Source organism: Leyella stercorea, from assembly GCF_021531655.1.
This window is the reverse complement of the sequence record NZ_JADYUF010000011.1, coordinates 1-57,671: the sequence shown is the minus strand read 5'-3', so window position 1 is coordinate 57,671 and position 57,671 is coordinate 1. Positions and strand designations below refer to the sequence as shown.

At 50.6% G+C, this 57,671-nt stretch carries 45 protein-coding genes (1 of these 45 running past the window's edge); 34 read left to right on the top strand and 11 right to left on the bottom strand.

Annotated elements, in window-relative coordinates; translation table 11 throughout:
- The 3 genes in view from I6E49_RS04830 to I6E49_RS04820 are tightly spaced (at most 12 nt apart) and all read left to right on the top strand, a layout consistent with a single transcriptional unit that may run on beyond the window.
- A protein-coding gene (locus I6E49_RS04830) for a SusC/RagA family TonB-linked outer membrane protein (protein WP_235400745.1) crosses the window boundary here: on the top strand, positions 1-2,392 show its 3' portion. Its footprint begins 1,010 nt before the window's first position; 2,392 of the gene's 3,402 nt are visible here — the last part of the coding sequence; its start codon lies off the left edge, out of view; its stop codon occupies positions 2,390-2,392.
- Positions 2,393-2,401: 9 nt separating this feature from the next.
- Positions 2,402-3,847, top strand: coding sequence for a RagB/SusD family nutrient uptake outer membrane protein (locus I6E49_RS04825; protein WP_235393991.1), 1,446 nt, complete (start codon positions 2,402-2,404; stop codon positions 3,845-3,847).
- 12 nt (positions 3,848-3,859) lie between these two features.
- Positions 3,860-4,987, top strand: a complete 1,128-nt coding sequence (locus I6E49_RS04820) for a TlpA disulfide reductase family protein (RefSeq protein WP_235393992.1) — start codon at positions 3,860-3,862, stop codon at positions 4,985-4,987.
- Between the two features lie 187 nt (positions 4,988-5,174).
- On the opposite strand, the gene I6E49_RS04815 is transcribed toward I6E49_RS04820, so the two are convergent.
- The 8 genes from I6E49_RS04815 to I6E49_RS04780 form a co-directional block, all read right to left on the bottom strand.
- Complete coding sequence (locus I6E49_RS04815; RefSeq protein WP_235400744.1) at positions 5,175-6,515, bottom strand: ATP-binding protein; 1,341 nt, start codon at positions 6,513-6,515, stop codon at positions 5,175-5,177.
- 943 nt (positions 6,516-7,458) lie between these two features.
- Entirely contained in the window at positions 7,459-8,748 is a 1,290-nt protein-coding gene (locus I6E49_RS04810; RefSeq protein WP_235400742.1) for an ATP-binding protein, read from the bottom strand.
- Positions 8,749-9,011: 263 nt separating this feature from the next.
- Complete coding sequence (locus I6E49_RS04805; protein WP_235400740.1) at positions 9,012-10,187, bottom strand: TolC family protein; 1,176 nt, start codon at positions 10,185-10,187, stop codon at positions 9,012-9,014.
- Positions 10,141-13,227, bottom strand: a complete 3,087-nt coding sequence (locus tag I6E49_RS04800) for an efflux RND transporter permease subunit (protein WP_235400738.1) — start codon at positions 13,225-13,227, stop codon at positions 10,141-10,143. The genes I6E49_RS04805 and I6E49_RS04800 overlap by 47 nt, the downstream gene beginning before the upstream one ends.
- Before the next feature lie 5 nt (positions 13,228-13,232).
- Positions 13,233-14,432, bottom strand: a complete 1,200-nt coding sequence (locus I6E49_RS04795; RefSeq protein ID WP_235400736.1) for an efflux RND transporter periplasmic adaptor subunit — start codon at positions 14,430-14,432, stop codon at positions 13,233-13,235.
- Between the two features lie 176 nt (positions 14,433-14,608).
- Positions 14,609-15,364, bottom strand: a complete 756-nt coding sequence (locus tag I6E49_RS04790; RefSeq protein ID WP_106811253.1) for a succinate dehydrogenase/fumarate reductase iron-sulfur subunit — start codon at positions 15,362-15,364, stop codon at positions 14,609-14,611.
- A 5-nt stretch (positions 15,365-15,369) separates the two neighbouring features.
- Entirely contained in the window at positions 15,370-17,352 is a 1,983-nt protein-coding gene (locus tag I6E49_RS04785; protein ID WP_235400735.1) for a fumarate reductase/succinate dehydrogenase flavoprotein subunit, read from the bottom strand.
- A 36-nt stretch (positions 17,353-17,388) separates the two neighbouring features.
- Positions 17,389-18,069 carry a succinate dehydrogenase/fumarate reductase cytochrome b subunit gene (locus I6E49_RS04780; protein WP_235400734.1) on the bottom strand — a complete coding sequence of 227 codons (681 nt, stop codon included), beginning with the start codon at positions 18,067-18,069 and terminating at the stop codon, positions 17,389-17,391.
- 356 nt (positions 18,070-18,425) lie between these two features.
- Between I6E49_RS04780 and mnmG the strand changes: the two genes are divergently transcribed.
- The 8 genes from mnmG to I6E49_RS04740 all read left to right on the top strand — a co-directional run bounded on the left by mnmG (position 18,426) and on the right by I6E49_RS04740 (position 26,979).
- Positions 18,426-20,297: a tRNA uridine-5-carboxymethylaminomethyl(34) synthesis enzyme MnmG gene (gene mnmG / locus I6E49_RS04775; protein WP_235400733.1), complete on the top strand. Its 1,872-nt coding sequence runs from the start codon at positions 18,426-18,428 to the stop codon at positions 20,295-20,297.
- A 475-nt stretch (positions 20,298-20,772) separates the two neighbouring features.
- Entirely contained in the window at positions 20,773-21,303 is a 531-nt protein-coding gene (locus I6E49_RS04770) for an adenine phosphoribosyltransferase (RefSeq protein ID WP_235400732.1), read from the top strand.
- 265 nt (positions 21,304-21,568) lie between these two features.
- Complete coding sequence (gene uvrC, locus I6E49_RS04765; RefSeq protein ID WP_235400731.1) at positions 21,569-23,401, top strand: excinuclease ABC subunit UvrC; 1,833 nt, start codon at positions 21,569-21,571, stop codon at positions 23,399-23,401.
- A gap of 691 nt (positions 23,402-24,092) precedes the next feature.
- On the top strand, positions 24,093-24,545 hold the full coding sequence (dtd, locus tag I6E49_RS04760; RefSeq protein ID WP_235400729.1) for a D-aminoacyl-tRNA deacylase: 453 nt from the start codon (positions 24,093-24,095) through the stop codon (positions 24,543-24,545).
- A 66-nt stretch (positions 24,546-24,611) separates the two neighbouring features.
- Positions 24,612-24,905, top strand: coding sequence for a hypothetical protein (locus I6E49_RS04755; RefSeq protein ID WP_235393256.1), 294 nt, complete (start codon positions 24,612-24,614; stop codon positions 24,903-24,905).
- 11 nt (positions 24,906-24,916) lie between these two features.
- Positions 24,917-25,240 (top strand): nucleotide pyrophosphohydrolase, encoded by a 324-nt coding sequence (locus tag I6E49_RS04750; RefSeq protein ID WP_235393255.1) that lies wholly within the window; start codon positions 24,917-24,919, stop codon positions 25,238-25,240.
- A 38-nt stretch (positions 25,241-25,278) separates the two neighbouring features.
- On the top strand, positions 25,279-26,220 hold the full coding sequence (gene deoC / locus I6E49_RS04745; RefSeq protein WP_235400728.1) for a deoxyribose-phosphate aldolase: 942 nt from the start codon (positions 25,279-25,281) through the stop codon (positions 26,218-26,220).
- Positions 26,221-26,424: 204 nt separating this feature from the next.
- The gene (locus I6E49_RS04740; RefSeq protein WP_235400727.1) at positions 26,425-26,979 is read left to right on the top strand and encodes a four helix bundle suffix domain-containing protein; all 555 of its coding nucleotides are present in this window, start codon (positions 26,425-26,427) and stop codon (positions 26,977-26,979) included.
- Between the two features lie 122 nt (positions 26,980-27,101).
- Here I6E49_RS04740 and I6E49_RS04735 read toward each other — a convergent pair whose 3' ends face one another.
- Complete coding sequence (locus tag I6E49_RS04735; RefSeq protein ID WP_235400726.1) at positions 27,102-28,079, bottom strand: polyprenyl synthetase family protein; 978 nt, start codon at positions 28,077-28,079, stop codon at positions 27,102-27,104.
- A gap of 160 nt (positions 28,080-28,239) precedes the next feature.
- On the opposite strand from I6E49_RS04735, the gene polA reads away from it, so the two are divergent.
- Both polA and I6E49_RS14570 read left to right on the top strand, forming a co-directional pair.
- Complete coding sequence (gene polA, locus I6E49_RS04730; RefSeq protein ID WP_235400725.1) at positions 28,240-31,002, top strand: DNA polymerase I; 2,763 nt, start codon at positions 28,240-28,242, stop codon at positions 31,000-31,002.
- A gap of 13 nt (positions 31,003-31,015) precedes the next feature.
- Positions 31,016-31,117 (top strand): DUF3791 domain-containing protein, encoded by a 102-nt coding sequence (locus tag I6E49_RS14570; protein ID WP_369681606.1) that lies wholly within the window; start codon positions 31,016-31,018, stop codon positions 31,115-31,117.
- Between the two features lie 161 nt (positions 31,118-31,278).
- Here the strand turns inward: I6E49_RS14570 and trhA are convergent, their stop codons facing one another.
- Positions 31,279-31,929, bottom strand: a complete 651-nt coding sequence (trhA, locus tag I6E49_RS04725) for a PAQR family membrane homeostasis protein TrhA (RefSeq protein ID WP_235400724.1) — start codon at positions 31,927-31,929, stop codon at positions 31,279-31,281.
- Between the two features lie 151 nt (positions 31,930-32,080).
- On the opposite strand from trhA, the gene I6E49_RS04720 reads away from it, so the two are divergent.
- From I6E49_RS04720 to I6E49_RS04655, 14 genes are all read left to right on the top strand, one after another.
- Positions 32,081-32,620, top strand: coding sequence for an RNA methyltransferase (locus I6E49_RS04720; protein WP_235400723.1), 540 nt, complete (start codon positions 32,081-32,083; stop codon positions 32,618-32,620).
- A gap of 87 nt (positions 32,621-32,707) precedes the next feature.
- Positions 32,708-34,249, top strand: coding sequence for a carbon-nitrogen hydrolase family protein (locus I6E49_RS04715; protein WP_235393248.1), 1,542 nt, complete (start codon positions 32,708-32,710; stop codon positions 34,247-34,249).
- 47 nt (positions 34,250-34,296) lie between these two features.
- A complete protein-coding gene (gene miaB / locus I6E49_RS04710) occupies positions 34,297-35,628 on the top strand; it encodes a tRNA (N6-isopentenyl adenosine(37)-C2)-methylthiotransferase MiaB (protein WP_235400722.1) in 1,332 nt (443 codons plus the stop codon).
- A gap of 45 nt (positions 35,629-35,673) precedes the next feature.
- Positions 35,674-37,500, top strand: coding sequence for an ABC transporter ATP-binding protein (locus I6E49_RS04705; RefSeq protein WP_235400720.1), 1,827 nt, complete (start codon positions 35,674-35,676; stop codon positions 37,498-37,500).
- Positions 37,501-37,680: 180 nt separating this feature from the next.
- Positions 37,681-38,154, top strand: coding sequence for an Lrp/AsnC family transcriptional regulator (locus I6E49_RS04700; protein WP_235400719.1), 474 nt, complete (start codon positions 37,681-37,683; stop codon positions 38,152-38,154).
- 82 nt (positions 38,155-38,236) lie between these two features.
- Positions 38,237-40,003, top strand: coding sequence for a membrane dipeptidase (locus I6E49_RS04695; RefSeq protein WP_235400718.1), 1,767 nt, complete (start codon positions 38,237-38,239; stop codon positions 40,001-40,003).
- A 99-nt stretch (positions 40,004-40,102) separates the two neighbouring features.
- Positions 40,103-41,209, top strand: a complete 1,107-nt coding sequence (gene ychF, locus I6E49_RS04690; protein ID WP_235400717.1) for a redox-regulated ATPase YchF — start codon at positions 40,103-40,105, stop codon at positions 41,207-41,209.
- 14 nt (positions 41,210-41,223) lie between these two features.
- Entirely contained in the window at positions 41,224-42,090 is an 867-nt protein-coding gene (lgt, locus tag I6E49_RS04685; RefSeq protein WP_235400716.1) for a prolipoprotein diacylglyceryl transferase, read from the top strand.
- A gap of 2,209 nt (positions 42,091-44,299) precedes the next feature.
- Entirely contained in the window at positions 44,300-45,289 is a 990-nt protein-coding gene (nadA, locus tag I6E49_RS04680; protein WP_235400715.1) for a quinolinate synthase NadA, read from the top strand.
- Positions 45,290-45,462: 173 nt separating this feature from the next.
- Positions 45,463-46,068, top strand: coding sequence for an FKBP-type peptidyl-prolyl cis-trans isomerase (locus I6E49_RS04675; RefSeq protein ID WP_235400714.1), 606 nt, complete (start codon positions 45,463-45,465; stop codon positions 46,066-46,068).
- 43 nt (positions 46,069-46,111) lie between these two features.
- A complete protein-coding gene (locus tag I6E49_RS04670; RefSeq protein WP_235400713.1) occupies positions 46,112-46,990 on the top strand; it encodes an FKBP-type peptidyl-prolyl cis-trans isomerase in 879 nt (292 codons plus the stop codon).
- 74 nt (positions 46,991-47,064) lie between these two features.
- Complete coding sequence (locus tag I6E49_RS04665) at positions 47,065-47,976, top strand: FKBP-type peptidyl-prolyl cis-trans isomerase (protein ID WP_235400712.1); 912 nt, start codon at positions 47,065-47,067, stop codon at positions 47,974-47,976.
- Positions 47,977-48,247: 271 nt separating this feature from the next.
- Complete coding sequence (locus tag I6E49_RS04660; protein ID WP_235400711.1) at positions 48,248-49,150, top strand: helix-turn-helix transcriptional regulator; 903 nt, start codon at positions 48,248-48,250, stop codon at positions 49,148-49,150.
- A 381-nt stretch (positions 49,151-49,531) separates the two neighbouring features.
- Complete coding sequence (locus I6E49_RS04655) at positions 49,532-49,672, top strand: hypothetical protein (protein ID WP_235400710.1); 141 nt, start codon at positions 49,532-49,534, stop codon at positions 49,670-49,672.
- A gap of 62 nt (positions 49,673-49,734) precedes the next feature.
- Here the strand turns inward: I6E49_RS04655 and crcB are convergent, their stop codons facing one another.
- Positions 49,735-50,109 carry a fluoride efflux transporter CrcB gene (gene crcB, locus I6E49_RS04650; RefSeq protein WP_441006959.1) on the bottom strand — a complete coding sequence of 125 codons (375 nt, stop codon included), beginning with the start codon at positions 50,107-50,109 and terminating at the stop codon, positions 49,735-49,737.
- A gap of 163 nt (positions 50,110-50,272) precedes the next feature.
- Here crcB and pnp point away from each other — a divergent pair, with 163 nt between their 5' ends.
- The 7 genes from pnp to I6E49_RS04615 all read left to right on the top strand — a co-directional run bounded on the left by pnp (position 50,273) and on the right by I6E49_RS04615 (position 57,601).
- On the top strand, positions 50,273-52,546 hold the full coding sequence (gene pnp, locus I6E49_RS04645; RefSeq protein ID WP_235400708.1) for a polyribonucleotide nucleotidyltransferase: 2,274 nt from the start codon (positions 50,273-50,275) through the stop codon (positions 52,544-52,546).
- Between the two features lie 100 nt (positions 52,547-52,646).
- Entirely contained in the window at positions 52,647-54,134 is a 1,488-nt protein-coding gene (cysS, locus tag I6E49_RS04640; protein ID WP_235400707.1) for a cysteine--tRNA ligase, read from the top strand.
- Between the two features lie 105 nt (positions 54,135-54,239).
- Positions 54,240-54,668 (top strand): META domain-containing protein, encoded by a 429-nt coding sequence (locus tag I6E49_RS04635; protein ID WP_235400706.1) that lies wholly within the window; start codon positions 54,240-54,242, stop codon positions 54,666-54,668.
- A gap of 7 nt (positions 54,669-54,675) precedes the next feature.
- The gene (locus I6E49_RS04630; protein ID WP_235400705.1) at positions 54,676-55,371 is read left to right on the top strand and encodes an SIR2 family NAD-dependent protein deacylase; all 696 of its coding nucleotides are present in this window, start codon (positions 54,676-54,678) and stop codon (positions 55,369-55,371) included.
- Between the two features lie 104 nt (positions 55,372-55,475).
- Entirely contained in the window at positions 55,476-56,099 is a 624-nt protein-coding gene (locus I6E49_RS04625; protein WP_235400704.1) for an RNA polymerase sigma-70 factor, read from the top strand.
- An 89-nt stretch (positions 56,100-56,188) separates the two neighbouring features.
- Complete coding sequence (locus I6E49_RS04620) at positions 56,189-57,175, top strand: FecR family protein (protein WP_235400703.1); 987 nt, start codon at positions 56,189-56,191, stop codon at positions 57,173-57,175.
- A 243-nt stretch (positions 57,176-57,418) separates the two neighbouring features.
- A complete protein-coding gene (locus I6E49_RS04615; protein ID WP_235400702.1) occupies positions 57,419-57,601 on the top strand; it encodes a hypothetical protein in 183 nt (60 codons plus the stop codon).
- The last annotated feature ends 70 nt before the right edge of the window (positions 57,602-57,671 follow it).

Sequence of the window (57,671 nt, the reverse complement as noted above, 5' to 3'; positions counted from 1 at the left end):
TAGTCAGGTGACACCTATTTACTATGACTATTATCAGTTCGCCAGTGGCAAAATTTCCCGTCAGGAGCTTGACAGCCGCCTTGCCAAATACCGTACCAATAATTATGCCCGCGATTTTGCTGACAATGTTTACCACACACGTCTCCTTCAGCAATATAACCTCGCTCTCCGCAACAGCTCCGATGTTTCGAGCAATAATCTAGTTGTCAATTACAAACATGATAATGCCGAGTTGATCAACAATGACCTTGACTGGCTCACCGCGTACTACAAAGGTTCTTTTGAACTTGCCAAATGGCTAAAAGCTACCGTCAGTGTAAACGGCCTTTATTCTGATCAGAAATCTCTTGGATACAATGCTAATTACCGTGGTAGCTTTGACCCATGGACTCTCCCTGCCTACATGCCTTTCTATAATGAGGATGGATCCATCCGCAAAACCTATTACTGGTTCACCGGTAACGAATATTGGGATGTCCCCAATGGATTCCACGACCTCGGCACCGACCCGGTGAGCGAGTTAAAGAACAATGTCAAGACCAACACTCGCCAGAACATGCGCTATATGGCCGACCTCGAGTTCCGTATCATCAAAGGACTTACCGCCAACGCAATGTTCAGCTATGAGATTGATAACGTTGAGGAACAGACTCATGCCAACGAAAAGAGTCTTACCTCTCGTGTCATTCGCAATGCTTATACCACAGTTGATGCTGCTGGCCGTGTGAAATACAACACCCCAGAAAACGGCGGTATGCTTCAGACCACAAACACCAAGGGCAAATATTACACCCTCCGCGGTCAGTTGAATTACTCCAACACTTTCTTTAAGAAACACGACGTTGTTGCAATCGCTGGTCTTGAATTCCGTGAAACCAAGTTGAATGGCACCAAGTCTCTAGTCCTCGGTTACGACGAGCAGCTTCAGAACAGCTCTACCCACACCGTTGACTTCGGTACTCTCGGTGGAAGAGAATGGCGTTACAATAGCAGTTATATGATGGAAGGTCGCGGCTATAGCGCTTACCAATTCGTTTACCAGCCTTATTTTGAAAATGGCATGGGCATTGTCGTCGAACAACGTCACCGCTACGCATCAGGATATGCCAACCTTACTTATACCTACGATGAACGTTACAACATCTTCGGTTCTTATCGTAAGGACTATGCCGACGTTTACGGTCTTAACACCAAGTTCCGTGGCAAACCCCTCTGGTCTGTAGGTGGTGGTTGGAACCTCCACAAGGAATCATTTATGCACGATTTCACTTGGCTCAGCTTCCTTAAGCTCCGCGCAAGCTACGGTGTCACCGGTAACATCTATCAGGGTGCGTCAAGCTATATGGTGGCTACAACACAGGGTAATAATCCATTCACTCAGCTTCCACTTGGTACTATAAGCAGTCCAGCCAACCCTAACCTACGTTGGGAACAGGCACGTACCACCAATATCGGTGTTGATTTCAGCCTTTTCAATTATCGTCTGCGTGGTAATATTGATTACTATAATAAGGTCAGCAAAGACGTTTTCAACAATCAGATGCTTGACCCCTCTACCGGTTTCGCTTCCATGTTTGCAAACGTTGCCTCTATGCGCAACCGAGGTGTTGAAATCGCGCTTTCATATGACTGGTTCAAGCCATCCGACCGCAAGGATTTCTCATGGTCTACCTCTTTGACTTTCACTCATAATAAGAATGAGGTCACCAAGGTACAGAATGCAGCCAAGACTGCCACTGAATTGATTCGTACTCCTTTTGTCAGCGGATATCCCGCAAGCGCTTTGTGGAGCTATCGTTTTGCAGGCATTAGCTCCGACACTGGCCGTGAAGGTATGACCACTTGGTTTGACGAAGATGGAAATCCTCAGCGCTCTGTTTCCCGTAACACCGTGGATGTCCTTGAATACTCCGGTCAGACCGATCCTAAGGTGATTGTCAGCATGGACAACTCTCTCCGTTGGCGTGGTTTCAGCTTCAGTCTCTTGATGGCTTATTATGGTGGTCATAAGATGCGTGCCCTTTGTGAGAATGAGACTTTTGATGTCCCCAACACCGCAATTGCCTCATATTTCCTCAACGCCTGGACTCCTGAAAATCCTACCAACACTCCTGGTATCGGTCAGTATGGCTCCAATATGCTAAGCGATGAGACCGAATATAGCAACACCTCTGTTCACGACGCCGACTTCCTGAAAATACGCAATATCGTCTTTGGTTACGACATTCCCGAAAACTGGCTCCGCCGCTTCGGTATCAACCACTGCACTTTCCGTTTCCAGATCAATAATCCAAAAGCCATTTGGACTAAGAATAATCTTGGCGTAGATCCCGAGACATTAGGCATCCGCACCCCGTCTTCTTACGTTTTTGGTCTTAACATTAACATATAATTGACTATTATGAACATATATAAATTACTTTCGTCGGCTGCTATCGGAGTCTCTATGTTGATTACATCATGTTCCGAGTACACCGACATCCAGCCTAAGGGTATGAACCTCCTTGAGACAAGTGCCCAGCTTGAGATGCTGCTCAATGATTATTACCAGTATTTCATGATGATGAACGATGTCCGTGCAATCGGTAGTGATATCGTATTCACAAGCTCATCTGTACCTTATCAGCTCTCATTACCCTACAAATCAGCAAATACCATTTATTGGACTTATGATGAGGTAGGTCATGATAAAGAGCTGCCAAACCTCGTCAATATAGACTACACCTACACCGGTGCATACATGATTATCGGTAAGGTTGCCAATCCTATCCTCCAGCTTGTTGACAAGGCTCAGGGCGAGGAAGACCATAAGCGCAAGATTAAATGCGAGGCCCTCACTCTCCGGGCCTTCGCTCATTTCCTTGCTGTCCAGAAGTTCGCTAAGGCTTATAATTCATCTTATGCTGCTGAAACCCCATCTATCATATATTTCAAGGAAACCGACGACATTATCAAGAACCAGCCTCAGCGCTCCCTGCAGGAGGTTTACGACGATATCCTTGCTGACTGCAACAAAGCCATTGAGATTGATGGACTTCCTGCCGAACCGGTCAACACCATGCGTATGGGTAAACCTATGCTATATGCTGTTAAGGCATGGACTCTCGCTGCTATGCACCGTCTCTCGGAGGCTGCAGATGCTGCACGTGAGGCCTTGAAATACAATAGCACCATCGAGGATTACAACACGCTCATTGGCCCTGCCGTTTATGGTATGGGAAAAGGTATCATTCGCCCGATGCTTGGCATGAAGGAGGATTATTTCTGCTCCTACGATTTCTTTGACATGAACGTTCTGCTCCCCGAATGTATGGCTGCATTTGAACCGGGCTACCTTTCTCTGACTGCGATACCTGATTATGATATGACTCACCAGTGGGATGAGGTAGGTGGTTATTGCAAAGGAAATCTCGGTATCGAAGGCAAGGCTGTCTGTGTTGGTACCGACTGTTGGAACCCCGTTGGACCCAAGTCTACCCACATGTATCTGATCCTTGCTGAGGATGCCATTGAGCGCGGTCAGTTCGACGAGGCGATGGGCTATCTTGACACTATCCGTGAGAAGCGTTTCCGCCCTGCTGATTATCATCCCCTCAAAGGCACTGGCATCAACGACAAGGCTACTGCTATCGCCAAGCTGAAGCAGATTTCTCACGGTGAATGTGCCTACACGTTCTATAACTTCGTGCAGCGCAAACGCTGGAATCAGCTCCCCGACTACAAACAGAACTATTCTCACACCATTGATGGCAAGACCTACACCATCACTCCAGAATCCACCCTCTGGATTTTCCCCTTCCCCACTTCTGTGACTTCTATCAACAGTTTGGTTAAACAGAATTTCTAATTATCAAAAGTTATGAAAATTATTAAATTAATCGGATTCCTCTCTCTCGGTTTGCTTTATGCTTTTTCAAGCAAGCCTTCCAACCAATTCACCCTTTCCGGAACGACAGACGCTGCCGACGGTGAAAAGTTCTATCTCTCTTATTCGGTCAACGACTCAATGATTAGGGATACCGCCACAGTGGCTAATGGCTCATTCTCATTCTCCGGAACTTTGAACCATCCTACCGACGCTTACCTCTATGCCGGCGAACTGAATGCTCGTGACAACAACCGCATCCGCCGCTTTATGCTTGATCTCGCCGATATGACAGTCTCTCTCAGCGGCGATGATTACAGTAAAGCACCCGTCTCGGGTTCACCTTCCACGGTAGAGTCTGACTCTCTTGACGCTGTGATTGCAGGCATCTACAGTATGGCTGACCCTTACAAAGACATTATCCGCAACCACGAAACAACAACTCCCGCACTCATCGACAGTTTGCAGCGTTTTGTACTCACACCGATGCGCGATAGCGTATTCCACACCCGGTTGAATTTCGTCAAGACTCATCCAGCCTCATTCAACAACCTTGGTGTGATGTACGTTCTGGCTCAGGACCTCACATATCCTCAGATCAAGGAAATCTACGAAAGCTGGAACCCCGAAGTCCAGGCTGCCGCAACCCTTGTGAAACATCAGCTCAATCGCCTCGCCGCCATCCAGCCCGGGCAACCCGCTCCCGAGCTTCAAGGCACCACACCTGCCGGCAAGACAATCACCCTCAGCTCACTCAAGGGTAAACCCGTCCTCGTCGACTTCTGGGCAACCTGGTGCGTCCCCTGCCGCAAGTCATTTCCACACATCAAAGAGATTTACAACAAGTATCATGACCGCGGACTTGAAGTCTTCTGCATCGCCTCCGACAACAAGAACGTGGAAGGCTGGCGTAAAGCCATCATCAAGGACGGTATAGAACCCTTCCATCACATCCTCCGTGAATTCAAAGGCGAAGACGGTAAGATGATTGACCAGAACGACATCTACAACGTCTCATACATCCCCTCTAAATTCCTCGTCGCAGCCGATGGCACAATGATTGGTCGCTTCGACAATCCCGCCGAGCTTGACGCCAAGCTCTCCGAACTTTTTGGAGAATAATAAAGCAAATATAAGAGTTGATCTTTTTTGGATTGAAAGGCTTGCCGGGTTACCCCATTCTGGCAAGCCTTTTTTTTAGCCACCCCTCCATGCGATGCAACCCGTGAGTTACCGACAGCTACGCAGAATTTGTCAATTCGCTCGGCTTTGCCGCTTGCTTTAGCAAGAACTTCACGAGCGAGAGAAGTTAAGGAGTTAGGGAATTAAGCCAATTGTCCAAATGGCCTGCATAATACAGCGGAATGTTGTAGAGAGTGAATGCTCTACCGTCGGTTCGGGTGATGACATCGGAGGACAGCGGACCGTTCCACAATCGTAGGGCGATATTCTCACGCGACTCTTCCATAAACTGATGCAGGGAGCGGAGCTTTGAATTGTTGCCAGTCTTTACCTCAATGGGCAGCAGATGCGACTTATAGCGTATCACGAAATCTACTTCTGCCTGAGAGTTGCGGGCATCGCGCACCCAGAACATACGCTTCTCGCCAAACATAGTTGTAGCGCCGAGAAGTTCCTGGGCTACGATATGTTCAGCAATGTCGCCGTTCCAGAGTTCGTCGCTGTCGGTAGTGAAGAGCAGTTCTTCTTGCATTCCGGCTACGTAATTGACCAGACCGGTGTCAAGCCATAACAGTTTTGGACTCTTCTTCAGGTCGGGCAGTACGGGGAACGATGTTGACGTAAGAGGATAGACAAGTTCGAGGAGCAGAGTCTTCTCAAGCGTACGGAATGCGTTGCTCACATCAGCCGACTTGAACGAGGAGTTGGTGAATTTGGCAAACTGTATGCGATGGGCAGCCGATGTCCAGCCATAATTAAGAATATAGCGTATGGAGTCTTGCTCCTTAGGCTTGGCGGCATACTTCTCCACATCGTCGCGATAGCCCGAGAGCAGCGAATTGAATATGCCTCCAAGCCGCACCATGTCGCGATACTGTGCATAGTTGGCAACAACTTCTGGCAGTCCGCCTATTATCATGTATTTCTTGAAGAGGTCGAGCGTATAGCTGTGCAGCGACTGAGGTACCGATACAGCCTCAACCTGCTCGGCAAGAAGCTGCTCGCCTATAGCCGAAAGGAACTCTACAAACGTGCAGGGATGGAGAGCCATATACTCTACTCTACCCACTGGAAACGATATGTGACGGTCCATCAGACTCTCCAATAGTGAGCCAGCAGCTATGACATATATGTCGGGACGCTTCTCATAGAAGTAGCGCAACGACTGCACAGCCTTAGGTTCGTTCTGTATCTCGTCGATGAATATAAGTGTGCGGCAGTTGTCCTGACGTACATTTGCCTTGAAGAAGATGCCCGACAGCAAATCGTCGAAAGAATAGTCGGCTGCAAACAATGCAGCGTTCTCGTTCTCCTCAAGATTAAGATAGATGTAATTGTCGAATTCCTCGGCAAATATCTTGACAAGCGTTGTCTTGCCCACCTGGCGGGCACCACGCAAAACCAAGGGCTTACGTTCGTCCTTACGTGCCCAGTCGCGAAGATAATTGAGTGCTATTCGTTTGAACATATCTAAATGGTTATAAATCAATCACAAAGATACACAATATTTTCAAATCCAAACCAAAATCAGACGAAAAACCGAGCAAATCCAAACCAACTTTCGATGATTTTCGTGTCAAATCCAAACCAACTAATAGCAAAACCAGTATCAAATCCAAAGCAACTGGCAAAGAGAAGGACTTGCACAGTACACATGTTAAGTATGTGGTCATATTTATTTTTATATATGAGCTGCTTTCTATGTTAAAATCCAAATTCAGTAATGAGAGGATGTGTACACGCAAGAAGGACGTTGAAAGGCTTAGTTGCGGATTTGAGGTTAATAAGAAAAAATAGTCTAATCCCAAAATTCATATGTATTTTTGGGATTATGGGTTTCTACTTTATCAATTACTATAGTTTTTGAAAGCAGAAAAACTATAGGTGGTTACAAAATATGAACATAAATATCGCTACAAACATAAAAATCAATAAACATTTATCCACTACACTTTTTGCAATGCAAATATCGTACTGGCAGTAAAAAAGTGTTACAAATAAAAAATTGATTCTGGAGATTGCGGAAGGGGATTTTATGCGTTTTTGAGGTGACAATGACCTGCTGATTCTCCATTCAAGGCTTCTTTGCACTCCAAAAGGACTACTATTGCTATGCAACTGTAGCCCTTTTGAGAGGTAAATGAACTACAGTTGCATTGTAATAATGGTCCTTTTTGAACAAAAAGGAGCCTTTTTTCAGCGTGAAAATTTACGCCACAGCGCCGCAATCCATATAACTCATTGTATATGAACAATATAACAAAAACCGCTCAAAACTGCCAATTAAACGCACAAGGAAATCTTTGACACGTTCAACTCGCAGTTTTGAGCGGTTACAAATGCAAATATTGTATCGGAGCAAAGCTCCGAGTTGTCGTGTTGAGGTATTGAGATGGTGTGGTTTGACGTTTCTAAAAATACACCGAAGCAGCATATAGCGGAATGTTAGTCAACCAATCTTGCTCCCTATAATCAGACATCGAAAAGCGCACACCATGTAGCTGTGGGTGATTGGCAACGAACGTTGACAGAGACTTAGAGCGCAGGTTCTCTTCAGCCTTCGCCTCAATTGGTACTAAGTCGCATCCATGCTGAATTAAGAAGTCAATCTCCAGCTTAGCATCATTACTATAGTAGAAAACCGATGTATCATTAGTTGCTACCAATTGACTCATAAGATAATTCTCTGTAAATGCACCTTTCGCTTCTTCCATACCATTATCTGCAACCAATAGTTTTTCGGCTGGAATTTCGCTCATGGCTCCAAGCAAACCACAATCAAGCAGAAAGAGTTTGAAGCTACTGATGTCTACATAAAACTTCAACGGCATTTTCGGTTCTGTCACTCTTTCCGCCTTATAAACCAATCCGGCATCAATAAGCCATTGAATAGCTGTCTCAAAGTCTTTGGCTCTACCTCCCGGCTTAGCTACACCGTAAATAAACTTCTTATTCTCTTTTACCAACTGAGAGGGCATTGACTGCCAAACCATATTGATACGATTGGCCTCAGAGGTAGGAACATGCTTTGATATATCCTTCTGGTAGGTGAAGAGAATGTTATTCTGCACCTCCCTTACCTTCAAAGAATCGTTTGTATCTACAAACGTTTTTACTGCTTCGGGCATACCACCAACAAAATAATATTCTCGGAGAAGCTTTATATATTCAGAACGAAGTAGTTTGATGGTATTCCAATCCTTACTTTTCAATATTTCAACCATTTGCTCCCTACCCTTTGCCAGGGTAAATTCGTCAAATGTCATTGGGTATATATTGAGTATGTCGACTTTACCTACTGGGAACGACTCTCCCTGATGCATGGTTATACCCAATAAAGAGCCTGCCACTGCAACATGATACTGTGGCGCTTTCTCATAGAAATACTTAAGAGCTGTCAAACCTCTTCGTAATTCTTGTATCTCATCAAGAACAATAAGGGTTTTGCCTGGCACGATGTTTTGGCGTGTAATAGCACCTATGGCAAGGATGATGCGCTGCATATCATAGTCTTGCAGGAACAGGTCTTTTGCCATATCATTGTCGTCACAATTTATGTAAGCTACATTCTCAAATTCTTGTTTGCCAAATTCAGTTAGCATAAACGTTTTGCCTACTTGACGAGCACCGGCCAAAACAAGAGGCTTACGATTCTCCTTGTTTTTCCATTGTTTTAATTGAGTAATGACATTCCTATACATAATCCATTGATATTAAGTAATTTCCATTACAAAGATACACTTTTCCGACCGAACTTTCAAGAAAAACAACATTTTTCCGACCGAACTTTTAGGATAAAACAACACTTTTCCGACCGAACTTTGATTTTTAGCGACACAATATCAGCTATAATGCTATATAATAGAACAAAAAAACGCTCAAAACTGCGAGTTGAACACGTCAAAGATTTCCTTGTGCGTTTAACTCGAAGTTTTGAGCGGTTAGAACTCTCAACTGGAACCAATTACAGCTCTGCCTTGTGCAGTTCGGCAAGTAGCTTCACGCTCTGACAGTGCAGATCGATGTGACGCTGGAGCTTCTCGTAGATGCTGTTTATTTCGACGTAATAGACGAGGGCGGTGATTTCGCCTTGCTGCAGAGCCTTGTTGAAGAGCGTGAGCGACTCTTGCAGGAGCTTGACGTCGCTGTGGTCGATGACCTGCTGAAGCCCCTGCAACTGCTCGTAGTTGGTGCGCATTGAGGCTTCTGCCTCGTGCTTGGCTTGCGACACTTGCAGCTCGGCACTCTCGCGGCGCTGGCGTGCTGCCTTGACATTACTACTGTTGGTGTAGAGGGGGAAGCTTACGCCTACGAGGAAGCCGTTGATGCCTTCGCCACGTTCGGTGTTGCGACGATAGCCAAAGGAGATGTTGGGCAACCACTCTTTCTTCTGCACCTTCAGATTCAGGTCGGCTGCGCGGAGCGATGTCTGCGCCACTGCCACGTCGGCATCCGACGCGAGCGCCAAGGCACGATACGACTCGAAGTCGGTTATGGGCTGATATTCGGGCAGCACGGTGTCGGTGACGTCAACGGGCTTGCCTCCGTTGAGCTGCTGGAGCTGCTGCAGCAGGGCCGTGCGCTCGCCCTGCGCCTCGCTGACGAGGGTGCGCACCTCCATACAGTCGAGCTTCACCTTGTTCAGCTCAAGGGCGTTGGCGTCGCCTGCCTCCATACGCTTGTTGTACATACTGAGCAGCGTCTCGCTGTTGGCAAGACGCTCGCGTAGCATGGCGAGGGTCTGGTTGGCACGGATAATGTCGATGCAGAGGAGCTGCGCTTGCAGGAGTATGTCGCGACGCTGCTTGGCGAGGAGCTGCTCGCCTACGCTTTGCTGCATCTTGGCTTGCTTGCTGCGTGCGGCATACTTGGTAGGGAAGTCGATTTCCTGGCTCACTACAAGCTCGCTCTCGGCTACGCCGGAGTAGCCCTTGGTGAAGAACGGGCTGTACTCTACAGACGGTCCGCCGAGCGTGTTGGACGCCTTGATGTCGAGAACGTCGGCCTGATTGTCGTGTGCAAGAGCCTGCAGGGTGAGGTTGTTGGCTGCTACCTGCTTGAGCACATCGCCGATGTTGTCGGCAAGGGCTGCGCTACACGTGCTGAATGCCACGATTGTGGCGATTAGATATCTTTTCATATATAATAGGTACGATGAATGCGTTGAGTAATGTAGAACTGATTAGTCCGCCGAGTATCACCTTTGCCATGGGCGACTGTATCTCGTTGCCGGGCAGGTCGCCGCCAAGTGCCAACGGTACGAGGGCAAGGGCGGAGGTGAGAGCGGTCATGAGAATCGGGTTGAGACGCGAGAGCGAGCCTTCAACAATGGCTTCGCGTATGCTCTTGTGTTCCTCGGTGCGCAGACGCTTGTACTCGGTGATGAGTAGCATTCCATTGCGCGTGGCTATGCCGAATAGCGAAATGAATCCGATTACGGCTGGTATGCTCACCTCGCCCGTGGTCATTACAATGGCAAAGATGCCGCCGATGAGCGCCAGGGGAAGATTGAGGAGTATCACTCCTGCCTCCATGGCGTTGCGGAACTGCATGAAGAGGAGGCAGAAGATGACTACGATGGCGAGGATGCAGGTGAGATAGAGTACACGGCTGGCGCTCTCCTGGCTCTCAAACTGACCACCGTACTCGATGTGATAGCCCTCGGGCAACTGCACTTTTTCGCCTACCGCCTCCTTGATGTCTGCCACGACGTCGCTCAATGCTCTGCCGCTGGTGTTGGCAGAGATAACTATCTTGCGCTGCACGTTCTCACGGTTGATGGTGTTTGGTCCGGCGCTTGATATGATGTCGGCTACGTCGCTCAAGGGCACCTTGCGCCCGTCTTGCGTGTCGATAATAAGGTCGCTTATCTCGTTGGTGTCGGCTGACTTCACAACGAGGTTGAAGGCGCGTCCGGCTTCGTACACCTGCGACACGGTCTCGCCCGCAAGGTTGACGGCAAGGAACTCGTTGAACTCGGGAAGGGTGATGCCGTTGCGCACGAGCAACTCACGTCGGGGCACTATCTTCAGCTCGGGGCGCTCTATCTGCTGCTCTACGTTGAGGTCGGCAATGCCGTCGATGTCCTGGCAGGCACTCTTTATCTGATTGCCGATGGTGAACATGCGGTTGAGGTCGGTGCCGAACAGCTTGATGGCTATGCTCGCCTGTGTTCCGGAGAGCATGGCGTCGATACGGTGAGAGATAGGTTGGCCTATCTCGATATTGGCTCCTGCGAGCACCGAGAGACGCTTGCGCACGTCGTTGAGCACCTCTTCATGACTGCGGTCTTTTAGTGTGAATGGGGCTTCTATCTCGCTCACGTTTACACCGAGGGCGTGTTCGTCGAGCTCTGCTCGTCCGGTCTTGCGCGCTACGGTCTTGATCTCGGGCACTTGCAGCAACAATCGCTCGGCACGTGCACCTATCGAGTCGCTCTCTTCGAGCGAGATGCCGGGCAATGAGGATATGTTTATAGTGAAAGAACCTTCGTTGAACTTGGGCAGGAAGCTGCTTCCCAGACAGAAGAAGAAGCCTATGGCTACGGCAAACAGCGCTGCCATGCCTACAATAACCTTGCGTGTGTTGGCGAGAACCCACAGCAATACGCGCTCGTAATACTTCTTAAGCCATACGGCAAGGAAGGCTTCCTTGGGCATTTCGCCTTTGCTCTTGCCGAGCAGGTAGCTGCACAGCACGGGGGTAAGCGTCAATGCCACGAGGGTTGAGGCAAAAAGGGCTGTGACGAAGGCTATGCCAAGGGGTATGAGCATACGGCCTTCCATGCCGCTGAGGAAGAAGAGAGGGGCGAAGCTGGCCACAATTATAAGCGTAGAATTGAGTATCGGCATACGCACTTCGCGCGAAGCGTTGAACACAAGTTCGAGTATCGGCACGCGGTCGGCCTCGGGCAGTTCACGGTTCTGGCGTATATGCTTGTACACGTTCTCCACATCTACTATAGCATCGTCGACGAGTGAGCCGATGGCAATGGCAAGTCCGCCGAGTGTCATGGTGTTGATGCTGATGCCAAGGGCGTTGAGCACTATCATGGCAACGAGAAACGAGAGGGGGATTGTGACGAGCGAGATGACCGTTGTACGAACGTTGGCGAGGAAGAGCATAAGGATTATCACAACAAAGATGGCGCCCTCGACGAGCGACTTCTGCACGTTGTCGATGCTGCTTTCGATGAAGTCGGACTGACGGAAGATGTCGGTGGAGATGTGGACGTCTGCGGGCAGCGACTTCTGAAGGTCGTCAAGGGCGAGATCGAGGTGCTTGGTGAGGTCGATGGTGCTGGTATTGGGCTGCTTGGTGACTGTGAGGAGCACGGCAGAGTGTGCCCGCTCGCTGCCAACGCCAAGCTTTGGCGACTGGTTGCCTATCTTTATGTCGGCAACATCGGCAAGGGTTATGACGCTCTCGCCATTCTTCTTGACGATACATGTGCCCAACTTCTCTACATCATTGGTTGAGGTGATGCCACGGATGATGTATTCGTTGCCGTACTTGTAGCGTACGCCGCCGTTGGTATTGACGTTCATACCACGCGTAGAAGCCATGATGTCAGAGAGCGAAACGCCGAAATGCTTCATACGACCGGGACTTAGGAGTATCTGATATTCCTTGATGTCGCCGCCATGCACGCTGACCTGAGCCACGCCTCCGGTAGAAAGCAGACGCGGACGTATCACCCAGTCGGCATAGGTGCGTAGGTCTTGCTGCGAAGTGTGCTTGCTGGTGAGGCTCACAATGAGCACTTCGCCGAGTATGGACGACTGCGGACCGAGTACGGGAGCACTTACACCGGCTGGCATCTGTTCGCCTACAGCGGCGAGTTTCTCGCTGACTATCTGTCGGGCAAGATAGATGTCGGTGCCCCAATCAAACTCTACCCATACAACGGAGAAACCATTGGTGGACTGAGAGCGGACACGACGCACACCGGTACTGCCGTTGACGGCGGTCTCAATAGGGAATGTAACGAGCTGCTCCACTTCCTCTGTTGCCATGCCACCGGCTTCGGTCATGATGACTACGGTAGGTGCGTTGAGGTCGGGAAACACGTCGACATCGGTCTTGCCGGTAGAGTATAAGCCGGCTATGACAAGCAGTACGGACGCCACCAACACGAGGATTCTGTTCTCAAGCGAGAAACGTATTATCTTATTCAGCATAGCTATTAATGATTATGATTATGTGCTGGGATAGCGTTTGAAGCCGAAGCCAATCTTACTTGCATAGCGCCCTTTGTGACAACGCGGTCGCCTTGCTTCACTCCGGTGAGTATCTCTACACGCTCACCGTCGCTCTCGCCAAGCGTAACTTCCTGCTTGCGGTAGCCTTCGGCATCTACCTGGATGTAGACAAAGTGGATGCCCTGCTCCTCGGTGAGGGCGGTTAGGGGCAGCGTTATGACGTTGTGACGATCCTGAGTGATGAGATAAATCTCGGCGTATGAACCCTGAACGACATCACCGGTGTTGTTGAACTCGAAGATGACGGGAATGTATGAGTTGTTGACTTCGGCTGAACGACCGTACGACTGTATATGTCCTCCCATGTCAGTAATGTCGTAGAGGCGGTTGCTATAGCTGGTGCGGAACTTGGCACAACGTATCTTGTTAACCTCGCCAAAGTGGCGTTCGGACACTTCGGCACGCAGATAAAGATGCTTGTTTTGCGTGATTATGGCAAGAGGCTGACCTGCCTCGACGTAATCACCGCCGTTAACGAGACATTGCTTGACATATCCGCCACGCGGAGCAGACACTGCTACCCCACCCTCGCTGCGCGTACGCTTCATACTTGTATATGTGAGCTTGGCAGCTTCGTATTCGGCTTTGGCTACAGCGAGGTCTTTCTCGCTTATTATCTTGTCCTTGATGAGAATCTTTGCACGTGTATAGTCGCGCTCAGCACGTTCGTAGTCGATGCGCGAACGCTGTACGGGGTCGCCGTCGGCAAGCTGCATTCCGGCTGAAGTAATGGAGAAAAGCGTTGTTCCGGCAGCTACTTTCAATCCCTCGCTGACGTGGTTCTTGTACTGCACACGGCCGCTAATGGTAGCTACAACGGTGGTTTCATCGCACGATGCCGACATCACCTTGCCACTGGTATGAATGACACCATGGAACACTCCGGGCTTCACCTCCTCCACCTTGACGCCTGCTGCACGCGCTTTCTCGGGCGAGAGTATTATCTCATCGGTATGAGCACCCTTAGCATCATGGTCGTGCTCTTCGGAATCTTGGTCGTGGTGCTCTGTTTCCTCGGCATGCTCATGGTCATGATCGAGATGGTCATGCGACTTGCCTCCGCAAGCGACCATTCCCGCCACGAAGACTACTGATAATAGGTAATAAGAAAATCTTTTAAGCATATTTCATTAAGTGTTTATTACAAAGATAAATCATCAGTTGCAAAGATATGAAATAAGATATGCAACTATGTTGCAAACGAATAGAAAAATGCTTGGATATATGATAAAAAAAAAGCGGATGCGCCGCACTTCTGAGAGTGCTTCGCATCCGCTTAGTTTATTTGTTGTTGACTGAATTAGTCAGCGAGCTTAGCCTTGATGAACTCACGGTTGAGGCGAGCGATGTTGGCGATAGATTCGTTCTTCGGGCACTCAGCCTCGCAAGCGCGAGTGTTGGTGCAGTTACCGAAACCGAGCTCCTCCATCTTGGCGATCATAGCCTTTGCACGCTTAGCTGCCTCAGGACGACCCTGGGGAAGGAGAGCGAGCTGGCTAACCTTAGAGCTTACGAAGAGCATTGCAGAACCGTTCTTGCAGGCTGCTACACAGCAACCGCAACCGATACATGTAGCGCAATCCATAGCCTCGTCGGCGTCTTCCTTCGGGATGAGGATAGCGTTAGCGTCCTGGGGCTGGCCTGTGCGAACGCTAACGTAACCACCTGCCTGCATGATCTTGTCGAATGCAGAGCGGTCTACCATACAGTCCTTGATAACTGGGAATGCAGCCGAACGCCAAGGCTCAACGGTGATAACGTCGCCATCGTTGAACTTACGCATGTAGAGCTGGCAGGTTGTGGCACCCTGGTTAGGTCCGTGGGGATGACCATTGATGTAGAGTGAGCACATACCGCAGATACCCTCGCGGCAGTCGTGATCGAATACGAAAGGCTCGTTGCCTTCCTCGATGAGCTGCTCGTTAAGGATGTCGAGCATCTCAAGGAAAGAGGTATCCGTAGGGATATCCTTCATCTCGCGTGTGTCAAAGTGACCCTTGTCCTGCGGGCCGTTCTGACGCCAATATTTCAGTGTGAATGATATATTTGCCATAATCTTTATTAGTTCTTATAGTTACGTGTCTGTACCTTGATTGCCTCGTACTCGAGCGGCTCCTTGATGAGCTCAGGAGCTGTCTCGTCGTTGTTCTTGTACTCCCAGCAACCTACATAGAAGAAGTTCTCGTCGTCGCGCTGTGCCTCGCCCTCTGGAGTCTGGTGCTCCTCGCGGAAGTGACCACCGCAAGACTCCTCACGTGAGAGGGCGTCGTGTGCGATAAGCTCACCCATGAGGATGAAGTCGCGGAGGTGGATAGCCTTGTCGAGCTCTACGTTCAAGCCTTCCTTCGATCCAGGGATGAAGAGGTTGGTGTTGAATTCCTTGCGGAGCTTCTTGATAAGCTCGATGCCTTCCTTCAAGCCATCTGCCGTACGACCCATACCTACGTGCTCCCACATGATGTGGCCAAGCTCCTTGTGGATAGAGTCAACAGAACGCTTACCCTTGATGTTCATGAGGCGGTCGATCTCAGCCTGAACACCCTTCTCTGCCTCAGCAAACTCTGGCAGATCGGTAGAGAGGTGCGGCCAGATAGCCTGGTCGGCAAGGTAGTTCTGGATGGTGTAAGGCAATACGAAGTAACCATCGGCCAAGCCCTGCATAAGAGCAGAAGCACCAAGACGGTTGGCACCGTGGTCAGAGAAGTTGCACTCACCGATAGCGAACAGACCAGTGATTGAAGTCTGGAGTTCGTAGTCTACCCAGATACCACCCATTGTGTAGTGGATAGCAGGATAGATCATCATCGGGTTGTAGTACTTAACGCCATTGATTTCGTTGGCAAGCTCACCAGGGTTAACGTCAGTAATCTCCTCGTACATGTCGAAGAGGTTGCCATAACGCTGACGGATAACGTCGATACCGAGGCGGTTGATTGACTCAGAGAAGTCGAGGAATACGGCAAGACCGGTATTGTTTACGCCGAAGCCCTTGTCGCAACGCTCCTTGGCAGCACGTGAAGCAACGTCACGCGGAACGAGGTTGCCGAATGCCGGATAACGACGCTCCAAGTAGTAGTCGCGGTCTTCCTCAGGAATATCGCTGCCCTTCTTGGTGCCAGCCTGCAGAGCCTTGGCATCCTCGATGTTCTTCGGTACCCAGATACGACCGTCGTTACGCAGTGACTCTGACATAAGAGTAAGCTTAGACTGCTTGTCGCCGTGTACGGGGATACATGTCGGGTGGATCTGAACGTAGCAAGGATTTGCGAAGTAAGCACCCTTACGATAGCACTGGACAGCTGCTGTACAGTTGCAACCCATAGCGTTTGTAGAGAGGAAGTATGTGTTGCCATAACCACCAGTAGCGATAACAACTGCGTTTGCTGAGAAACGCTCGAGCTTACCGGTAACGAGGTTCTTGGCGATGATACCACGAGCACGACCGTCAACGATAACTACGTCTTCCATCTCGTAACGAGTGTAGAGGAGCACACGGCCTGTGTTAACCTGCTTTGAAAGTGCTGAGTAAGCACCGAGGAGCAGCTGCTGACCGGTCTGACCCTTAGCGTAGAATGTACGCGAAACCTGAGCACCACCGAATGAACGGTTGGCGAGCATGCCGCCGTACTCACGAGCAAAAGGAACGCCCTGAGCAACGCACTGGTCGATGATGTCATTTGACACCTCGGCAAGACGGTATACGTTAGCCTCACGAGCACGGTAGTCACCACCCTTTACTGTATCATAGAACAAACGATATACTGAGTCGCCGTCATTCTGATAGTTCTTGGCAGCGTTGATACCACCCTGAGCTGCGATAGAGTGAGCGCGACGCGGAGAGTCCTGAATGCAGAAGTTAAGCACACGGAAACCCATTTCGCCGAGGCTGGCTGCTGCAGAAGCACCTGCAAGACCTGTACCTACAACGATAATGTCGAGCTTGAGTTTGTTCTTGGGGTTCACCAGACGCTGGTGAGCTTTATAGTTGGTCCACTTCTCGGCCACTGGGCCTTCAGGGATTCTTGAATTAATATTCTTAGCCATAATATAAATTACGATTTACGATTTAAGAATTACGAATTAGCAGCAGAGGCTCGGTGCGCAACCAAGTGCGAAAGCAATTACTACTACGAGGAAACCGAGGATGAGGAGGGTTGAGTAAACCTGACCGATAACCTTCCAACGGTTGAACCATACCTTACCATTCCAGCCGAATGTCTGCATTGCACTCCAGAAACCGTGTGTGAGGTGGAACCAGAGAGCTACGAGCCATACGATGTAGAGAACTACGTAAACCGGGTTCTTGAATGTCTCCTGAATCCAGCCGAAGCCGTCAGCAGGATCACATACGCCCTGGAAGCCTACAAGCTCAGCAAACATCATGTTGTACCAGAAGTTGAAGAAGTGGAGCAACAGACCGAGCAGAACGATGATACCGAGTACGAGCATGTTCTGTGATGCCCACTCTACGTTCTGAGGCTTAGCTACAACCTCATAGCGAGAGGTACCGCGAGCGGTACGGTTCTGCATCGTAAGCCAGAAGGCGTAAACGATGTGGATTACTGCGAGGGCAGCCAAGCCCATTGTCGCAACTACGGCATACCAGTTGGCACCGAGTAACTCACAGATAGTGTTGTAAGCGTCTCCAGAGAAGAGAGCTGCAACATTCATTGACATGTGGAATGTCAGGAATAGAACAAGGGCGACACCAGTCAAGGCCATCACCACCTTTCTACCAATAGATGAATTGATTAACCACATAAATGATTTGAAATTTAAATTATTAACTGTTAGAATTATTGATGTTTCATTCCTTAAGGTTACACAATTTCATATAAGGTTCTGACTGATACTTATACTGTAACTATACGGTTGAATGCGAACTGCAGAGATGCTGTATTGCGTAGTTTGCTGCAATATGGCACCGTCCTCGTCACACTATACTATATAATAGGTATAAGCCATATCCTTACAGTCTGCAAAAATACTGAAATTTGATGATAAATCAAACTATTTCTCTTCAAAAATCATTTTTTATTCTTAATTTTGCGAGCATGAAACATGCGCTGTATGGCTCTGGGCCATGCCGCACAATTTAACACCGACAAGCAATACATATGATTTTCAACTACGACGTTATAGTCATCGGAGGCGGACATGCCGGTTGTGAGGCTGCAGCAGCGGCGGCACGTATGGGCGCAAAGACTTGTCTGATAACGATGGATATGAACAAAATCGGACAGATGAGCTGCAACCCTGCCATTGGAGGAATCGCCAAGGGACAGATCGTACGCGAGATTGATGCGCTGGGAGGCGAGATGGGCCTCGTGACGGATGCTACTTCTATACAGTTCCGTATGCTCAACCGCGGCAAGGGACCTGCCGTATGGAGTCCGCGAGCACAATGCGACCGCGGCAAATTCATCTGGGAGTGGCGCACACGCCTCGACCGTGTCGACGGACTCGACATCTGGCAGGATGAGGCTTGCGAACTTCTGGTGGAGAACGGCGAGGCGGTTGGAGTGGAAACGGTGTGGGGCGTGACGTTCCGCGCTAAAGCTGTAATCATCACAGCGGGCACTTTCCTCAACGGACTGATGCACGTGGGACGCAAGCAAGTGCCGGGCGGACGCTGCGCCGAACCTGCCGTGCTGCACTTCACCGAGAGCATCACCCGACACGGCATTACTTCACAACGAATGAAGACGGGCACACCGGTACGTATCGACCGCCGCTCTGTACACTTCGAGGATATGGAATGCCAACCCGGCGAAACCGATTATCACGGTTTCTCGTACATGACAGCCCCGCGACATCTGCAACAACTGCCGTGCTGGACCACATATACTAATAAGGAGGTGCACGACACGCTGCGCGCTGCCATTGCCGAATCGCCTCTCTACAACGGTCAGATTAAGTCCACCGGACCGCGCTACTGCCCTTCGATAGAAACCAAACTCGTGACGTTCCCCGACAAGGATCAGCATCCGCTATTCCTCGAACCGGAAGGTGAAGATACCAACGAGATGTATCTTAACGGTTTTTCTTCTTCTATGCCGATGGAAGTACAGCTCGCTGCCCTCAGAAAAATAAAGGCTTTCCGAGATATAAAAGTCTACCGACCGGGCTACGCCATCGAGTACGACTACTTCGACCCAACCCAGCTGAAGCCTTCGTTGGAGTCGAAGATAGTAAAGGGTCTGTTCTTCGCAGGTCAGGTCAACGGCACAACGGGATATGAGGAAGCCGGCGGACAAGGCACCATTGCCGGCATCAACGCTGCCCTACTCTGCGGCGGTGGCGAACCTTACATAATGAAGCGCGACGAAGGCTATATAGGAGTGCTCATCGATGACCTCACGACGAAGGGTGTTGACGAGCCATACCGTATGTTCACCTCACGTGCCGAATACCGCATCCTGCTCCGTCAAGACAATGCCGACGCCCGACTCACCGAAACGGCTTACAACCTCGGACTCGCCAGTCGCGAACGTTACGACCATTGGCTTAAGAAGAAGGCGGAGATTGAACGCATAGTCAACTTCTGCAACTCTACCAACGTGAAGCCTCGCGACGTAAACGCAGTTCTCGAATCGTTCGGAACGACTCCAATGCAGTTCGGCGCTACAATATCGAGCCTGATAGCCCGACCGCAACTCTCCATCAAACAACTCGCTTCTGCCATCGCCCCACTACGTGCTGCACTCGATACTGACGATACTAGACGCGACGAAATAATTGAAGCAGCCGAGATACTCATCAAGTACGACGGCTATATCAAACGCGAACGACAGATAGCCGACAAGATGCATCGCCTCGAAGATATTAGAATCAAGGGACACTTCAACTACGAAGAGCTCCACGAGATATCTACCGAGGGCAGACAAAAACTTATGCGCATCAATCCCGAGACACTCGGACAAGCATCACGCATTCCTGGCGTGTCGCCCAGCGACATCAACGTACTGCTGGTTCTGATGCATCGATAATGCGAGTTTTGAATTTTGAATTTTGAGTTTTGAATTGTTCGCAGCTACGCCTGCGATTTTGAATTGCAAACTTCTGAATTAGGAATTACGGACTTCAAAATTATGAGCAATGAATTTAAGAACCACAAATTCTAAGTTGGGCTGTACAAGCAATGCAAAACAAACCATAGGAGGCTATGGCGTCCCCGCCATAGCCTGAGCAGCAAACCGATTCAATAAATCGTAGCGCAAAAAAAACATGCGATACAAAACCCCATCGAAATACAATTGCACAACTCTTCAATTCATAATCGAACAATCCAAAAGCGAAGCCACAGCCAAGAGCAATTCATAATTGAACAACCCAAAAGCGAAGGCGTAGCCGAGCACAATTCAAAACTCAAAATTCAAAATCCCCAATTCCAGCGGCGTTGCCGCTGGCTTCTCGTTCCACGTGAAACAAAAAGAACAACGAATTTAATCAAATCAACTGATAATGAACAACAAACTATTGCTTGACAATCTGCGTTGTATTCCAGATTGGCCGAAGAAGGGAGTAAACTTCCGAGACGTTACAACATTGTTTAAGAGCAGCGAATGCCTTAAAGAGATTTGCGACGAGATGTACGACCTCTACAAAGACAAGGGCATTACAAAGATAGTAGGAATCGAGTCGCGCGGCTTCGTAATGTCGTCTGCCCTCGCCCTGCGCTTGAATGCCGGAGTGGTATTATGCCGCAAGCCTGGCAAACTGCCTTGCGATACTGTGCAGGAAAGCTACGCCAAGGAGTATGGCAAGGACACTATCGAGATCCACAAGGACGCCATCAACGAGAACGACGTGATTCTGCTGCACGACGACTTGCTCGCTACTGGAGGTACAATGCAGGCTGCTTGCAATCTCGTAAAGAAGTTTAAGCCCAAGAAAGTCTACTGCAACTTCATCATCGAACTCGTAAACGAGGGACTGAACGGACGCGCAGACTTCGACAAGGACATAGAGATTACGTCGCTCATTCAGATATAATGAAGAGCCGTACGAATATCAAAGAAACAACAAACGAAAGAGGAGGCGTCTCGTCTCTGATACAGGCGAAGCCATGGGCGGATGTATCGGAGACACGATGCCTCCTCTTTCCATATACTCACCAGTCCTAAGCTTACACCCAAAGCAGTCTGAGCAGCGACACACAGGACGAACATATTATAGTTACACGTGAAACAACAGGAGGCAAAACTCTTAGTTTCAAGCAAGTTACTGGCAACTACATTCTAACAAATCAACGAGCAACATGACAAGAGAAGAGAACGAGAAGCGCATTGAACGACTCAAGAACATCGTGCTTAACATGCCCGACAAGCCCGGCAGCTATCAGTTTTACGATGCCGACCATACCATTATATACGTAGGCAAGGCTAAGCGTCTGAAGCAGCGCGTGTCGTCCTACTTCCACAAGGAGGTGGATAGGTTCAAGACCAAGGTGCTTGTCTCGAAGATAGAGGACATAAGCTACACGGTGGTCAACACCGAAGAGGATGCGCTATTGCTCGAAAACAGTCTCATAAAGAAATACAATCCACGCTACAATGTATTGCTCAAGGACGGCAAGACCTACCCCAGTATCTGCATTACGAACGAATATCTGCCGCGAGTGTTCAAGACGCGACAGATAAACAAGCGATTCGGAACGTTCTTCGGACCCTACTCACATACGGGTAGCATGTTTGCCGTGCTCGAACTCATACACAAGCTCTACAAGCCGCGCACTTGCCGAATGCCGATAACAAAGGAAGGTATAGAGCAGGGCAAGTACAAGCCGTGTCTGGAATATCACATACACAACTGCAAGGCACCTTGTTGCGGCAAGCAATCGCTGGAGGATTATCAGGCATCGATAGCCCAGGCGCGTGAGATATTGAAGGGCAACACGCGCGAATTGTCGCAGCACGTTTTCGAGGAAATGCAGCAAAAGGCGGCTGAACTGAAGTTTGAGGAAGCCGAGGAATTGAAGCAGAAATACATGCTTATTGAGAGTTTCTGCGCCAAAAGCGAGGTTGTCAGTCACACGATAACCGACGTTGACGTGTTCACTATTGTCGACGACGAGCACAACCGCACCGCCTTCATCAATTACATCCACGTCAAGAACGGCAGCGTAAACCAGAGTTTCACGTTCGAATACAAGCGAAAACTGGACGAAACCGACCGCGAACTGCTACTGACGGCTATCCCCGAAATACGCGAACGTTTCCAGAGCAAGGCCAAGGAGATAATCGTTCCGTTCGACATGGAGTGGCAACTGAACGAGGCGCAGTTCTTCGTTCCGCAACGAGGCGACAAGAAACACCTGCTCGAACTCGGCGAAATGAACTGTCGGCAGTATAAGTTCGACCGACTGAAGCAGGCCGAAAAGCTCAATCCCGAACAGAAACAGACACGTCTTATGAAGGAATTGCAGCAGAAACTACAGCTCGCCAAGCTGCCGTATCAGATAGAATGTTTCGACAACTCCAACATTTCGGGCACCGACGCCGTGGCTGGTTGCATAGTGTTCAAGGGTATGAAACCCTCGAAAAAGGACTATCGCAAATACAACATCAAGACCGTTGAGGGTCCCGACGACTACGCCTCTATGCAGGAAGTGGTGCGTCGGCGCTACACACGCATGATGGAGGAAGGCACTACCCTGCCCGACCTCATCATAACCGACGGCGGACAGGGTCAGATGAGCGTGGTGCGACAGGTTGTAGAGGGCGAACTCGGACTCCGGATTCCCATAGCCGGACTTGCCAAGGACGACCGCCACCGCACCAACGAACTGCTCTATGGCAATCCGCCCAAAACGATAGCTCTGAAGACGGACTCCGAACTCTTCCACGTGCTCACACGCATCCAGGACGAAGTACACCGCTACGCCATACAGTTCCACCGCGACAAGCGCTCAAAACACGCCCTGCACAGCGCTCTCGACGACATTCCGGGCATCGGTCCGGCTACACGCGAGAAGCTGCTCAGCGAGTTCAAGAGCGTGAAACGAATACGTGAGGCTTCGTTCGAGATGCTTTCGGGTGTGATCGGGGCAAGCAAAGCAACGAAACTGATGGAAAGCCTGGGCAAGAAGTAATGGTCACAATTGGCATAAAGAAGACTTTTGCAGCCCAGGGATATTGAGGCATTTGGGCGAAGAAAATCAAGGCGTATCGCGAAGAAAATCGGGGTGTATCGCAAAAGGACTCCTTTTGGGTTGCAAAAGGATTCGTTTTGAAGTGCAAAAGGACTCCTTTTAGGATGCAAAAGGACTCGTTTTGGAAGGCAAAAGGACTCCTTTTGAAAGGGACTAATTGTCATACGATATTTAGAGTATAATCAAACAGTAGGAGGCTATGGCGTCCGCGCCATAGCCTGAGCAAGCAACTTGACAAATAACTTCTTTAGAATCAAGACGGCTAACTGCTCGGGCTATGGCGCGGACGCCATAGCCTCCTAAGTATAAAAAAAAAAATGCGCCCAAACCTCACGGTTCCAGCGCACACACAGAGAAGATCTTAAATCTTCAAAAAATTCTTGCCTTCGACTCTCACGAGCTTGTACAAGTCAATCCTTATATCAAATTATACTAAAAACTAAAAGTCTTTTAAACATTGCTTAAAAACCAGTCTGCCGTCGTACCATTAGGCAGACCTCCATTCTGTTTGCAAAATTATTAATTAAAAATGATATAACAAAGAAAATGGAATAATTTTACACTCATTTTACATTTAATATGATTAACTTTGTAAACAGCATAATAATTAACGTATCAATTACATACATAAATGAGAACAGTAATACAGCGTGTGCAGTACGCATCGGTAACGATAGACGGCGAGATAAAGTCGAAAATAGGCAACGGATTCCTCTTGCTGCTCGGCATTGAAGAGTCGGACACGACTGAAGATGTCGACTGGCTCGTAAAGAAAGTGGCAGCTCTGAGAGTGTTTGACGACGAGAACGGAGTAATGAACCGTTCGATTATCGATGTGGGCGGCGAGGCTCTCGTGGTGAGCCAGTTTACGCTCTACGCTTCGTACAAGAAGGGCAACCGCCCGTCGTGGTTTCGCGCCGCACGTCACGAGATTTCGGTGCCGCTCTACGAGGAGTTCTGTCGCAAACTGTCGGATGCGCTCGGCCGTGAGGTCGGAACGGGCGAATTCGGTGCCGATATGAAGGTGGAACTCTTGAACGACGGACCCGTAACCATCTGCATGGACACCAAGAACAAGGAATAAACGGTAAATAATGAGATATAATAACCGTAAACAACTGACATTAAGAACCACTTAATAATTTAGCTTATGAAGAAGTATCTTTCAAATACTGCCCTACTGCTCGAAGCTGTAGGACTGGTGCTGATGTTCACCCGCGATTCGTGGGGAGCCAACAAGCCGTTGTATGCATTTACGGGTTGCGCATTGCTGTTTATAGGTTTCAGCATCATGACGTATCTGGAGTTTCCCCGACCGTTCCACAGCGTGTCGCGAAGCAAGAAGATAGGAGTGATATTCCGCATCTGCCTGGTTGCGATACTCGCTATATGGCTTGTCTACGACATCTATCTGATGGTGCTGGGACTGCCTGTTGACATCTAAAATCAAGCAATATGACTATCAAGGAAGCACAAGAGACGGTAGACCGTTGGATAAAGGAGTATGGCGTGCGCTACTTCTCCGAACTCACCAATATGGCTTGCCTTACCGAGGAGGTGGGCGAACTGGCGCGCATCATGGCGCGACGCTATGGCGACCAGAGCTTCAAGGAGGGCGAATCGCACGACCCTTCTGAGGAGATGGCCGACATTCTGTGGGTGCTCATCTGCCTTGCCAATCAGACGGGCGTAGACCTTACGGAGGCGCTGCAGAAGAGTATCGAGAAGAAGACCAACCGCGACAAATTGCGCCATAAGAACAACCCCAAACTCAGATAATCAACTATAGATAACAATAAAAACAAAAGCATAAGACTATGGGAATAATTAAAGATGTAATACTCCACGACGAGGAGACTATGGGACAAGAGAAGACGAGCAAGTACGAACTTGCTCTTACCAAATACAACACCGCTATCGACGACAACGCCGTGCGCGATGCCGTGCGCAATATCATTGCCGAGAAGGTGTCGGCTAACGACACTATCGACGTTAAGAAATTCCTCTTCGGAAGCATCGAGCTTACAACGCTCAAGACAACCGATTCTGACACGAGCGTACTGGCGTTCACCGAGCGCGTCAACGACTTCGACAATCAGTATCCCGACATGCCCCACGTGGCTACCGTCTGCGTCTATCCGTGCTTCGCCAACACCGTGGCTGAATCACTGGAGGTGGACGGTGTAGAGATAGCTTGCGTCAGTGGATCGTTCCCTTCTTCGCAAGCTCGCATCGAGGTGAAGATTGCCGAGACATCGCTGGCTGTTGCCGACGGCGCCACCGAGATTGACATCGTTATGCCGGTAGGCAAGTTCCTTTCGGGCGACTACGAAGGAATGTGCGACGACATAGCCGAACTGAAGGCTGCATGTGGCGAAACGGTGCCCATGAAGGTTATACTCGAGACAGGTGCTCTAAAGACTGCCACCAACATCAAGAAGGCTGCTCTGCTGGCTATGTACTCTGGCGCCGACTACATCAAGACGTCGACGGGCAAGTTTCAGCCTGCCGCCACACCCGAAGCAGCCTACGTTATGTGCCAGGCCATCAAGGAATACTACGACGAGACGGGCATTCAGATAGGTTTCAAGCCCGCTGGCGGCATCAACAGCGTTATGGATGCCATCATCTACTACACAATAGTCAAGGAAGTATTGGGCGAAAAATGGCTCACCAACAAGTGGTTCCGCCTCGGTACATCACGCCTTGCCAACATGCTGTTGAGCGAGATTAAAGGCGAGCAGATCAAGTTCTTCTAAAGGATTAGGGGCTTGCTGAGCAGTTACCTGAGCCTTACTGGGCCTTTCTATGCCTTTTTATGCCAAGGCTTAGAAAGGCTTATTGAGGCCCAGTAAGGCCTAATAACAGCCTCAATAAGGCCCAGACAACTGCTCAGCAAGGCCCAGACAACAGCCCTACCCACCTCTATTAATCCCAATTCACTAACCATAAAAATCAAACTTATGCCTACACCAAAACCCTTTCTTCCCCATGGAGGCTCGTACAAGAACCTCCTCGTATACCAAAAATCTGAATGCATATACGATGTCACATACTATTTTGCTCATAAATATCTTGAAAAAGGTGACCGTACAATTGACCAAATGGTACAAGCAGCACGTTCAGGGAAACAGAACATAGCAGAGGGAGCGGCGGCTGGCAACACTTCTAAGGAAACAGAAATAAAACTTACAAACGTAGCAAAAGCCAGTTTGCAGGAACTGTTAGTAGACTATGAAGATTATATACGAGTAAGAGGATTGGAACAATGGCAACCTGACGACCCGCGACTTGCACAAGCCAAACGTGCTTGTGCCAACCATAACGACAGCGCCTACTATAGAAAAGCAATAACACAACGCTCTGATGAAACTATAGCCAATATCGCCATAACCCTAATTCATCAAACCGACTGGATGCTAAACAAGCTTATAGAGAAGCTGGAAATAAAGTTTGTGGAAAGTGGCGGAATGAGAGAGCAAATGACAAAGGCAAGAAAAGATTATAGAGGATATTGAAATTATAAGCCTCACTGAGCCTTCTTAGGCCTCTCTAAGCCTTTTCAATCACGGCTTAAAGAGGCCTAAGAATGCCCAATAAGGCTTAGTTCTTAGCAATCAAGCTACAGCCCCCTAACTTCCTACTTCGTTCTCTTTATAACATAGTCGAGATAAGTCTGGAGCGCAGCCTTCACGTCCGGCTGCCCCACTCTATCATCAATAAACTGCTGGGCATGTGCGTGGAACTCCCACATACGGCGTTCGGCGTATTCTATACCACCCATTTGTTTGGTATAATCTACGAGCTGCGCTATCTCATCGGCACTCACCGAGTGTTCCTTCACCTTCAATGCCAGACGACGCATATCCTCGTTTCCACCATTGTTCACGGCGTATATTACAGGCAGCGTAAGCTTACCCTCAACCATATCATTGCCTGTAGGCTTGCCTATCTCCGTCGAATCGTAATAGTCGAATATGTCGTCGCGTATCTGGAAGATGATACCGAGATTCTGGCCGAACTGCTTTGCAGCCTCAACATCCTCCTCCGACGCGCCCGACGACAATGCACCGATGCCGGCACACGCTTCAAACAGAGCCGCGGTCTTCTGCTTTATCACGTCATAATATACATCCTCCGAGATGTCCTTGCGTCCGATGTTCGACAACTGCAGTATCTCGCCGTCGGAAAGCGTGCGTCCCAGTTCGGCAAGATAAGTAACGATCTGCTCCGAATGAGTACGCGCCACACACAGAAGGGCTGTCGAAAGGATGTAATCGCCCACGAGTACAGCCACCTTATTGTCATAAGTGGCGTTGACCGAAGCCTGACCACGACGCTCCTCACTCTCATCCACCACATCATCATGAACGAGCGAAGCCGTGTGGAGCAGCTCCAATCCAACGGCAGCATTCTGCGTAGCCTCGTTGATAGTGCCGAAGTTCTTCGCCATAAGCAGTATCAGCATAGGGCGCATACGCTTGCCTGCACGCTTGCGGATGTGCTCCAGCGCCGAGCCGAGCAGTCCGTCCTCGTGCGAGAGCGACTGGTTGAAAAGACTTATAAAGTCGGCGAGTTCCGCCTCTATAGGGTTCTTAATGATTGACAGATAATCCATTGTATTATAATATTTCGTACAAAGTTACGGATTTTGCCGTTATTAGTGACATTTTTTTTGTAATTTTACACCATATAATAATAATTATGTTGAGGTGGTGAGATGTTGAGGTGGTCAACATAACAACACCTCACCACTTCAACATTACAACATAATAAAAATGGACAAGCTATTTCTTCTCGACGCTTACGCGCTCATCTACCGTGCATATTATGCGTTCATCAAAAATCCGCGCATCAATTCCAAGGGCATGAACACCTCGGCCGTGATGGGATTTGTCAATACTCTCAACGAGATTCTCACCAAAGAGCAGCCCACACATATCGGTGTGGCGTTCGACCATGGCAAGACGTTTCGCGACGAGGCATTCCCTGCGTACAAGGCACAACGCGAGGAGACACCCGAAGCCATACGCGCTTCGGTGCCTGTCATAAAGAGCATCATTGAGGCTATGCACATCCCGGTGCTGCAGGTGGACGGTTTCGAGGCTGACGATGTCATCGGTACGCTCGCAACCAAGGCTGGAGCTGCCGGCATCAAGACCTATATGCTCACGCCCGACAAGGACTATGGCCAGCTGGTGAGCGACAACGTGTTCATATTCCGGCCACGTCACGGCGGCGGATACGAAACTATGGGCCCCAGCGAGGTGTGCGCCAAGTACGAACTCGACTCCCCTACCCAGGTCATCGACCTCCTGGCGCTGATGGGCGATTCTGCCGACAACTTCCCGGGATGCCCCGGCGTGGGTCCGAAGACCGCCGCCAAGCTCATAGGCGAATTCGGCAGCATCGACAACATGCTCGCCTCGACTGCCAAGATTAAAGGCAAGCTGCGCGAAAAGGTCGAGTCGGCTGTCGACGACATACGCATGTCGAAGTTCCTGGCTACCATACGCACCGACGTTCCTATAGAACTCAATCTCGACGCGCTGAAGATTGAGGAGCCCGACACAGCCCGACTCGCCGAAATCTTCACCGAACTGGAATTTAAGAGTCTTCTCGATAAATTTGTAAAGAAGCCACAACAACAGCAAAAAGTTGTTAATCCACAACTCGATTTATTTGCCGAAAATCCGACCAATGATTCAGTTGGCGCAGAATTTTCGAGTTTTGAGAGCCTAAAAACGACCTCTCATGACTACCAACTCATTGAAAATGAGGAAGAAGCACGCAAATTATTTGATTTTTTTGTTACAAAACAAATTCTCAGTCTAGACACGGAGACCACTTCAATCAACCCTGTCGACGCAGAATTGGTTGGTTTGAGCTTCGCCGTTGAGGAAGGAAAGGCATTTTACGTGGCAATTCCTGCCGAACGTAAAAAGGCGCAAACGATTGTTAACATATTCAAACCGCTGTACGAAAGCACCGAAATCCTCAAAATCGGACAGAACATCAAGTACGACATGGAGGTGCTGATGAATTACGGAGTGCGGCTCGCAGCACCGATGTTCGACACTATGATTGCCCACTACGTGCTCCAACCCGAGCAGAAACACAACATGGACATTCTCGCCGAGACGCTGCTCGGCTACCAGACGGTACACATCGACGAACTCATCGGACCCAAGGGCAAGGGTCAGAAGAATATGCGCGACCTCTCGCCTGCCGACATCTGCGACTATGCCGCTGAGGATGCCGACGTCACTCTGCGCCTATACAACGTGCTGAAGCCGCGCCTCAAGGAGGCTGGCGTTGACGACTTGTTCTACAACATCGAGATGCCGCTCGTGCCGGTGTTGGCAGAAATGGAGATGAACGGAGTACTGCTCGACACCAAGGCTCTTGCCGAGACATCGCGAACCTTGACCGACCGCATGAAGCAGATTGAACTGAACATATACAAGCTCGCCGGACACGAGTTCAACATAGCGTCGCCCAAGCAGGTGGGCGAGGTGCTCTTCGGCGAGATGAAGATTGTGGACAAGCCCAAGAAGACCAAGACCGGACAGTTCGTCACATCCGAAGAGGTGCTGCAACAGCTCCGTTCGAAGGCTCCAATCGTCGACGACATCCTCGCCCATCGAGGCTTGAAGAAGCTCCTCGGCACCTATGTCGACGCCCTGCCCAAGCTTATCAACCCCCGCACGGGACACATCCATACGTCGTTCAATCAGGCAGTTACAGCCACGGGGCGCCTCTCTTCGTCCGACCCTAACCTCCAGAACATACCCGTTCGTGGCGAGGACGGCAAGGAGATACGCAAGTGCTTCATTCCCGAACCGGGCTGTCTGTTCTTCTCAGCCGACTATTCACAGATTGAGTTGCGCGTCATGGCGCATCTGTCGGGCGACAAGAACATGATTGAGGCGTTCCGCGAGGGCTACGACATCCACGCCGCCACAGCCGCACGTATATATAAGGAGAAGATAGAAGACGTGAGTCGCGACCAACGAACCAAAGCCAAGCGCGCCAACTTCGGCATCATCTACGGCATCACGGTGTTCGGACTGGCAGAGCGTCTGGACATAAGCCGCGACGAAGCCAAGCAGCTCATCGACGGATATTTCGAGACATTCCCCGAGGTGCAAGCCTATATGGAGAAGGCGAAGGAACTGGCACGCGAGCACGGCTACGCCGAAACGTTCTTCCATCGTCGCCGCTATCTGCCCGACATCACGTCGCACAACGCCACCGTTCGCAACTTTGCCGAGCGCAACGCCATCAATGCTCCGATACAAGGTTCGGCTGCCGACATCATCAAGATTGCCATGGTGCACATCTACGAGCGCTTCCGCCGCGAGGGCATCAAGTCGAAAATGATTCTGCAGGTGCACGACGAACTCAACTTCTCGGTTCTGCCCGAGGAGAAGGAACGCGTTGAAAAGATTGTAATCGAAGAAATGCAGAACGCCTATCCGCTTCAGGTTCCGCTCGTTGCCGACTCAGGCTGGGGCGAAAACTGGCTGGAAGCACACTAAAAGCAGAATATAAATGCCTGAGCGTTTCTACGACGTTATGCACACATTAAGTTTCAAAGACACGACAGAAGACCTCACGGCATTCTGTCATCGCAATGGAGGAAAATTAATATGAAGCTATATCATGGTTGAGCTATAGGCTGACAAGCAAAAAAAATGTAGTCCTTTTGCATTGTAAAAGGACTCCTTTTGGTCATCAAAAGGACTACATTTGCAATGCAAAAGGACTACATTTGAAACGCAAAAGGACTCCTTTTGCAAAACGTCCGCAATTTTCTACAGCCACCGCATCAGAATATCCCACACCGCAATGATGTGACATACCGAACCGGCGAGCACAAAGAAGTGGAATACGGTGTGCATATACCGCTGCTTGCGCAGGCAGTAGAAGGCGGCACCTGTGATGTAAGCCACGCCCTCGGCTATAATCCATACTATAGCCGACGGACCCACACAGTGCATCAGCGGACCGAACGCCACGAGCACACTCAGTCCCATCACCACGTAGCATGCCGTCTCTACGTAGCTGTGGCTCTTAAGTCCGATGAAGCTCTTTATGGTTCCGGCTATTGCCGACAACCATATGAAGACGAACAGCGCCCATCCCCAATAGCCATACTCGCGCAGCGCCACCAGCGTGATGGGCGAATACGAACCCGCAATGTGCCAGTATATGGCTGCATGGTCCCACTTGCGCAGCCTCTCCTTCCACGGCGACCATGCCGACAGAGCGTGATAGACGGTAGAAGCTATGTAGCTCGACAGCATTCCGAATAGATATAGTATGATACCAGCCGTTGCCCAACCGTTACGCGCCCAACCACACCATACCAGGAACGCCGTGCCTACCACCACACCGAGAATTATACCCGCGCCATGCGACCACGAGTTCCATACCTCTTCTTTATGTGAGAAAAATATCTTCATACACTTTTGATATTCTAATTTGCTTATTTTATACTCTACTTTGCACAAAGTTAGTCATTATTTTTTTGTAAAGGGTTTTTTACCGCGACTTTCGCCATAATCGTCTTGTAATTCGGGATTTTTATCTAATTTTGCACATAAAAAGAATAATATGCGCAAACTCCGTACTATAGAAATGCAACGGCTCTCGGTTGACGAGTTTCACGAGGCTCCCAAACTGCCCCTTATCGTAGTGCTTGACGACGTGCGTTCGCTGCACAACGTGGGTTCGGTGTTCCGCTCGGCCGACGCATTCCGCGTCGAGGCGGTATACCTTTGCGGCATCACTGCCACCCCACCCCACCCCGAAATTCACAAGACGGCACTCGGAGGCGAGGACTCCGTAGCGTGGCGCTACTTCCCCACTGCCACCGAGGCGATTGAGTCGCTCCACAACGACGGCTTCTTCGTGTACAGCATAGAGCAGGTGGAGGGGTCGACCAAGCTTCAGAACCTGCAGCTCGACACCGACAAACACTACGCAATAGTGCTGGGCAACGAGGTGAAGGGAGTGCATCAGGAGGTGGTGGACATGTCGGACGGATGCCTCGAAATACCACAATTCGGCACCAAACACTCGCTCAATGTCAGCGTAACGGCTGGCATGGTAATATGGGAAGTGGCTAAAAAGTTTTTGTCGAAAACTTTTTAGGGTTGATAAGTTGTAGTGTTGAGATGGTGTGAACACCAACAACACCACAACATCACAACATCTTAATACAACAAAACAACATAGAAAATGGAATCTCACAACATTAGCAAAGTAGAACTGCGCAACCTTCAGATGGAGGACTACGATCAGCTCGCACGCTCGTTCAAGCGCATCTATGGCGACGAAGACGTGTTCTGGACAAAAGCTCAAATCAAGAAACTCATCACAATATTCCCCGAGGGACAGGTGGTGATAATCGTCGACGACAAGATAGTGGGATGCGCACTGTCTATTATTGTTGATTATAATATGGTGAAGGGCGACCACACCTACGCGCAGGTGACCGGCAACGAGACCTTCAACACCCATAACGCCAAGGGCAACATACTCTATGGCATCGAGGTGTTCATACATCCCGACTACCGCGGACTGCGTCTGGCACGACGCATGTACGAGTATCGCAAGGAACTCTGCGAAAAACTCAACCTCAAGGCCATCATGTTCGGCGGACGAATACCCAACTATCACAAGTATGCCGACAAGATGCGACCCAAGGAATATATCGAACGCGTACGCTCGCGCGAGATATACGACCCGGTGCTGACATTCCAGTTGAGCAACGACTTTCACGTTCGACGCGTCATGCGCAACTATCTGCCCAACGACGAGGAGTCGAAGCATTGCGCCACACTGCTGCAGTGGGACAACATCTACTATCAGCCGCCTACGGATTCGTATGTAGACAAGCGCCCGACGGTTCGTATCGGACTGGTACAGTGGCAGATGCGACCCTACAACTCGCTTGACGACCTGTTCGAACAGGTAGAGTTCTTCGTCGATTCGGTGAGCGACTACAAGAGCGATTTCATCCTCTTCCCCGAATACTTCAACGCGCCGCTCATGGCAAAGTTCAACGATATGGGCGAGGCTCAGTCCATACGCGCCATGGCACAGTATACCGAGCAGATACGCGACCGCTTCCGCGAGCTCGCCATATCATACAACATCAACATCATAACCGGCTCAATGCCTTACCTCAAGGAGGACAACTCGCTCTACAACGTAGGCTTCCTGTGCCGCCGCGACGGTACGGTAGACATGTACGAGAAGATACACGTGACGCCAGACGAACAGAAATGCTGGGGACTCTCGGGCGGCTCGCACATACAGACATTCGATACCGACTGCGGACGCATCGGAATCGTAATCTGCTACGACGTGGAATTCCCCGAACTCTCGCGTCTGATGGCCGACGACGGAATGAAAATACTCTTCGTTCCGTTCATGACCGACACGCAGAACGCCTACTCACGCGTTCGTGTCTGCGCCCAGGCACGCGCAATAGAAAACGAATGCTACGTGGCAATAGCCGGAAGTGTGGGCAACCTGCCGCGCGTTCACAACATGGACATACAGTATGCGCAGTCGGCAGTGTTCACTCCTTGCGACTTCGCATTCCCCAACGACGGCAAGCGCGCAGAAGCAACGCCCAACACCGAGATGATACTCGTGTCGGATGTCGACCTCTCGCTGCTCAACGAGCTGCACACCTACGGTGCCGTACGCAACCTGCGCGACCGCCGTGGCGACCTCTACAAGCTCGAGATGAAGCGCGCCGCCAAGGAATAAACTCACCTACAGATTATACACACCTGTAACATACATATATTATATAGATGAAGAAACTATTCATAGAGACATACGGCTGCCAGATGAACGTGGCCGACTCTGAAGTGGTAGCGTCCATAATGCAGATGGCAGGCTACGAACTCTGCGACGACGAGGACTGCGCCGACGCCATATTCCTCAACACTTGCTCAATACGAGAGAATGCCGAGAACAAGATATATGGACGACTTGAGACGCTGCATGCCGAACAGAAGAAGGGCCGACAGCTCATTATCGGTGTACTGGGATGTATGGCAGAGCGCGTGCGCCAGGACCTCATCGACAACCACCACGCCAACCTTGTGTGCGGACCCGACTCCTACCTCAACCTGCCCGATATGATAGCACAGTGCGAGAACGGACATAACGCCTGCAACATCGAACTGTCTACCACCGAAACCTACCGCGACGTCATCCCGCAGCGAATCGGTGCAGGACGCGTGAGTGGCTTCGTGAGCATCATGCGAGGCTGCAACAACTTCTGCCACTACTGCATTGTGCCCTACACAAGAGGCCGTGAGCGCTCGCGCGACGTTGAAAGCATACTGCGAGAGGTGAAGGATCTGCACGACAAGGGATTCAAGGAGGTAACCCTTCTGGGCCAGAACGTCAACAGCTACGGTCTGACTCCAGCCGGAAAGCGCATAGAAGGCGGATGCTCGTTTGCCGAACTGCTGCGCAAGGTGGCACAGAGCGTGCCCGACATGCGTGTGCGCTTCACCACATCCAACCCCGAAGACATGACCGACGACATACTGCACGCCATAGCCGACGAGCCCAACCTCTGCAAGCACATACACTTCCCGGCACAAAGCGGTTCTACAAAGATACTCAAACTGATGAACCGCAAGTATACACGCGAGCAGTATCTGGAACGCGTGGCAGCAATACGCCGCATCATACCCGACTGCGGTCTGACCACCGACCTGTTCGTAGGCTATCACGACGAGACTCCCGAGGATCACGCCGAAACCCTCTCGCTGGTGCGCGAATGTATGTTCGACTCGGCATTCATGTTCAAGTACAGCGAGCGGCCGGGCACCTACGCAGCCAAACACCTGCCCGACAACGTACCCGAAGAAGTGAAGATAGAGCGCCTCAACGAACTCATACGCCTCCAGACAGAAGTCTCGGCCGAGCAATACCGAAAGGACGTGGGCAAGACATTCGAAGTATTGGTTGAGGGTTATTCAAAGCGCTCACGCCAACAGCTTATGGGTCGCACCGAACAGAACAAAGCCGTGGTGTTCGACAAGAACAACCATCACATCGGCGATCGCGTAATGGTGAAGATAACCGGCTCTACATCAGCGACTCTCCTGGGCGAGCCCATCGACTAAGCAACAAATCACAACATCACAACGACACAACAATCCAACAACAGTATGAAAGAATTCCTACAAGTACTCAAGCGCTTTCTGCCGCCGTACAAGAAGTATCTGGCGCTGACGATAGTATTCAACATACTCTCGGCAGTGCTCAACATCTTCTCGTTTGCAGCTCTCATACCGATACTTCAGATACTCTTCCGCACCGAAGGAACCGGAACGGCAACGCAACTGATGCCCTGGTCGTTCGACAATCTGAAGGATGTGATATCCAACAACGCCGACTACTATGTCACGCAACTCATTCACTCCGTAGGATCGACTACCACGCTGCTGCTCATCGGACTGTTTCTGGCATTCACCACAATGCTCAAGACCGGCGCCTACTTCCTTTCGTCGGCCACAATCATCCCCATGCGCACCGGTATAGTACGCGACATACGCAACCAGCTCTACCGTAAGATAACGTCATTGCCCCTCGGATTCTTCTCCGACGAGCGCAAAGGCGACATCATCGCACGTATGACGGGCGACGTAGGAGAAGTGGAAAGCTCGATAATGTCGTCGCTCGACATGCTGTTCAAGAACCCGATACTCATCATCTTCTACTTCTCGGCACTGCTGTTCATATCGTGGCAGCTCACACTCTTCACGCTTATATTCGTGCCCATATTCGGTTGGTTTATGGGAGTGGTAGGACGCAAGCTCAAGCAGAACTCCATCAAGGCACAAAGTCTGTGGAGCGACACCATGTCGCAGGTTGAAGAAACACTCGGCGGACTGCGCATCATCAAGGCATTCTGCGCCGAAGACAAGATGAACGACCGCTTCGACCGCATCAACTCGAGCTATCGTACAGCCATACAACGCGTCAATATACGCCAGCAATTAGCCCATCCTATGAGCGAATTCCTCGGCACCGTGCTCATAATCATCGTGCTTTGGGTGGGCGGAGTGCTCGTGCTCGACAAGCAGATGCTGTCGGGTCCTACATTCATCTACTATCTCGTGATGCTCTACTCTATCATCAATCCGCTCAAGGACTTCTCCAAGGCAGGCTACAACGTACCCAAGGGACTCGCCTCAGTGGAGCGTATCGACAAGATACTCAAGGCAGAAGACACCATCAAGGAACCCGAAAACCCCGTCCATATCAAGTCGTTCGAGCACCAGATTGAGTTCCGCCACGTATCATTCAAGTATGGCGAGCAGTGGGTATTGAAGGACATCAACCTCGTAATCGAGAAGGGCAAGACCGTAGCACTTGTAGGACAGAGCGGCAGCGGCAAGTCGACACTCGTCGACCTCATACCGCGTTACTACGACGTTCAGGAAGGTGAGGTGCTCATCGACGGCATCGATGTGCGCAAGCTCGGCATCCACGACCTCCGACAGCTCATCGGCAACGTCAACCAGGAGGCCATTCTCTTCAACGATTCGTTTATAGGCAACATCACGTTCGGCGTCGAAAACGCCACAATGGAGCAAGTGGAGCAGGCGGCACGCATCGCCAATGCACACGACTTCATAATGCAGACCGAGCACGGATACGACACCAACATCGGCGACCGAGGCGGACGGCTCTCAGGCGGACAACGTCAGCGCGTCAGCATAGCACGAGCCATACTCAAGAACCCGCCAATCCTCATTCTCGATGAGGCAACATCGGCACTCGACACAGAGAGCGAGCGACTTGTTCAGGACGCTCTTGAGCGACTCATGACATCGCGCACCACCGTAGCCATTGCCCACCGACTGTCTACAATCAAGAATGCCAACGAGATATGTGTGCTGCACGAGGGACGCATCGTAGAACGTGGCACACACGACGAGCTAATCGCTCTCGGCGGATACTATCGCCGTCTGCACGAGATGCAGTCATAAATAACGTCCAAAATGGGCTTTCGTTGTTCAAAAAACATAAATTTGCTATACATTTTGCACAAAAAGCAAAAAATAGTATGCACAATGTTGCTTATCTCAGATATAATGTCTAATTTTGCTTACAATATGTAACAGTTGTAAATAGCATTATTGATAATTATACGAAAAACCATTAACACCATGGACAAAATAGACAATCTCGACAAGAAAATACTTAGTATACTGTCCAAGAACGCTCGCATACCATTCAAGGATGTTGCAGCTGAATGCGGAGTGTCACGCGCAGCCATCCACCAACGTGTACAGCACCTCATCAATGGTGGCGTCATAACCGGCAGCGGATTCGATGTCAACCCCAAAAGCATAGGATACAGCACATGCACCTATGTAGGATTGAACCTCGAACGCGGCAGCATGTACAAGGACGTAGTGAAGCAGCTGAAGGAGATACCCGAAATCGTGGAATGTCACTTCACCACCGGTTCGTACACAATGCTGCTCAAAGTGTACGCCCGCGACAACGAACAGCTCATGGATCTGCTCAACAACAAGATGCAGATGATACCAGGAGTTGTGTCTACAGAGACCCTCATCTCGCTCGACCAGAGCATCAAGCGCGAGATACCGGTACACCTCGAAGACGACGAACAGTAAACTATACAAACATAACGAAGACAACAAAGACAACTGAACGACGGTTGCCTTTGTTGTCTTTTTCTTTTTTTATACATATACTATGAACAAGTTCAACCTGCAACAACATCTCGACGAGACATACACCTCTGCCCCATCACACACCTACCGGCCACTCATAGGCATCACAACCAATCACGAAGGCATCGACGCAACGCTGCGCGAAGTGTACTACAAGCAGATAGTCAGCGCCGGAGGTACGCCCGTACTCATTCCGCCTGTGGCCGACAACGACGTGCTGCTCAGCACACTCGACACGCTCGACGCAATCGTCCTGAGCGGCGGAGGCGACTTCAACCCGCTCTGGGCGGGCGAACAACCCGTGCCACAACTGCACAATATCAACAACGAGCGCGACCTGCCCGAACTGCTGCTGACGCGCTACGCCTTCGACCGCCAGCTGCCTATGCTGGGCATCTGTCGCGGAATTCAGACGCTCGCAATGTCGCTCGGCGGACACGTAGAGCAGGACATCAAGCCCACCCCTACCCTAATCAAGCACTCGCAGACCTCGCATCAGTCCACACAGACACACAGCGTGAACATCAAACCGGGCACCATGCTGAGCGACATATTCGACGGCGAGGACACCATCTACGTCAACTCGTTCCACCATCAGGCTGTAGACAATCCCGGCAAACACATGCGCACCGCAGCACTGGCACCCGACGGCACCATCGAAGCCATAGAAAGCAGCGAGCAGAAGCCCGTAATCGGCGTACAATGGCATCCCGAATGGCTTGCCGACGACGGCCTGCCACTGTTCCGCTGGCTCGTCAGCGAGGCGGCAATCCACCACCAGATGCGGCTCTTCCACAGCCGCAACATCACGCTCGACTCCCACTGCGACACACCGATGTTCTTCCCCCAAGGCATACACTTCGACCAGCGCGACCCGCGAATACTATACGACCTGCACAAGATGCAGGAAGGCGGACCCGACGCCGTGACCATGGTGGCATATCTGCCGCAGCCAAAACCTGGCGAAACTTTCGCACAGATAGCACCGCTCGGAGCCAAGACACCACGCGAATATGCCGACCTGATATTCGACAAAATTGAAGACACCATACTGAGCGACTCCCGATACATAGCCCACGCACGTTCGGAGGCAGACATACTGCGCAACAAGCGGGACGGACTGCGCTCGCTACTGACCGGTATAGAAAACGGACTCGCCATCGAAGACGACATAAACAACGTGCAGCACTTTGCCAACCGCGGCATAACATACATCACACTGTGCCACAACGGCGACAACCAGATATGCGATTCGGCACGCCACTCGCTCAATACGCACGGCGGCGTGAGCCCTTTCGGAGCGCAGGTGATAACAGAGATGAACCGCCTTGGACTGATGGTCGACCTCAGCCATGCCGGCGAGAAATCATTCTACGACGCCCTGCAGATATCGCGCACACCGATAGTATGCTCGCACAGCAACTCACGCGCACTCTGCGACGTGCCGCGCAACATCACCGATGAGCAGATGCGTGCCCTCGCAGCAGCCGGAGGCGTATGCCAGATAACACTCTACAACGGATTCCTGCGCACCGACGGCAACGCAACCATAACCGACGCAATACGCCATCTGGAGCACGCCATCGACATAATGGGCATAGAACACGTAGGACTGGGCACCGACTTCGACGGCGACGGAGGCATACCGGGACTCGCCGACGCCTCCGAACTGGTCAACTTCACCAAGGCATTGCTGCGCCGACGCTACTCCGAAACAGACATGTCGCTCATCTGGGGAGGCAACTGGCTGCGCGTGATGAACCTCTGCCAGCAAAGCGCACAACGATAAAGTAGCACCCAAGGCACACGCTTATATCGCATTATATACACATATTTCGATTTAAAAGCGTAACTTTGCAGTGGAAACAAATAATAAAACAATAAATACATGGCATTAAAATGTGGTATAGTAGGACTCCCCAACGTGGGCAAGTCCACTCTTTTCAACTGCCTCTCCAACGCCAAAGCGCAGGCAGCCAACTTCCCATTCTGTACAATCGAGCCTAACGTAGGCGTGATAACAGTACCCGACGAGCGACTCACAAAGCTCGCCGAGATAGTGCATCCGGGCCGTATCGTGCCCGCAACATGCGAGATAGTAGACATAGCCGGACTCGTCAAGGGCGCAAGCAAGGGCGAAGGTCTGGGCAACAAGTTCCTCGGCAACATCCGCGAGACCGACGCCATCATACACGTACTGCGCTGCTTCGACGACGACAACATCGTGCGCGAGGGCGGTGCCAGCGTCAATCCCATAGAAGACAAGGAAGTAATCGACACCGAGCTGCAACTCAAGGACCTCGAAACCGTAGAGAGCCAGCTGCAGAAGCAGTCGAAGATAGCAGCCATTGGCAACAACAAGGACGCCAAGGTGGCAGTAGCCGTGCTCGAAGCCTACAAGCAGGTGCTGGAGCAGGGCAAGAACGCACGCACCGTGGAGTTCGAGTCGAAGGAGGAGCAGCGCTACGCTCACGACCTCTTCCTGCTCACAGCCAAGCCCGTACTGTACGTTTGCAACGTCGACGAGGCATCAGCCAAGAACGGCAACGAATACTCGGCACAGATAGCCGAAATAGCAAAGAGCGAAGGAGCGGAAATGCTTGTCATCGCAGCCAAGACCGAAGAGGACATAGCATCGCTCGAAACATACGAGGACAAGCAGATGTTTCTCGAAGAACTCGGACTGGAGGAGAGCGGCGTAAACCGACTTATCAAGAAGGCATACAGCCTGCTCAACCTCGAGACATTCATCACCGCCGGCGAAATGGAGGTGAAGGCATGGACCTATCACAAGGGATGGAAGGCTCCGCAGTGCGCCGGCGTCATCCACACCGACTTCGAAAAAGGCTTCATCCGCGCCGAAGTAATCAAGTACGACGACTATATCCAGTATGGCTCGGAAGCTGCCGTGCGCGAAGCAGGCAAGCTCTCGATCGAGGGTAAGGAGTATGTCGTGCAGGATGGAGATATCATGCACTTCCGTTTTAATGTGTAAGCGTTAAATAAAAAATGGAACATTTTTTATACATAACATGGGATCCGAGTGACACAGCAGTGTCGCTTGGCCCGCTGGCAATACACTGGTACTCGATGTGCTGGCTCGTCGGACTTGCCCTCGCCTATCTCTTAGTGCAGCGACTGTACAAAGAACAGAAGGTGAAGGAAGGACTTTTCGACCCGCTCTTCCTCTATTGCTTCATCGGAATACTCGCCGGAGCACGCCTGGGTCATTGTCTGTTCTACCAGCCCGACGTGTTTCTCACCAGCTGGCGACACTTCATCGAGATATTCCTGCCCATCGACATCAGCGACAGCGGCTCATGGCGATTCACGGGCTACCGCGGACTGGCATCGCACGGAGGCACACTGGGACTCATGCTTGCCCTCTGGATGTACGTCAGACGCACCAAGATGAACGTGTGGCAGGTGCTCGACAACATAGCCATTGCCACTCCAGTCACAGCCTGCTTCATCCGACTGGGTAACTTGATGAACTCCGAGATAATAGGACGCATCACCGACGTGCCCTGGGCATTCATCTTCGAGCGCGTCGACTCAATGCCACGCCACCCCGGACAGCTCTACGAGGCTATAGCCTATGCCCTACTCTTCTTCATAGGATGGCGAATCTACCGCAAACAACCGCAGCGTGTGGGCACAGGATTCTTCTTCGGACTCTGCCTCACCTACATCTTCACGGCACGATTCTTCATCGAATACACCAAGGAAGTGCAGGAAGCATTCGAGCAGACACTTCCGCTCAACATGGGACAGATGCTCAGCATACCGTTCGTCATCATCGGCATAGCATGTATGAAGGGCGGAAACTGGATGAAACGATTCGCTGACCTCGCAGCAGGTAACAAAAAGAAGTAACTCTACACTATCACTTACAAACGCCATATAAGACAGTCGCACACAGGAAGCGGCAATCTTATATGGCTTTTTTGTGTGTCTATTAGGAATTGACACATTCATATCCTACATGTTATCCACACTTGTTGATAACCTGTGGATAACTAACTTAACTCACTGAAACACAAGACATAGATATTAACAGAATCCGTTTATAACCCTGTTAATGTCCCTACAGTCCTGTATATAATGCACAGCAGTTATCAACAGGTGTGTGGATAACTACGTAAAATACTGATACTCAGCCTATAGATATTAACAAATGGTGTTGATGAAGAATTACAACAGGCAAGCAAAAGCTACTTATCAACATATCAACACAACCTGTTGATAACTCACTTAAAGCATTGAACGCCAATATGTAGTTATCAACAGGTAATGCGGATAACTATGTTTATAAGGCTAATTATAGGAGGTTATGGCGTCCTCGCCATAATCTGAGCAAGCAGAAAGACAAACTATAACCAAACAACAACTATAGCACAACCAACTCAAAGCCAACTGCTCAGGCTATGGCGAGGACGCCATAGCCTCCTACATTACACCTACGCCACAACAGGATATGCCCCATGCAAGCCATGCAAATATAGCACCTGTAGTAAAAAAGTGTTACAAATAAAAATCGCAAAATAGAAATCCGCAAAGCAGAAATCACCTGGTTATCCACCGTTTTTAAGGGGTTTTCCACACTATTCAACCCCTTTTATCCACAAAACAGGCACTTATCCACTGCAAATGTACCCCTTTGGCACAGCAAAACGACCTCCGTTGCATCGCAAAAGGACAACTTCTCAACACCAAAAGGACTACATTAGCAACAAAAAGGAGTCCTTTTGCACCCTGTATTCTTGCACACGCCAGGCTCCAACTAACGTAATCCGCTGTGTATAAGTACTATGAACGCTGCACGCCCAAAACTCAAGAAATTCGCACTAAGAATTTCCTGGTGCGCTCAACTGGCAGTATTGAGCCGAAAAAATGCAAATATAGTGTCGGAGCTGAGCTCCAGTTGTGGGGTTGAGGGGGTGAGATGGTGTTACTTTGCAGGTTAATTTTAGAAGCCAGGAACCCCCTTCGAAATCGCCATTTATCCACAACTGAAATACAATTGTTGATAACTAATGTAACAGACTGATATACAATGTATAGTTTTCAACAAATTCTGTGCATAAACCTGTGTATAAACAGGTTATCAACAGATTACAGGCATAGTGTTTATCAACATCCTGTAGAAAACTGTTGATAACCATGTAACGCAGTGAAACACAAACAGATATAATCCACAGGAGCCGTGTATAACATCTGTATGCACATAAAGTAGAGGAAAAATATATATCAAGTGGCAATCGACTCCTGTCTCAGCAGCACACTACACAGGCATCAACAGGAGGGCATGAGGTTGTAATCCTAATAGTAGGAGGTTATGGCGTCCTCGACATAACCTGCGCAGTTGACTATTAAAGGAAGCCGGTTTTATCAACCAGAACAACTCTTACTATTTGTGTTAGTTGGTTGCTCAGGTTATGGCGAGGACGCCATAACCTCCTACATTTACAGCTTTCAGCTACTATAGTTGCAATAATCGGCTACGACATCTGCAATCCTGTTTGTATTCTTCCTACTTTTATCCCTACAGTTATCCACATTTATCAACACCCGACGCAGCACAACCACACCTCAAACCAGTTATAAACACAGGAAAGCTTGTACCTGTTGATAACCCCATAAAGCCTGTGGATAACGTGTTGATAAAATTGTGGATAAGTTGGGAGTTATCAACATCACGACAGGCGCAATATGTGGAGTGTGGATAAATACCCAAGTTATTAAGTCGATATTTCAAAGTTTTCCACGTATATTTACCGAAAAAAGATATAAACTTATTAACTTTGCAAGTGTGAACCACAATCTGTGGATAATACACATACAACGCTCATTATCAGCAAGAAGTTATTAATGACACCTGTTGGTAATCCTGTGTCAAACGTTGATAACGAAATAACCAAAGAAATGGCCCAAAACTTACCAACAAGTTAACAACACATCATACTCATAATATTTTTCTTTTCAAAAAAAATAAAAAGAGTAAATATATAAATGGTGTTGACAAATGGGGTGGGAGACAGGCTTACAGGAAATAGAAGAAACAATAACATAAAACAATACGACAATGAACAAAGAGTGGATAGAGAAGGGATACATCGACGAACCAGTCGAAGCGTCTGTTGACTTGAAGAAAGAGATACGCCGCCTGTGCCGCGAGAAGGACGCAGTGCTGCTGGCTCATTACTACACGGTGGGCGACGTACAGGAAGTGGCCGACTTCGTTGGCGACTCATTGGCCCTTGCCCGCAAGGCAGCACAGACCGATGCCAAGATGATTGTGATGTGTGGAGTTCACTTTATGGCTGAAACGTGCAAGCTGCTTTCGCCCGACAAGAAGGTGCTGTGCCCCGATCTCACAGCCGGATGCTCGCTTGCCGACTCGTGTCGTGCCGAAGATCTGAAGAAGTTCAAGGACGAACATCCCGGATACAAGGTGGTGAGCTATGTCAACACTACTGCGGCTGTCAAGGCTCTGACCGATGTTGTGGTAACGTCGGGCAATGCCGAGAAGGTGATGGCGTCGTTCCCGAAGGACGAGAAGATAATCTTCGGTCCCGACTACAACCTTGGCAACTACATCAACAGTGTGTCGGGCCGCTCTATGTTGTTGTGGAACGGAGGCTGCCACGTACACGAGAAGTTCTCGGTAAAGGCAATACTGAAGCTCAAGGCAGAGCATCCTGACGCCGTGGTGATGGCACACCTGGAGTGCAAGGCGCCCGTTCTGGCTGTCGCCGACATAAAGGGTTCTACAGCCACCATGCTCAATTACGCCATAGCACATCCCGAAATCAAGGAATACATCATAGCCACCGAGGCAGGCATATTGCACGAGCTGGAGCGCAACTGCCCTGACGTGCGCTTCTACCCGGTTCCGCCGGAAGTGTCTGAGGGTGGAGTAGGGTGCTCATGCAACGAGTGTGAGTATATGAAGAAGAACACCCTCGAGAAAATCTACAACACTCTGCGCCACGAATGGCCCGAAGTGACCGTAGACCCGGCAATCGCCCGCGACGCCGTGAAGCCCATCGAGCGCATGCTTGAGCTGTCGTAAGTCGGTTGACGAAGAACGAGGGACAAGTTGACAAGGAACGAGGTACAAGTCAACTCGTCAACTTTTCTATTAATAAAATGCAATTTTTCGACATTATATATATTATATCATAGAAAAATAGTACTTTTGCACACGTATAATTACATAAAAAATAAAACACGTAAAGACAATTTATGGACAAACTTAGTTACGCTCTTGGCCTTGGCATCGGCCGACAGCTCTCGCAGATGGGTGCCGACAGCCTCAACATCGACGACTTCGCTCAGGCTATTAAGGACATCATAGCAGGCAAGCAGCCGCAGATTGCCGATCAGGAAGCGCAGACAATCGTTACCGAATTTTTCCAGCAGCAGGAGGCAAAGCAGCGCGCTGCCGCCGCCGAGAAGTATAAGGATAACAAGGAAAAGGGCGAAGCATGGCTCGCCGAGAAGGCTATGGAAGAGGGTGTAGTGTCCCTGCCTTCTGGTCTTATGTATCAGGTGCTCAACGAAGGAAGCGGCAAGAAGCCGACAGCCGAGGATACTGTAGAGTGCCACTACGAAGGCCGACTCATCGACGGAACCGTATTCGACAGCAGCTACAAGCGCGGCGAAAGCGCCACATTCCCCCTCAACGGCGTAATCGCAGGTTGGACAGAGGGCGTACAGCTTATGTCTGAGGGTGCCAAGTATCGCTTCTTCATCCCCTACCAGCTGGCTTACGGCGAGCGCGGTGCAGGAGCAGCCATCCCGCCGTTTGCAGCTCTCGTGTTCGATGTAGAGCTTATCAAGGTGATGTAATGCGTCAGCGTAATACAGAAAAACAATAAAAACACATAAGAAAATGAAGAAATTCTCAATCGTAGCCGCATTGGCTATCGCTGTAGCAAGCTTCGTGGCTTCTTGCGGCAACTCAGGCTCTAACAAGCCTAACCTTAAGAACGACGTAGACACACTGTCGTACGCCATCGGTCTGGCACAGACACAGGGTCTGAAGCAGTATCTCGTTCAGATGGATGTAGACACTACATACATGGATGCTTTCATTAAGGGTCTGCGTGAGGGCGCAAATGCCGGCGACGACAAGAAGAAGGCTGCCTACTATATGGGTATCCAGATCGGTCAGCAGATTAGCAACCGCATGGTTAAGGGCATCAACCACGAGCTCTTCGGCGAAGATTCTACCAAGACTATCTCAATGAAGAACTTCCTTGCCGGATTCATCCAGGGCGTAAAGGAGAAGAAGGGCCTCATGACAGTAGAACAGGCAAGCCAGGTTGCTCAGATGAAGATGATGGCTATCAAGTCAAAGCACATGGAAGAAGAATATGGTCCGCTCAAGAAGAAGGGCGAGGCGTGGATGGCAGCCAATGCAAAGAAGGCTGGCGTGAAGACTCTTCCTTCAGGCGTTCAGTACAAGGTTATCAAGGAAGGCAACGGCGCTATGCCTAAGGATACATCACTCGTAACCGTAAACTACGAGGGCCGACTCATCGACGGCACCGTATTCGACAGCAGCTACAAGCGTGGCCAGGCTGTAGACCTACGTGCCAACCAGGTTATCAAGGGCTGGACTGAGGCTCTCGTACACATGCCTGCAGGCTCGGTATGGGAAGTTTACATCCCGCAGGAGCTGGCTTACGGCGAGCGTGAGCAGGGTCAGATCAAGCCTTATTCACCGCTGGTGTTCAAGATTGAGCTCATCAAGGTGAACGGCAAGTAATTCCGCACACACAGAACAATAAAAAAACAATCAGGGCGACCCACAAGGCCGCCCTATTTTAAATGTATAAACCAATGAAGAAGTTGCTTATCATCGCTCTCGCCGTATTCGCGACGACAGCGTTTGCCGTCAATCCCGGCGTAAAGAAAGACAAGAAAAAGAAGAAAGCCGTAGCCGCTGCTGTCATCCAGCCTGCCTATCCGCAGCTGTTGAGTGCCAGCGATTCGCTGAGCTACGCAGCCGGAATGTTCACCACACGCGGACTCATGGACTACGTGAAGACGCAGTTTGGTATCGATTCTACCAATGTACAGACATTCATCGAGACTCTGCGCGAGGCTGTGTCGGCACAGCACGACAAGCAGTTTGCGGCACGTTGCGCTGCCATGCAGATTGCCCAGATGATCGACACACGCATCTATCCCAACGTAAGCAGCGACGTCAAGGGCACCGAGTACACCCTCGACAGCATCAAGTTCAACAGCGGATTCCTTGCAGCCGTGGCAAGCGACACCACACTCATGCATCAGGACTTTGCCGAACGCTACTTCCAGACCACCATGAAGGAGGCAAAGGAGCGTGCCGAACGACAGTACAAGCTCGACAACGAGGCGTGGATAAAGCAGAACGCTACAAAAGAAGGCGTGAAGACCACCACTTCCGGACTTCAGTATAAGGTATTAACAGCCGGCAAGGGCAGCATTGCCACCAAGGATGACAACGTTACGGTGAAGTACGAGGGACGCACCATCGACGGCAAAGTGTTCGACAGCAGCTACAAGCGCAACCCTGATACCACAACGTTCCGCCCCGACCAGGTCATCAAGGGTTGGACCGAGGCACTCTGCATGATGCCCGAGGGCAGCAAGTGGGAACTCTATATTCCGCAGAACCTTGGCTACGGAGCACGCTCGGCTGGCGAAATCAAGCCCTACTCAACACTCATCTTCACCGTTGAAGTGGTGAAGGTAGAGAAGAAAAAGTAAAAAGGCCCCACCCCCGGCCCCTCCCCCGTAGGGAGGGGAGCGGTATGCATTGATTGGTATGCATTGATTGCTAACATTGGGAGGCTATGGCGTTCCCACAATGGCCTGCGCTATTTGACATTACTCAGTTTACTTGCGCAGGCTACGGTGGGGACTCCATAGCCTCCTGCTATTTAATTTTCGAGTCAATTTTTGAGTAGCCTTTACATATTACTCCCCTCCCTACTGGGGAGGGGTTGGGGGTAGGGCTTTTAATTTTTATGTTATGCGAATGGACAAATACGGTCGCGAGCTTGACCTTATACTCCTCCTTGCCGACAACGGCAGCTACACGGCGCAGGAGATAGCCGACCGTCTGGGCATCACCCGACGCCATCTGTACAACTACTTCGACTATCTGCGCGACTGCGGATTCCTCCTTGTCAAGACCGGCACACGCTATCATCTCGACCGTTCGTCGCCATTCTTCCGCCGCTTGCACGAGAACATAGCGCTCAGCGAGGACGAGGCAGCCTACATATGTCGCCGTCTGGCCACGAGCGACCAGAGCGACTACACCGCACAGCGGGTGTGCCAGAAACTCTCACGCACATTCAACATCCCCGACGTCGTAAACCCCGAGGTGCAGCGGCGGGTCGACCAGTGCATGTCACGACTGAAGGAAGCCATGGCAGCACGCCGCATGGTGTCGCTCCACAACTACTCGTCGCCCCACAGCCACACCGTGTCCGACCGTATAGTAGAGCCGTACATGATGATGAACGACGGCCGCGACGTGCGTTGTCACGAAATAAGCTCGCATATAAACAAGACATTCAAGCTGTCGCGAATGGAAAGTGTCGAGATACTCGACGTGCCATGGGGGTTCGAAAACAAGCACAAGGATGTCTACACCGACATGTTCATGTTCTCGGGCGAGCAGCGCCATACCGTCACTCTGCATCTCGGACAGCTGTCGCACAATCTTATGATAGAGGAATATCCGCAGTCGGAGAAGTGCATCACAGCCAACGACGACGGCAGCTGGACATTCCACACCGACGTGGTGTCGTTTCTCGGCATAGGCCGCTTTGTGCTCGGACTCTACGACGACATAAAGATCATCGGCTGCCCGCAGTTCATCGACTATATAAATGAAAAAATAAAGTCGATGGGCAATTTTTATAAAGTATAACTAACAAACCTCCGTCAGATTGCAGTTTTGTTAGTTATACTTAACAGAATGATTACATCCTATTTTGAAAAGGAGTCCTTTTGGCTTCCAAAAGGATTCGTTTTGCCCTCCAAAAGGAGTCCTTTTACAATGCAAAAGGATTCGTTTTACAATGCAAAAGGAGTCCTTTTGTTTTTGGCAAATAATAGGAGGGGTGTGTCAAAAGTCAAAATGGCAAGAAGAAGGCTATCTGTAGGAGGGTATAGCTTCCCTGCTATACCCACTCAATCTACTGTAAATGAAGGCTGAGTGAGGGTGTGCAAAACTCTAAGCAGCACGCCCCGAAGGGGCAGAAGCACATAGCCCAGGGCAACGCCCTGAGGTAAAAAGCCATCAAAAACAATGCGCCCTGTAAGGGCAAAAGCGTTAATTATCAATGCTTTTGCCCTTGCAGGGCGTTTTGCTATTTTCAATCCGTACCCCCAAGGCGCTGCCTTGGGCTATGTGCTTATTGGGCTTTCAGCCCGTATAATTGAGTTTTGACACACCATCCTCCTACCGCTATCTCCATAACCTCCTACCGCTGTCGCGTAATATTATTCATTCTACAATTTCTCCGCAATCCAATACCCCACAGCCACGGCAATGAATCCCAGCACGACGCTGCCGCTGGTATATAATAATGTAGCCAGAGCGTGTCCGCCGCGCATAAGTGATAGGTTCTCGTTGCAGAAAGTAGAGAACGTAGTGAAGCCTCCGCAAAGTCCGGTAGTGAGCAGCTGCTTGGCCGAATCGCCGCCCAGCGAGCCGCGCGATGACAATCCGTAGAACACTCCGATAAGCAGACAGCCCACGACATTGACCGCCAGAGTGGGGTAGGGGAATACTCCCGTCATGTTGTCCTGAACGAATTTGGAAGCCAGGAAGCGCAGGGCCGAACCCATGCCGCCGCCCAACGCCACGATGATTAGCGAGCGTATCATAATCAATATAGTGTAGTGATGTAAAAAAATGCTGCTGCAAAGGTACACAGAAAATTATACAAAAAAAACAAAAATATTAAGCCAATGTTCGTTTATCCCATTGAAAATAACTAACTTTGCTACCATATTATATATTTTTTGATGTTATTTTAATTTTTAGATGAACGTAATTACAAAGACAGTATCATTGCCTGATGGCAGAACCATCAGCATTGAGACCGGGAAAGTGGCAAAGCAGACCGACGGAAGTGTTGTACTGCGTATGGGCAACACCGTACTTCTCGCCACTGTTTGTGCCGCAAAAGATGCAGTTCCCGGAACAGATTTCATGCCTTTGCAGGTAGACTACAAAGAGCAGTATTCAGCAGCAGGACGTTTCCCGGGCGGTTTCACAAAGCGTGAGGGCAAGTCTGGTGACAACGAAATCCTCACATCGCGTCTCGTTGACCGTGTGCTGCGTCCGCTCTTCCCGTCTAACTATCACGCCGAGGTATATGTGCAGATCATGCTTCTCAGCGCCGATGGCGTTGATCAGCCTGATGCTCTCGCAGGATTCGCAGCTTCAGCCGCTATGGCTTGTTCAGATATTCCTTTCGAATGCCCAATCTCTGAGGTGCGCGTAGCACGCATCAACGGTGAGTATGTAATCAACCCTACCTTCGAGCAGATGAAAGAAGCCGACATGGACATCATGGTTGGCGCTTCTGCCGAGAACATTATGATGGTAGAGGGTGAGATGAAGGAAGTGTCGGAGCAGGACATGATCGGTGCTTTGAAGGCTGCTATGGCTGCCATCAAGCCTATGTGCGAACTCCAGACAGAGCTCTCTAAGGAACTTGGCACAGACGTTAAGCGCGAGTATTGTCACGAGGTTAACGACGAGGAGTTGCGCGAGCAGATCCGCAAGGAGACCTACGACAAGTGCTACGCTATCGCTGAGGCTGGCGACCACGACAAGAAGTCGCGCGAAGAGGCCTTCGACAAGATCCTCGCCGACTTCCAGGAGGCTTACGATGCAGCCCACACTGAGCTGACACCTGAGGAACTTGACGAGAAGCATGCAGAAATGGTGCGCTACTATGCCGACGTTATGCGCGACTCAATGCGCCGTTGCATCCTCGACGAGGGCAAGCGTCTCGACGGTCGTAAGACCACCGACATCCGTCCTATCTGGTGCGAGGTGTCTCCGCTGCCTATGCCTCACGGAAGCGCAATCTTCACACGTGGCGAGACACAGAGCCTCTCTACATGTACACTCGGTACAAAGATGGACGAGAAACTCGTTGACGACGTACTGGAGAAGGGCTACCAGCGCTTCCTCCTTCACTATAACTTCCCGCCGTTCTGTACCGGTGAGGCTAAGGCTCAGCGCGGTGTTGGCCGTCGCGAGATTGGTCATGGCCACCTGGCATGGCGCGGTTTGAAGGGTCAGATTCCCGAAGACTTCCCCTACACAGTTCGTCTCGTTAGCCAGATCCTTGAGTCTAACGGTTCTTCTTCAATGGCTACAGTATGTGCCGGCACCCTCGCCCTCATGGACGCAGGCGTTCCTATGAAGGCTCCCGTATCAGGTATCGCTATGGGTCTGATCAAGAACCCGGGCGAGGAGAAGTACGCTGTGCTCAGCGATATCCTCGGCGACGAGGACCACTTGGGCGATATGGACTTCAAGACAACCGGTACTCCCAACGGTCTTACAGCCACACAGATGGACATCAAGTGCGACGGCTTGAGCTTCGAGATACTCGAGAAGGCTCTTATGCAGGCCAAGGCAGGCCGTGAGCACATCCTCAACTGCATGATGGAGACCATCTCTGAGCCACGCAAGGAGATGAAGCCGCAGGTTCCGCGCATCATCCAGATCGAGATACCTAAGGAGTTTATCGGTGCAGTTATCGGCCCTGGCGGCAAGATTATCCAGCAGATGCAGGAAGACACTGGCGCAACTATCACCATCGATGAGGCTGACGGCGTAGGCAAGGTACAGATTTCAGCCCCCAACAAGGACGCTATCGACGCTGCACTCGGCAAGATCAAGGCCATCGTAGCCATCCCTGAGGTAGGCGAGATTTACGAGGGAACAGTACGTTCTATCATGCCTTACGGCTGCTTCGTAGAGATTATGCCGGGCAAGGACGGACTCCTCCACATCTCTGAGATTGACTGGAAGCGTCTTGAGACAGTTGAAGAGGCTGGCATCAAGGAAGGCGACAAGATCAAGGTGAAGCTCATGGAGATCGACCCGAAGACCGGTAAGTACAAGCTTTCTCACCGCATCCTGCTCCCGAAACCCGAGGGTTACGTAGAGCGTGAGCGTCGTCCGCGTGGCGAACGTCGTCCGCGTCGTGAGGGTGGTGAGCGCCGTGACGGTCGTCGCGAACACCGCGAGCCGAAGGATTTCAACGACTCACTCGACCACAACAATGATATCTAATCATATCGCAATAGAAATATAAAAACCCTGCATTGCCGTCCACATCGGGCTGTGGTGCAGGGCTTTTTGTTAGTAACCTATATAAGAAACATAAACGAATATGGAACAAGTACTCTGGATTTACAATACGCTGTCGCGTAGAAAGGAAGTATTCAAGCCCCTGCACGCCCCCAATGTCGGCATGTATGTGTGCGGACCTACCGTCTATGGCGACCCGCATCTGGGACATGCACGCCCCGCTATCACCTTCGACATACTCTTCCGCTACCTCAAGCACCTCGGATATAAGGTGCGCTACGTGCGCAATATCACCGATGTTGGCCACTTGGAGCACGACGCTGACGAGGGAGACGACAAGATTGAGAAGAAGGCACGACTCAAACAGCTCGAGCCGATGGAGATAGCACAGTACTACACCAACCGCTATCACGCTGCCATGGAGGCGCTCAACGTGCTCCCGCCGAGCATAGAGCCGCACGCCACGGGCCACATCATCGAGCAGGAACAGCTCGTACAGCAGATTCTCGACAACGGTTTTGCCTACGAGAGCAACGGTTCTATCTACTTCGACGTGAAGAAGTATAACGAGAAATACCACTACGGCATACTCTCAGGACGCAATCTCGACGACGTGAAGGACGCATCGCGCGCACTCGACGGAGTGGGCGAGAAGCGCAATCAGGCCGACTTCGCACTCTGGAAGAAGGCATCGCCCGAGCATATCATGCGCTGGCCAAGCCCCTGGAGCGACGGATTCCCCGGCTGGCATTGCGAGTGTACAGCCATGGGACGCAAGTATCTCGGCTCACACTTCGACATTCACGGAGGCGGAATGGACCTCGTATTCCCTCACCACGAATGCGAGATAGCCCAGGCTGTGGCTTCGCAGGGCGACCAGATGGTTCATTACTGGATGCACAACAACATGATTACCATCAACGGTCAGAAGATGGGCAAGTCGCTCGGCAACTTCATCACCCTCGAAGAGTTCTTTACGGGCAACAACAAGAATCTCGACCAGCCCTATTCGCCCATGACTATACGCTTCTTCATACTCTCTGCACACTACCGCGGAACCGTTGATTTCTCCAATGAGGCTCTGCAGGCATCGCAGAAGGGACTTGAGAAGCTCATGAACGGCATCGCTGACCTCGACCGCATAGCTGCATCAGCCGAGAGCGACGAGGCCACTCACAAGCTCGTAAGCCAGCTTCGCGAGAAGTGTTACGACGCAATGAACGACGACTTCGCCACTCCGCTCGTCATAGCCCACCTCTTCGAGGCTTGCTCGGTAGTGAACAAGCTCGTCGACCATAAGGCTACTATCTCTGAGGCCGACCTCAAGGAGCTGGCTGATACAATGCGCCTGTTCGCATTCGAACTGCTCGGACTGCGTCCCGACAACGCCGGCTCGTCGTCACATCGCGAAGAAGCCTTCGGCAAGGTGGTGGATATGGTGCTCGACCTGCGCTCTAAGGCTAAGGCATCGAAGGACTGGGCCACCAGCGACCGAATCCGCGACGAACTCGCCGAACTCGGTTTTGAGGTGAAGGACACCAAGGACGGTGCCACATGGAAGCTCAAGTAGAGTTTTGAATTTTGAATTTTGAGGTTTGAATTGGTTGCGGCTTCGGCCGCAATTATGAATTTCTCAATTTAGAATTATTCGTTTCTCAATTTAGAATTATTATTTATGAAGCTGAAATATAACATTCTGGCAATCGTTGTCGCCATTGCCTTTAGTGGCTGTTCGTCGTCGAAGAAAGTAGGTGAGGCAGTCGACCTTAACGGCGAATGGAACATCGTTGAAGTCGGCGGCACTGCCATTGACACTACCAAGACAGAGTTCTGTCCCACACTGGGATTCGAAACAGCCAAGCAGAGCGTGTTCGGATGCGCCGGATGCAACTCCATCAACGGCACCGCACGCGTCGACGCTGCCAAGCAGACCATCTCGTTCAAGCAGATAGGCACGACGATGATGCTCTGCGCCAATATGGAGTATGAGCAGCAGATACTCAAGGCTCTTGAGAGCGTAAAGGCGTATAAGTCGGCAGGTGAAGGTCGTGTACAACTGACCAACGGCAGCGGCAAGGCCATGCTGACGTTGCAAAAACAATAATATAGTTATGAAGCACATCGTATTTCTTACCGGCGCCGGCATGTCGGTTGAGTCGGGTTTCAAGACATTCCGTGGCAACGACGGACTGTGGGAGAACTATCCCGTAGAACAAGTAGCCTCGCACGAGGGTTGGCTCAAGGACCCGACGCTCGTCACCAACTTCTATAATATGCTGCGCCACAAACTCTATGCGGCACAGCCCAACGAAGGACACCGTCTCATACATGATCTGGAGAAGGAGTATAAGGTGACTGTCATCACGCAGAACGTAGACAATCTGCACGAGAAGGCAGGTTCCACCAATGTCATACACCTGCACGGTGAACTTACCAAGGTGTGCTCATCGCGCAATCCCGACAACCCTCGCTATCAGCGCGAGTTGACCGAGGACAACTGCGAGGTACGTCCCGGCACGCTCTCGGGCGACGGATCGCTGGAGCGTCCGTTCATCGTCTTCTTCGGCGAGTCGGTGCCCATGATTAGCGTAGCAGCCGAGGCTGCCGAGCAAGCCGACATATTCGTCATCATAGGCACATCGCTCAACGTCTATCCGGCAGCCGGACTCATCCACTACGTGCGCCCCTCGGTGCCCGTATATCTTATCGATCCCGAGCCGTCGATGGGCGTAGGCCGCCAGCAGTTCACCCACATTCAGTGTGGTGCAAGCGAAGGAATGCGCAAGCTATGCAGCGACTATTTGTAGCTGAAAGTTGAAAACAAAAAAAGCGCCCTGCAAAGGCTTTAAGCATCAACAACGATTGCTTACAGCCTTTGCAGGGCGCTTTTGGCAAAAATAAATAAAAAAACATGAATCACGACCTATCCGACAATGACATATTCCAGACCCTCCGCGAGGGCAGCGAGGAGGCATTCGGCACGCTTTTCAGGCGCTATTATCCGCGTCTGCACCGCTTTGCGTGCAAATACATAGCCGACGAAGCCGCCGCAAGCGATGCTGTGCAGACGTGCTTCATGCGACTGTGGGAGCGTCGCTCGACGCTTGTAGGCGGCTCTTTGCAGTCGATGCTCTACACAATGCTGCGCAACGAGTGCCTCAACAGCCTCAAGCATACCGCCATAGTTGAAGGCTATGCACGTCAGGCGCAGTCAGTAGCCGACACCGAACCGCTCTATAACGCCGACTTTCTGGGTGCTGCCGACCATCAGTTGCTCTACGACGAACTGCAACTCAGCATTGACCGTGTCCTCGACACGCTGCCCCAGCGTACAGCCGACATATTCCGCATGTCGCGCTACGAATCGCTCAAGAACCGCGAGATAGCCCAGCAGCTCGGCATATCCACCACCGCCGTCGAGAAGCACATATCCAAGGCGCTCAAGACCATTGCCGCCCAGCTCGCCCAAAAGTACGGCACAAGTCTTGCGCTCTGTCTTATGCTCTGCCTGGAGCACGCACCGCAGGCTGTCTGACACAATACCGGCAAATAACCGCCTACGAAGGTTGGGCAGCCGGCGTTTCAGTTGTTACATAGTTATGACAAACCATTTAAAATCCACTTATGCACAATAATATATATATAACCGCCGAAGAGGCACGACAGCTTGCCTACAGCTACTTCGACGGCACAATATCCGATGACGACGAACAGCACCTCACGGCATACATAACCCACACCCCCAGTGCTACGGCACAGCTGCATGCGTGGGAGCAGGAGTGGCTCTCAGCGTACACGCCAAGCCCTGCCACCGAAGCCGCCTACCAGCAAATGGCATCACGCATCAGCGCCACCGCCACCCGTCTACGCCGCTTGCACACGTGGCGCATTGCCGCAATCGTGGCTTGCGCAGCCTCGCTCATAGCCTTCGTCTTCGGCATCGGCACCTACATCGGCCGCCTCACCGCCCCCGAACAGTACTTCACGTGTTCGGCACCCTACGGCAGTACAGCCACAATGCTGCTGCCCGACGGCTCGCGCGTTACGCTCAATGCCGGCTCAACGCTTCGCTATTCCAGCCGTTTCAGCACCAACGACCGCCGTGTAGAGCTGCAGGGCGAGGGCTACTTTGACGTTGCCCGTCGCGACGTTGCCCGCTTCACGGTGCACACCGACGGATATGACGTAGAAGTGAGGGGCACCCGGTTCTACGTTTCGGCATACCCCACCGACAACTACGTCACCACAACGCTCCTAAAGGGCAGCGTAGCCATCGCTTACGGCGACTCCTGCTACATGCTTAAGCCCGGCGAGCGTGCCACACTCAACCGTCTGACCCGCCAGATGCAGTGCTCGCAAGTCAGCAAGACAAGCAGCGGATGGAAGCAAGGCAACATCGACTGCGACGACATTTCGCTCGGCGAGCTGCGCCCCATTATCGAGCGCCGCTACAACGTGAGCATACATATAGCCGACAGCAGCCTCGCCGCCCGCCGACTCTACATCTCGCTCGTCAACAACGAGACCATCGACGAGGTGATGGCAGCCCTCAAGCGCACGCTTGACGTTAAGGTGCAGCGCAACGGACACAATATCGTAATAGAGCCGTAAGACTCACGTAAGTGAGAATTTTGAATTTTGAGTTTTGAATTTTGAATTGTTCTCGGCTACGTCTGCGATTTTAGGATTGTTCAGTTTTGAATTGTTCTTGGTTGCGTCTGCGATTTAGAATTGTCGAAAATAAGAATAATGCAGTATGTAGGAGTGTATACCAAAAGTCAAAGCAGCACGCCCCGAAGGGGCAGAAGCACATAGCCCAGGGCACCGCCCTGAGTAAAAGTATCGCAAATACCAATGCGCCCTGTAGGGGCAAAAGCGTTAATTATCAATGCTTTTGCCCCTACAGGGCGTTTCGCTTTTATCAATCCGTACAGAGGGTGTGTCAAAACTCCCAATATAAATAAAAAAAAACTCGTTGTACGTTCTTGTGTGGATGTACAACGAGTTTTTGTTTTTCTACAAAAAAGAGCCTTATAAACAATTTATATGGCGTTATATGGGTCAAATAAGCCCTCAAATAAGAGAAAAGACCTCCCTTAGTCATTTT

Bases quoted from the DNA above. Each gene is read 5' to 3' on its own strand.
- lgt (WP_235400716.1), top strand. From the start codon at position 41,224: ATGGAACATTTTTTATACATAACATGGGATCCGAGTGACACAGCAGTG.
- I6E49_RS04770 (WP_235400732.1), top strand. From the start codon at position 20,773: ATGAACAACAAACTATTGCTTGACAATCTGCGTTGTATTCCAGATTGG.
- I6E49_RS04825 (WP_235393991.1), top strand. From the start codon at position 2,402: ATGAACATATATAAATTACTTTCGTCGGCTGCTATCGGAGTCTCTATG.
- I6E49_RS04810 (WP_235400742.1), bottom strand. From the start codon at position 8,748: ATGTATAGGAATGTCATTACTCAATTAAAACAATGGAAAAACAAGGAG.
- I6E49_RS04750 (WP_235393255.1), top strand. From the start codon at position 24,917: ATGACTATCAAGGAAGCACAAGAGACGGTAGACCGTTGGATAAAGGAG.
- I6E49_RS04820 (WP_235393992.1), top strand. From the start codon at position 3,860: ATGAAAATTATTAAATTAATCGGATTCCTCTCTCTCGGTTTGCTTTAT.
- I6E49_RS04785 (WP_235400735.1), bottom strand. From the start codon at position 17,352: ATGGCTAAGAATATTAATTCAAGAATCCCTGAAGGCCCAGTGGCCGAG.
- I6E49_RS04655 (WP_235400710.1), top strand. From the start codon at position 49,532: ATGCGCCCTGTAAGGGCAAAAGCGTTAATTATCAATGCTTTTGCCCTT.
- I6E49_RS04735 (WP_235400726.1), bottom strand. From the start codon at position 28,079: ATGGATTATCTGTCAATCATTAAGAACCCTATAGAGGCGGAACTCGCC.
- deoC (WP_235400728.1), top strand. From the start codon at position 25,279: ATGGGAATAATTAAAGATGTAATACTCCACGACGAGGAGACTATGGGA.
- I6E49_RS04720 (WP_235400723.1), top strand. From the start codon at position 32,081: ATGCGCAAACTCCGTACTATAGAAATGCAACGGCTCTCGGTTGACGAG.
- I6E49_RS04755 (WP_235393256.1), top strand. From the start codon at position 24,612: ATGAAGAAGTATCTTTCAAATACTGCCCTACTGCTCGAAGCTGTAGGA.
- I6E49_RS04660 (WP_235400711.1), top strand. From the start codon at position 48,248: ATGGACAAATACGGTCGCGAGCTTGACCTTATACTCCTCCTTGCCGAC.
- I6E49_RS04740 (WP_235400727.1), top strand. From the start codon at position 26,425: ATGCCTACACCAAAACCCTTTCTTCCCCATGGAGGCTCGTACAAGAAC.
- I6E49_RS04615 (WP_235400702.1), top strand. From the start codon at position 57,419: ATGCGCCCTGTAGGGGCAAAAGCGTTAATTATCAATGCTTTTGCCCCT.
- pnp (WP_235400708.1), top strand. From the start codon at position 50,273: ATGAACGTAATTACAAAGACAGTATCATTGCCTGATGGCAGAACCATC.
- I6E49_RS04795 (WP_235400736.1), bottom strand. From the start codon at position 14,432: ATGCTTAAAAGATTTTCTTATTACCTATTATCAGTAGTCTTCGTGGCG.
- cysS (WP_235400707.1), top strand. From the start codon at position 52,647: ATGGAACAAGTACTCTGGATTTACAATACGCTGTCGCGTAGAAAGGAA.
- I6E49_RS04695 (WP_235400718.1), top strand. From the start codon at position 38,237: ATGAACAAGTTCAACCTGCAACAACATCTCGACGAGACATACACCTCT.
- polA (WP_235400725.1), top strand. From the start codon at position 28,240: ATGGACAAGCTATTTCTTCTCGACGCTTACGCGCTCATCTACCGTGCA.
- ychF (WP_235400717.1), top strand. From the start codon at position 40,103: ATGGCATTAAAATGTGGTATAGTAGGACTCCCCAACGTGGGCAAGTCC.
- I6E49_RS04625 (WP_235400704.1), top strand. From the start codon at position 55,476: ATGAATCACGACCTATCCGACAATGACATATTCCAGACCCTCCGCGAG.
- I6E49_RS14570 (WP_369681606.1), top strand. From the start codon at position 31,016: ATGCCTGAGCGTTTCTACGACGTTATGCACACATTAAGTTTCAAAGAC.
- dtd (WP_235400729.1), top strand. From the start codon at position 24,093: ATGAGAACAGTAATACAGCGTGTGCAGTACGCATCGGTAACGATAGAC.
- I6E49_RS04630 (WP_235400705.1), top strand. From the start codon at position 54,676: ATGAAGCACATCGTATTTCTTACCGGCGCCGGCATGTCGGTTGAGTCG.
- nadA (WP_235400715.1), top strand. From the start codon at position 44,300: ATGAACAAAGAGTGGATAGAGAAGGGATACATCGACGAACCAGTCGAA.
- I6E49_RS04805 (WP_235400740.1), bottom strand. From the start codon at position 10,187: ATGAAAAGATATCTAATCGCCACAATCGTGGCATTCAGCACGTGTAGC.
- I6E49_RS04665 (WP_235400712.1), top strand. From the start codon at position 47,065: ATGAAGAAGTTGCTTATCATCGCTCTCGCCGTATTCGCGACGACAGCG.
- I6E49_RS04670 (WP_235400713.1), top strand. From the start codon at position 46,112: ATGAAGAAATTCTCAATCGTAGCCGCATTGGCTATCGCTGTAGCAAGC.
- I6E49_RS04635 (WP_235400706.1), top strand. From the start codon at position 54,240: ATGAAGCTGAAATATAACATTCTGGCAATCGTTGTCGCCATTGCCTTT.
- I6E49_RS04675 (WP_235400714.1), top strand. From the start codon at position 45,463: ATGGACAAACTTAGTTACGCTCTTGGCCTTGGCATCGGCCGACAGCTC.
- mnmG (WP_235400733.1), top strand. From the start codon at position 18,426: ATGATTTTCAACTACGACGTTATAGTCATCGGAGGCGGACATGCCGGT.
- I6E49_RS04780 (WP_235400734.1), bottom strand. From the start codon at position 18,069: ATGTGGTTAATCAATTCATCTATTGGTAGAAAGGTGGTGATGGCCTTG.
- I6E49_RS04700 (WP_235400719.1), top strand. From the start codon at position 37,681: ATGGACAAAATAGACAATCTCGACAAGAAAATACTTAGTATACTGTCC.
- I6E49_RS04620 (WP_235400703.1), top strand. From the start codon at position 56,189: ATGCACAATAATATATATATAACCGCCGAAGAGGCACGACAGCTTGCC.
- trhA (WP_235400724.1), bottom strand. From the start codon at position 31,929: ATGAAGATATTTTTCTCACATAAAGAAGAGGTATGGAACTCGTGGTCG.
- I6E49_RS04715 (WP_235393248.1), top strand. From the start codon at position 32,708: ATGGAATCTCACAACATTAGCAAAGTAGAACTGCGCAACCTTCAGATG.
- miaB (WP_235400722.1), top strand. From the start codon at position 34,297: ATGAAGAAACTATTCATAGAGACATACGGCTGCCAGATGAACGTGGCC.
- I6E49_RS04705 (WP_235400720.1), top strand. From the start codon at position 35,674: ATGAAAGAATTCCTACAAGTACTCAAGCGCTTTCTGCCGCCGTACAAG.
- I6E49_RS04800 (WP_235400738.1), bottom strand. From the start codon at position 13,227: ATGCTGAATAAGATAATACGTTTCTCGCTTGAGAACAGAATCCTCGTG.
- I6E49_RS04815 (WP_235400744.1), bottom strand. From the start codon at position 6,515: ATGTTCAAACGAATAGCACTCAATTATCTTCGCGACTGGGCACGTAAG.
- uvrC (WP_235400731.1), top strand. From the start codon at position 21,569: ATGACAAGAGAAGAGAACGAGAAGCGCATTGAACGACTCAAGAACATC.